The sequence below is a fragment of the Rhodococcus sp. SB1D genome, assembly GCF_048573875.1.
GTDB classification, from domain to species: Bacteria; Actinomycetota; Actinomycetes; order Mycobacteriales; family Mycobacteriaceae; genus Rhodococcus_F; species Rhodococcus_F qingshengii.
The window spans coordinates 284,263-341,933 of sequence record NZ_JBMAIQ010000001.1; the positions used below are offsets into that span (position 1 = coordinate 284,263).

49 protein-coding genes, 1 tRNA gene and 1 other RNA gene (2 of these 51 only partly in view) are annotated in these 57,671 nt (G+C 63.0%); 24 read left to right on the plus strand and 27 right to left on the minus strand.

The genetic code is table 11. The features are described from left to right. The 3 genes in view from ACN50D_RS01360 to ACN50D_RS01370 are tightly spaced (at most 50 nt apart) and all read right to left on the minus strand, a layout consistent with a single transcriptional unit that may run on beyond the window. On the minus strand, window positions 1-1,587 hold the 5' portion of the coding sequence (locus ACN50D_RS01360) for an NTP transferase domain-containing protein (protein WP_208689659.1). The gene continues 159 nt to the left of window position 1, outside the view; 1,587 of the gene's 1,746 nt are visible here — the first part of the coding sequence; it begins with the start codon at window positions 1,585-1,587; the stop codon falls past the left edge of the window. A 50-nt stretch (window positions 1,588-1,637) separates the two neighbouring features. Further along, a complete protein-coding gene (locus ACN50D_RS01365; RefSeq protein WP_003942322.1) occupies window positions 1,638-1,934 on the minus strand; it encodes an MGMT family protein in 297 nt (98 codons plus the stop codon). 10 nt (window positions 1,935-1,944) lie between these two features. Beyond that, entirely contained in the window at window positions 1,945-2,733 is a 789-nt protein-coding gene (locus tag ACN50D_RS01370; RefSeq protein ID WP_007731246.1) for an alpha/beta hydrolase, read from the minus strand. Between the two features lie 52 nt (window positions 2,734-2,785). On the opposite strand from ACN50D_RS01370, the gene ACN50D_RS01375 reads away from it, so the two are divergent. Both ACN50D_RS01375 and ACN50D_RS01380 read left to right on the plus strand, forming a co-directional pair. Then, window positions 2,786-6,148 (plus strand): ATP-dependent helicase, encoded by a 3,363-nt coding sequence (locus ACN50D_RS01375; protein WP_050654904.1) that lies wholly within the window; start codon window positions 2,786-2,788, stop codon window positions 6,146-6,148. Next, complete coding sequence (locus ACN50D_RS01380; protein ID WP_211920445.1) at window positions 6,149-9,541, plus strand: ATP-dependent helicase; 3,393 nt, start codon at window positions 6,149-6,151, stop codon at window positions 9,539-9,541. It begins immediately after the preceding gene. On the opposite strand, the gene ACN50D_RS01385 is transcribed toward ACN50D_RS01380, so the two are convergent. Next, a complete protein-coding gene (locus tag ACN50D_RS01385; protein ID WP_003942341.1) occupies window positions 9,538-9,939 on the minus strand; it encodes a hypothetical protein in 402 nt (133 codons plus the stop codon). The genes ACN50D_RS01380 and ACN50D_RS01385 overlap by 4 nt on opposite strands. A gap of 156 nt (window positions 9,940-10,095) precedes the next feature. On the opposite strand from ACN50D_RS01385, the gene ACN50D_RS01390 reads away from it, so the two are divergent. Together ACN50D_RS01390 and nudC are read left to right on the plus strand one after the other, a co-directional pair. Continuing rightward, a complete protein-coding gene (locus ACN50D_RS01390) occupies window positions 10,096-11,163 on the plus strand; it encodes a potassium channel family protein (protein WP_003942296.1) in 1,068 nt (355 codons plus the stop codon). Window positions 11,164-11,201: 38 nt separating this feature from the next. Then, window positions 11,202-12,101 (plus strand): NAD(+) diphosphatase, encoded by a 900-nt coding sequence (nudC, locus tag ACN50D_RS01395; RefSeq protein ID WP_007731249.1) that lies wholly within the window; start codon window positions 11,202-11,204, stop codon window positions 12,099-12,101. A 14-nt stretch (window positions 12,102-12,115) separates the two neighbouring features. Here nudC and ACN50D_RS01400 read toward each other — a convergent pair whose 3' ends face one another. Continuing rightward, window positions 12,116-12,373, minus strand: coding sequence for a mycoredoxin (locus ACN50D_RS01400; protein WP_003942350.1), 258 nt, complete (start codon window positions 12,371-12,373; stop codon window positions 12,116-12,118). A gap of 103 nt (window positions 12,374-12,476) precedes the next feature. On the opposite strand from ACN50D_RS01400, the gene ACN50D_RS01405 reads away from it, so the two are divergent. Next, the gene (locus ACN50D_RS01405) at window positions 12,477-14,615 is read left to right on the plus strand and encodes an ATP-dependent DNA helicase UvrD2 (protein WP_003942300.1); all 2,139 of its coding nucleotides are present in this window, start codon (window positions 12,477-12,479) and stop codon (window positions 14,613-14,615) included. 513 nt (window positions 14,616-15,128) lie between these two features. Beyond that, on the plus strand, window positions 15,129-15,452 hold the full coding sequence (locus tag ACN50D_RS01410; RefSeq protein ID WP_003942321.1) for a WhiB family transcriptional regulator: 324 nt from the start codon (window positions 15,129-15,131) through the stop codon (window positions 15,450-15,452). Window positions 15,453-15,478: 26 nt separating this feature from the next. Here the strand turns inward: ACN50D_RS01410 and ACN50D_RS01415 are convergent, their stop codons facing one another. The 3 genes from ACN50D_RS01415 to ACN50D_RS01425 all read right to left on the minus strand — a co-directional run bounded on the left by ACN50D_RS01415 (window position 15,479) and on the right by ACN50D_RS01425 (window position 19,240). Continuing rightward, window positions 15,479-16,822 carry an ABC1 kinase family protein gene (locus ACN50D_RS01415; RefSeq protein ID WP_007731259.1) on the minus strand — a complete coding sequence of 448 codons (1,344 nt, stop codon included), beginning with the start codon at window positions 16,820-16,822 and terminating at the stop codon, window positions 15,479-15,481. A gap of 4 nt (window positions 16,823-16,826) precedes the next feature. Next, window positions 16,827-17,741: a hypothetical protein gene (locus tag ACN50D_RS01420; protein WP_210378316.1), complete on the minus strand. Its 915-nt coding sequence runs from the start codon at window positions 17,739-17,741 to the stop codon at window positions 16,827-16,829. A 98-nt stretch (window positions 17,742-17,839) separates the two neighbouring features. Beyond that, window positions 17,840-19,240 carry a zinc-dependent metalloprotease gene (locus ACN50D_RS01425; protein WP_003942352.1) on the minus strand — a complete coding sequence of 467 codons (1,401 nt, stop codon included), beginning with the start codon at window positions 19,238-19,240 and terminating at the stop codon, window positions 17,840-17,842. 123 nt (window positions 19,241-19,363) lie between these two features. Between ACN50D_RS01425 and ACN50D_RS01430 the strand changes: the two genes are divergently transcribed. After that, a complete protein-coding gene (locus ACN50D_RS01430; RefSeq protein ID WP_037130086.1) occupies window positions 19,364-20,386 on the plus strand; it encodes a PDZ domain-containing protein in 1,023 nt (340 codons plus the stop codon). Window positions 20,387-20,412: 26 nt separating this feature from the next. On the opposite strand, the gene ACN50D_RS01435 is transcribed toward ACN50D_RS01430, so the two are convergent. Then, a complete protein-coding gene (locus tag ACN50D_RS01435) occupies window positions 20,413-21,015 on the minus strand; it encodes a PPA1309 family protein (protein ID WP_019747831.1) in 603 nt (200 codons plus the stop codon). A gap of 168 nt (window positions 21,016-21,183) precedes the next feature. Between ACN50D_RS01435 and ACN50D_RS01440 the strand changes: the two genes are divergently transcribed. Next, window positions 21,184-24,159 carry a UPF0182 family protein gene (locus ACN50D_RS01440; RefSeq protein WP_030534991.1) on the plus strand — a complete coding sequence of 992 codons (2,976 nt, stop codon included), beginning with the start codon at window positions 21,184-21,186 and terminating at the stop codon, window positions 24,157-24,159. An 88-nt stretch (window positions 24,160-24,247) separates the two neighbouring features. Here ACN50D_RS01440 and ACN50D_RS01445 read toward each other — a convergent pair whose 3' ends face one another. Beyond that, window positions 24,248-24,802 carry a transglycosylase family protein gene (locus ACN50D_RS01445; protein WP_003942299.1) on the minus strand — a complete coding sequence of 185 codons (555 nt, stop codon included), beginning with the start codon at window positions 24,800-24,802 and terminating at the stop codon, window positions 24,248-24,250. Between the two features lie 450 nt (window positions 24,803-25,252). On the opposite strand from ACN50D_RS01445, the gene ACN50D_RS01450 reads away from it, so the two are divergent. Together ACN50D_RS01450 and ACN50D_RS01455 are read left to right on the plus strand one after the other, a co-directional pair. Next, window positions 25,253-25,326 (plus strand) — tRNA-Met (locus tag ACN50D_RS01450). A gap of 73 nt (window positions 25,327-25,399) precedes the next feature. Then, complete coding sequence (locus ACN50D_RS01455) at window positions 25,400-26,176, plus strand: esterase/lipase family protein (protein WP_007731272.1); 777 nt, start codon at window positions 25,400-25,402, stop codon at window positions 26,174-26,176. Between the two features lie 4 nt (window positions 26,177-26,180). Here ACN50D_RS01455 and ACN50D_RS01460 read toward each other — a convergent pair whose 3' ends face one another. From ACN50D_RS01460 to ACN50D_RS01475, 4 genes are read right to left on the minus strand one after another with little or no spacing between them, the layout of a single operon-like run. Continuing rightward, window positions 26,181-26,825: a GntR family transcriptional regulator gene (locus ACN50D_RS01460; RefSeq protein ID WP_007731273.1), complete on the minus strand. Its 645-nt coding sequence runs from the start codon at window positions 26,823-26,825 to the stop codon at window positions 26,181-26,183. 47 nt (window positions 26,826-26,872) lie between these two features. Then, complete coding sequence (locus ACN50D_RS01465; RefSeq protein ID WP_007731276.1) at window positions 26,873-27,943, minus strand: isopenicillin N synthase family dioxygenase; 1,071 nt, start codon at window positions 27,941-27,943, stop codon at window positions 26,873-26,875. Continuing rightward, on the minus strand, window positions 27,940-28,845 hold the full coding sequence (locus ACN50D_RS01470; protein WP_007731277.1) for an ABC transporter permease: 906 nt from the start codon (window positions 28,843-28,845) through the stop codon (window positions 27,940-27,942). Before ACN50D_RS01470 ends, ACN50D_RS01465 begins: the two co-directional genes overlap by 4 nt. Continuing rightward, window positions 28,842-29,624: an ABC transporter ATP-binding protein gene (locus tag ACN50D_RS01475; RefSeq protein ID WP_003942349.1), complete on the minus strand. Its 783-nt coding sequence runs from the start codon at window positions 29,622-29,624 to the stop codon at window positions 28,842-28,844. The genes ACN50D_RS01470 and ACN50D_RS01475 overlap by 4 nt, the downstream gene beginning before the upstream one ends. A gap of 251 nt (window positions 29,625-29,875) precedes the next feature. On the opposite strand from ACN50D_RS01475, the gene ACN50D_RS01480 reads away from it, so the two are divergent. From ACN50D_RS01480 to ACN50D_RS01490, 3 genes are read left to right on the plus strand one after another with little or no spacing between them, the layout of a single operon-like run. Then, window positions 29,876-31,066 (plus strand): hypothetical protein, encoded by a 1,191-nt coding sequence (locus tag ACN50D_RS01480; protein ID WP_007731279.1) that lies wholly within the window; start codon window positions 29,876-29,878, stop codon window positions 31,064-31,066. A gap of 15 nt (window positions 31,067-31,081) precedes the next feature. Then, on the plus strand, window positions 31,082-32,059 hold the full coding sequence (locus ACN50D_RS01485; protein ID WP_003942293.1) for an isopenicillin N synthase family dioxygenase: 978 nt from the start codon (window positions 31,082-31,084) through the stop codon (window positions 32,057-32,059). A 40-nt stretch (window positions 32,060-32,099) separates the two neighbouring features. Continuing rightward, entirely contained in the window at window positions 32,100-33,428 is a 1,329-nt protein-coding gene (locus ACN50D_RS01490; protein WP_162114273.1) for an amidohydrolase family protein, read from the plus strand. 6 nt (window positions 33,429-33,434) lie between these two features. Here the strand turns inward: ACN50D_RS01490 and ACN50D_RS01495 are convergent, their stop codons facing one another. From ACN50D_RS01495 to ACN50D_RS01505, 3 genes are all read right to left on the minus strand, one after another. Next, a complete protein-coding gene (locus ACN50D_RS01495; RefSeq protein WP_003942348.1) occupies window positions 33,435-35,069 on the minus strand; it encodes an acyl-CoA synthetase in 1,635 nt (544 codons plus the stop codon). A gap of 156 nt (window positions 35,070-35,225) precedes the next feature. Next, window positions 35,226-36,431, minus strand: a complete 1,206-nt coding sequence (locus tag ACN50D_RS01500; RefSeq protein WP_003942363.1) for an acyl-CoA dehydrogenase family protein — start codon at window positions 36,429-36,431, stop codon at window positions 35,226-35,228. Window positions 36,432-36,458: 27 nt separating this feature from the next. Then, entirely contained in the window at window positions 36,459-37,907 is a 1,449-nt protein-coding gene (locus tag ACN50D_RS01505) for an acyl-CoA dehydrogenase family protein (RefSeq protein WP_003942317.1), read from the minus strand. 103 nt (window positions 37,908-38,010) lie between these two features. Between ACN50D_RS01505 and ACN50D_RS01510 the strand changes: the two genes are divergently transcribed. Next, window positions 38,011-39,156: a sensor histidine kinase gene (locus tag ACN50D_RS01510; protein WP_223304439.1), complete on the plus strand. Its 1,146-nt coding sequence runs from the start codon at window positions 38,011-38,013 to the stop codon at window positions 39,154-39,156. Beyond that, entirely contained in the window at window positions 39,153-39,791 is a 639-nt protein-coding gene (locus ACN50D_RS01515; RefSeq protein WP_047271656.1) for a response regulator, read from the plus strand. The genes ACN50D_RS01510 and ACN50D_RS01515 overlap by 4 nt, the downstream gene beginning before the upstream one ends. On the opposite strand, the gene ACN50D_RS01520 is transcribed toward ACN50D_RS01515, so the two are convergent. The 3 genes from ACN50D_RS01520 to ACN50D_RS01530 form a co-directional block, all read right to left on the minus strand. Continuing rightward, on the minus strand, window positions 39,785-41,311 hold the full coding sequence (locus tag ACN50D_RS01520) for a multicopper oxidase family protein (RefSeq protein WP_211920442.1): 1,527 nt from the start codon (window positions 41,309-41,311) through the stop codon (window positions 39,785-39,787). The genes ACN50D_RS01515 and ACN50D_RS01520 overlap by 7 nt on opposite strands. Window positions 41,312-41,447: 136 nt before the next feature. Next, window positions 41,448-42,230, minus strand: coding sequence for a histidinol-phosphatase (gene hisN / locus ACN50D_RS01525; RefSeq protein ID WP_211920440.1), 783 nt, complete (start codon window positions 42,228-42,230; stop codon window positions 41,448-41,450). Window positions 42,231-42,249: 19 nt separating this feature from the next. Next, window positions 42,250-42,744: a beta-class carbonic anhydrase gene (locus ACN50D_RS01530; RefSeq protein WP_007731285.1), complete on the minus strand. Its 495-nt coding sequence runs from the start codon at window positions 42,742-42,744 to the stop codon at window positions 42,250-42,252. 109 nt (window positions 42,745-42,853) lie between these two features. Here ACN50D_RS01530 and prfB point away from each other — a divergent pair, with 109 nt between their 5' ends. Both prfB and ACN50D_RS01540 read left to right on the plus strand, forming a co-directional pair. Continuing rightward, window positions 42,854-43,960: a peptide chain release factor 2 gene (gene prfB, locus ACN50D_RS01535; RefSeq protein WP_003942364.1), complete on the plus strand. Its 1,107-nt coding sequence runs from the start codon at window positions 42,854-42,856 to the stop codon at window positions 43,958-43,960. Window positions 43,961-43,982: 22 nt separating this feature from the next. Beyond that, entirely contained in the window at window positions 43,983-44,867 is an 885-nt protein-coding gene (locus ACN50D_RS01540; protein WP_003942304.1) for a mechanosensitive ion channel family protein, read from the plus strand. 205 nt (window positions 44,868-45,072) lie between these two features. Here the strand turns inward: ACN50D_RS01540 and ACN50D_RS01545 are convergent, their stop codons facing one another. Then, the gene (locus ACN50D_RS01545; protein WP_211920438.1) at window positions 45,073-45,336 is read right to left on the minus strand and encodes a hypothetical protein; all 264 of its coding nucleotides are present in this window, start codon (window positions 45,334-45,336) and stop codon (window positions 45,073-45,075) included. Window positions 45,337-45,420: 84 nt separating this feature from the next. On the opposite strand from ACN50D_RS01545, the gene ftsE reads away from it, so the two are divergent. The 4 genes from ftsE (at window position 45,421) to ACN50D_RS01565 (ending at window position 48,504) form a co-directional block, all read left to right on the plus strand. Then, window positions 45,421-46,101, plus strand: a complete 681-nt coding sequence (ftsE, locus tag ACN50D_RS01550; RefSeq protein ID WP_020969258.1) for a cell division ATP-binding protein FtsE — start codon at window positions 45,421-45,423, stop codon at window positions 46,099-46,101. 81 nt (window positions 46,102-46,182) lie between these two features. Then, window positions 46,183-47,088, plus strand: a complete 906-nt coding sequence (gene ftsX, locus ACN50D_RS01555) for a permease-like cell division protein FtsX (RefSeq protein WP_003942367.1) — start codon at window positions 46,183-46,185, stop codon at window positions 47,086-47,088. 76 nt (window positions 47,089-47,164) lie between these two features. After that, window positions 47,165-47,638 carry an SsrA-binding protein SmpB gene (gene smpB / locus ACN50D_RS01560; protein WP_003942330.1) on the plus strand — a complete coding sequence of 158 codons (474 nt, stop codon included), beginning with the start codon at window positions 47,165-47,167 and terminating at the stop codon, window positions 47,636-47,638. Window positions 47,639-47,646: 8 nt separating this feature from the next. Further along, the gene (locus tag ACN50D_RS01565) at window positions 47,647-48,504 is read left to right on the plus strand and encodes a DMT family transporter (RefSeq protein ID WP_211920604.1); all 858 of its coding nucleotides are present in this window, start codon (window positions 47,647-47,649) and stop codon (window positions 48,502-48,504) included. Window positions 48,505-48,729: 225 nt separating this feature from the next. Here the strand turns inward: ACN50D_RS01565 and ACN50D_RS01570 are convergent, their stop codons facing one another. From ACN50D_RS01570 to ACN50D_RS01580, 3 genes are all read right to left on the minus strand, one after another. Then, complete coding sequence (locus ACN50D_RS01570) at window positions 48,730-49,608, minus strand: sugar phosphate isomerase/epimerase family protein (protein WP_211920436.1); 879 nt, start codon at window positions 49,606-49,608, stop codon at window positions 48,730-48,732. 213 nt (window positions 49,609-49,821) lie between these two features. Next, the gene (locus ACN50D_RS01575) at window positions 49,822-50,748 is read right to left on the minus strand and encodes an aldo/keto reductase (protein WP_030534980.1); all 927 of its coding nucleotides are present in this window, start codon (window positions 50,746-50,748) and stop codon (window positions 49,822-49,824) included. 412 nt (window positions 50,749-51,160) lie between these two features. Next, window positions 51,161-51,745, minus strand: a complete 585-nt coding sequence (locus ACN50D_RS01580; RefSeq protein WP_030534979.1) for a helix-turn-helix domain-containing protein — start codon at window positions 51,743-51,745, stop codon at window positions 51,161-51,163. A gap of 65 nt (window positions 51,746-51,810) precedes the next feature. On the opposite strand from ACN50D_RS01580, the gene ACN50D_RS01585 reads away from it, so the two are divergent. From ACN50D_RS01585 to ssrA, 3 genes are all read left to right on the plus strand, one after another. Continuing rightward, on the plus strand, window positions 51,811-52,758 hold the full coding sequence (locus ACN50D_RS01585) for an NAD(P)/FAD-dependent oxidoreductase (RefSeq protein ID WP_047271826.1): 948 nt from the start codon (window positions 51,811-51,813) through the stop codon (window positions 52,756-52,758). Window positions 52,759-52,778: 20 nt separating this feature from the next. Continuing rightward, entirely contained in the window at window positions 52,779-54,317 is a 1,539-nt protein-coding gene (locus ACN50D_RS01590) for an SDR family oxidoreductase (protein WP_211920434.1), read from the plus strand. Between the two features lie 66 nt (window positions 54,318-54,383). Beyond that, window positions 54,384-54,754, plus strand: a transfer-messenger RNA (tmRNA) gene (gene ssrA / locus ACN50D_RS01595). A gap of 104 nt (window positions 54,755-54,858) precedes the next feature. On the opposite strand, the gene ACN50D_RS01600 is transcribed toward ssrA, so the two are convergent. The 3 genes from ACN50D_RS01600 to ACN50D_RS01610 all read right to left on the minus strand — a co-directional run. Further along, window positions 54,859-55,848 (minus strand): alkaline phosphatase family protein, encoded by a 990-nt coding sequence (locus ACN50D_RS01600; protein WP_232319030.1) that lies wholly within the window; start codon window positions 55,846-55,848, stop codon window positions 54,859-54,861. Window positions 55,849-55,940: 92 nt separating this feature from the next. Next, window positions 55,941-57,242: an HNH endonuclease signature motif containing protein gene (locus tag ACN50D_RS01605; protein WP_211920432.1), complete on the minus strand. Its 1,302-nt coding sequence runs from the start codon at window positions 57,240-57,242 to the stop codon at window positions 55,941-55,943. Between the two features lie 112 nt (window positions 57,243-57,354). Beyond that, on the minus strand, window positions 57,355-57,671 hold the final stretch of the coding sequence (locus ACN50D_RS01610; RefSeq protein WP_211920430.1) for a GNAT family N-acetyltransferase. The gene runs 505 nt beyond the window's last position; the window shows 317 of its 822 coding nt (coding positions 506-822); its start codon lies off the right edge, out of view — the gene reads right to left on this strand; it ends in the stop codon at window positions 57,355-57,357.

Consider the following 57,671-nt stretch of genomic DNA (forward strand, 5'->3'; position numbering starts at 1 on the left):
GCGTACCGCATCGGAAGTCACCGCAGCGGCGTTCTCGATGATGCCGAGCAGTGGCGGTGGGGTGTCGCTTCCCGTCAAGGCGGCCACGACGGTGGGCAGCATCGTCAACAGGGTGGTCACTGCGGCGTACGGGTTGCCGGGGAGGCCGAGAACCACCCGACCACTGGGCAGGACAGCCGTTATCTGAGATCCGCCCGGGCGCGAGGCGACTCGCCCGACAATCGTGCGAGCGCCGAGTCGATCGAGCGCACTGCGCATTTCGTCGGCAGCGCCGCCGCCCGTGGCACCAATGACAACAAGCAGGTCCTGTTCAGTCGCATCCGCCAGTACACGCTCGAAACTGTCGGCCGTGTCCCTCAGGTGCGAATCCGCCACGCACCGTACGCCGTTGCTTTCCAGTAGGTAGGGGAGAATCCCACCGACGGAGTCGCGGGTCTGACCTTCACGCAGTGGACCGGTCCGCCGGATCTCGTCGCCGGTGACTGTCACGCGTGCCCGTACCGGACCACGGACGAGGGCGTCGAACACTTCACCGCTGGCAGCTGCGGAGACCACCGCCGGAGTCACCGCGGTACCAGTCGGGGCGATCGTGAATCCGGTGGTCCAATCTTCCCCTCGTGGTCGAGCGTCGTTGCGGTGCGGCGCATCCGGCAGTCTCCGTACCATCCGAGATGGCTCGTCGACGGACAGATACTCGTCACGAATCACCGAGGTGGCGCCGAGGGGCAGGTGTGCTCCCGTGGCAATGCGAATCGCTTCGCCTTCACCGAGTTCGAGTTGCCCGTCGGCGCCCGCGATACGGATCTCGGTGCGGATTCGCCAGGGACCCTCGCCGGAGACGGCGTACCCGTCCATCGCCGAGACATCGGATCGAGGAAGATCACCCAGGGCGACGAGAGGCTGCGCGAGCGTTGCTCCGAGACTGTCGGCGAGGGCGGCCCAGTGTGGTGACAATGCTGTCAGTGAGTTCCTGACGGCTGAGCGGGCTTGCTCGATCGTCAGGCGCGGATGGTTTCGCGCGCGGTCGATGTCCGCCGGTGTGTCGCAGTCAGTGGTACCAGTGACACGCAGCGTCGAGAACGGCTCGGTGACAATCGCTTTCATAGGTTGATTCTCCAACCCCGAACTCTCCCGCAATGTGGACAGGCGTTGCCGGAGCTCGCGAAATGTCCACGCGGAGAGCAGGAATTGGGTTCGGTTGTTCTCGTCCACGGCACACGTCACCGGACTGTCCGTCGACGTGGCAGCTATCAAAGCGTCGACTGATACGGCCTCGATGTGCGGCAGATCGGACGCCAGGACCACCACCACGGCGTCGTCGGGTAACCGGGTCGCAGACAATCCGGCCCAGATCGCCTCGACAGGGCCGGCTCCGGCCGGAGTTTCCTGAGTTTGAGTGATGCCAGGATCAAGTTCAGGGCGATGTGGACCGACCACGACGACGGCGTCCAGATGCGCCGTCGCTGAAAGCGCGATGTCGAGGAGCCTGCGGCCGTGAACGAGCAGGCCGGGTTTGTCGACACCACCCATTCGGGTCCCGCGACCACCCGCCAGAATGAGGGCGGCTGTCGGCGGCGTGACGGTCATACCTCCATGCTGCCCCATCGCCCGCGTCACGACGACCGGTGACACGTGAATCAGAAGTGATACCGAGCTTTCTTCAGGTCGATCCGACCGTCCTTGATCGGCACGCCTTCGAGTTCGAGCTTGGCGATCTGACGATGAGCCAGGTGCGCCGACGGTTTGCCGGAGGCGCCGAGAACCCGATGCCACGGCAGGTCGGCAGAGTCCGTTCGCATGATCCAACCGACCGTGCGAGCACTGGAAAGTCCTGCAGCATCAGCGATATCGCCGTACGTCGCCACGAAACCGGCCGGAATCGACGCGATGAGGCGCCGTACCTCTTCGATCTGCTCTTCGGTGGTGGCTGCCATGTCGGTTCCTTCAGAGCATGCTGCGAACGAGGGCGGCGACTTCGTCGGCCCGCACGTGCGGGACCATGTGGTCACAGTCGAATTCGACACCGGTCAGATTTTCACCGAGGTGCTCGGTGAGCGCTGCCCGGAACTCGTCGGTGACGTACGGCGGTTGGACCTTCATCGCCTGAACCAGCACGGTTGGCATCGACGACGGAGGCAGCACGATCGGACGAGCGAGTTCGCCCCACCCGGTCACGATCGCGGGCGTGGACAGGCGCCAGTTGACGCGTCCGTTGCCCAGTTCGATCAGGTGTTCAGCCATCTCGACGTCGAGGTCCTGGGTGGGAACCTCACCCCACGAGCCGTGAATCTTCTCGGAGTAGGCCTCTGCCGCATCGGTGTAATCCGGTGAGCCGATTGTGAGTTCGGCCACTTCCTGCATGAAAGTCGGATCCAACCCGATCGCCGGGTCGAGCAGGACGAGCCCACGAATGCGTTCCGGTGCGGTGGCCGCGAGGTGCAGCGCCAGCATTCCGCCGAAAGAATGCGCGACGATCACCACCGGTCCGGTGGCATGTTCGTCGAGCGTCTCCAGCAGGCTCGCCACGTGGGATTCGATGTTCCACGGAGGAGCCCAGGTGGAACGCCCGTGACCGCGTAGATCCGGCGAGATCCAGCGCGCTTCGGGCAGTTGGTTCTCGGCCATCGACTGCCAACGTCGGCCGTGACCGGTCAGACCGTGCAGCGAAAGGATCTCCGGTGCCCCGACGGGTCCGTAGAGATACGTATGGAGTGCAGACACGAGGTCAATCATGCCGGAAGCAGGCGATGTGTGAGTTGTCGGTGCGCTCTGGTGGAATGCCTGGGTGAGTGAGACGGCAACACGCAGCAAGGTCACCATCCCGCGGGCGCGGTTGGTGCACCGAACTGCGCCGTCTCCGATACCCCGAACATGGGACGAAGGGACGGCCCGGCTGTTCGCGCCGCCGTCCGAGGATCCTTTCCAACTCGCGTTCGGCCCTGTTTCATTCGGCTCGGGGGCCGCCTGGAGTCCCTGGCAGGTACTCGGCAGCCCCGGAACGGGCAAGACGTCCCTTCTCGTGGATCTGGCAGTGCAGAAGATCTCCGGTGGCGAAGATCCTGAATCGGTCCTGGTGCTCACCCAGTCGCGCCGGGCAGCGACGCAGGTCCGCGAGCAGATCACGGCCGGGTTGCTCGGGTACGAACAAGAACGCGGACCGCAGGCAACTCGTGAGCCGTTGGTCCGCACCGTTCACTCGTACGCCTTTGCCGTACTCCGGCTTCAAGCCGCAGCGCACGGCAACGCGCCGCCACGCCTGATCACCGGCGCCGAGCAGGACTCGGTGCTCCGAGAGATGTTGCGCGGCGACATAGAAGACGGTGCGCTCCGGTGGCCGGAGCGCCTGCGACCCGCATTGGGTTTGAACGGCTTTGCCGTCGAACTTCGAGATCTGATGTTGCGAGCGAACGAGCGCGGACTCGGTCCCGAAGATCTGGTCAAGCTCGGCAAGAAGCGTGGACGTCCGGAGTGGGTGGCGGCCGGGCGGTTCGCCGAGGCCTACGAGCAAGGCGTGCTGCTACGCGGCAGTGTCGGTGTCGAGGCTCCGGAGGCGACGGCGCCGGCACTCGACGCGGCCGAGTTGATCGGTGCGGCATTGACCGCGTTCGCCACCGATCCCGAATTGCTTCGCTCCGAGCGCGCTCGGATCCGGCACCTACTCGTCGACGACGCACAACATCTGGATCCGCAGGCGGCGCAGCTGGTTCGGCTGATCGGAACCGCAACTGCGGGCACGGTCATCGCCGGTGATCCCGATCAGTCGGTCTTCGGGTTCCGCGGTGCGGATTCGGCGTTCCTACTCGGACTCGCCGAGCGCGGAGACGAGCGCCAGATCGTCCTGCCCACCACGTTTCGCAACAACGCCGACGTCGCGTCGATCGCGGCGAAGATCGCTGCGCGGCTGCCCGGCAACCTCGCTCATCGCATCGCGGTTCCATCCGATCTCACCGATGAGGACCCGGGGCGGGCGTCGGTGCGGGTTCTCGGTACGACGGCCAAAGAAGCGGCAGTCGTCGCAGATACCTTGCGCCGGGCGCATCTGCTGGACGGGATTGCTTGGTCCGACATGGCCGTCATCGTTCGGTCGGTCCCGCGCACTCTCGCCCCTCTCCGGCGAGCCCTGCTCGCGGCCGGGGTACCCGTCACGACCGCTGCCACCGAATTGCCGCTGGCCAGGCAACACGGAGTGTCCGGCCTGCTGCTGGTCCTTCGGGCGCTCGGCGGCGATCAGTTCACCGGCGACGACGCGCTTGCCCTGATGGCCGGTCCCATCGGCGGCGCCGAGCCGGTCACCCTGCGCCGGTTGCGTCGTGGCCTGCGCCGGGTCGAGTTGGCATCGGGAAGTGATCGGGACTCCTCGGAGTTGTTGCGGCTCATTCTGATCGACGAGGATCGTGCGCAGTCCAAGCGCCTCATGGGCAAGTTGACAGACGTCGAAGCTGCGGCACTCAATCGCGTGCTGTCGGTCCTTCGCAAGGCCCGAGTGCCTCTCGAGCGAGGTCTCGGGGTCGAAGAAGTTCTGTGGGCAGCATGGCAGGCGACGGGGCTGGAACGACGCTGGGCGGCTGCGTCGGCGCGCGGCGGACCGATCGGCTCACAGGCCGATCGAGACCTCGACGCAGTCGTCGCACTTTTCGACGCGGCCGCCAACTACGTCGACCGGTTGCCGCGTTCGCAACTCGCCGGTTTCGTCGACTACTTGACCAGCCAGGAGATACCGACCGACTCGCGGAGCCGATCGGTCATCACTCCCGACGCCGTCACCGTGGTCAGCGCTCACGCCGCGGCGGGTCGCGAATGGGCGGTCGTGGCGGTGGCGGGTGTGCAGGAGGGGCTCTGGCCGAGTTTGCGGGCACGCGGATCGCTACTGCGTACCGAAGCGCTGATCGACCTGGTCAACGGAGTCTCCGACGGCAGTGACTCGGCTGCCGAACGACTCTCGCGAACCGCACCGCTTCTGGCCGAAGAACGCAGGTTGTTCCTGGTTGCCTGTAGCCGTGCTCGTCGCCGTCTGCTGATCACCGCAGTCGAATCGGCTTCGGGGGACACCGACTTGGTGCCTTCGCGGTTCGTGGACGAATTGATCCGTGGTGACGCGTACTCGGACGATCCGTCCTCCGATCTCGACGTCGTTGCACCCGAGACCGGGGATACCCGGGTTCTGTCGCTGCCTGCACTGGTCGCACAGCTTCGCAGCGTCGTGTGTGATCCCGACATCGCGCATTTCGACCCCGAGAAGCATTCCCGGGCCGCTCGCCAGTTGGCACGTCTGGCTGCTGCCGGGGTACGCGGCGCGCACCCGGATCAGTGGTACGGCACAGCCGAGCCGAGTACCGCTGCTCCCATGTGGCAGCCCGAGGACGGACCGGTTTCACTATCGCCGTCCACCATCGAGCTTCTCGAAACATGCCCTCTCCGATGGGTGTTCGAGCGTCATGGCGGCAGCGACGGAGACAACACTCATGCGATCGCCGGTACGCTGGTCCATACCTTGGTGCAGGCATTGGCCGGCCGGATTCCACCGGATCAAGTCGAGAAGGCACTCGAAAATGCCTGGGAATCCATCGATCTGGGATCGCAGTGGTACTCGCGCCGCGAACTCAATCGAACTCGGGAGATGCTGGCGACGTTCACCGCCTGGATGAACGCAACTCGCGGCGAACTGACCGAAGTCGGCGTCGAGGTCGCGGTCGAGGGGGTCCTCGAACCACGTGAGGAGGGAGCGCCTGCGGTCAAGCTTCGTGGCCGGATCGACCGGCTCGAGCGCGACACCGAAGGCCGTCCGGTGGTTGTCGACGTCAAGACTGCGCGAAACCCTGTCAGCAACGAGGCCGCGCAATCTCACGCGCAGTTGGCGGCGTACCAGGTCGCAGCGGCCGAAGGTGCGATTGCCGGCGAACCGGCCACACAACCCGGCGGTGCACGCCTGGTATTCGTGGCCAAGTCCAACAAGAAAGACGGTGCGGCGCAGCGAGTTCAGCCGCCGCTGACGGCCGAAGCCGTCGAGATGTGGCGAGACGTCATCCACAACGCAGCGGCAGCGACCCAAGGGCCGCAGTATCTGGCCAGGGTCAACGACGGATGTAGACATTGCCCGGTGCGCTCGAGTTGCCCGGCACACGACGAGGGACGACAGGTGAGTAACTAAGTGGCTGCCGCGACGCAGAAGGCACGCCGACCGAAGATCGATCCTGTCGACCTGGCGGTCGCGCTCGGTCAACACCCGCCGACGCCGGAACAGGCGGCAGTCATCGCCGCACCGCTCGGTCCGACATTGGTCGTCGCCGGTGCCGGTGCCGGTAAGACCGAGACGATGGCTGCTCGCGTCGTGTGGCTGGTGGCCAACGGCTTCGTCGATCCCGAGGCCGTTCTCGGATTGACCTTCACGCGCAAAGCGGCACAACAGCTCACGTCGCGAATCCGCAAGCGCTTGGCGCGACTGGCGGGTTCGGACGTTTTGCGGGCACTCGACCCGACCGGCGGAGTGCGTTCCCGGATTCTGGCCGGGGAACCCGAAGTCAGTACCTACCATGCTTACGCGGGACGGTTGCTGTCCGAGCACGGACTGCTGTTGCCGATCGAACCCTCGGCGACGCTGTTGTCCGAGACCGAACTGTGGCAGGTTGCGCACCGCGTCGTGAGCGGCTGGGACAGTGATCTGGACACCGACAAGAATCCGGGGTCCATCACCGAAACCGTTCTGGCCCTTGCCGGTCAGTTGGCGGAGCACCTGGTCGACCCCGAGCAGTTGCTCGAGGCTCACACCGAGTTGGACAAGCTGATTCACACTCTGCCCGCCGGTCCGAAACAGCGGGGTGGGCCGAGCAAAGAGCTGTTGAATTACCTTGATGTGCAACACAAACGCATCGAGCTACTGCCCCTCGTTGCCCGGCTGGGTGAGACGCTGCGGCGTGAAGGCGCATTGGATTTCGGCAGCCAGATGTCGCTGTCGGCCCGTGTCGCCTCCGAACATCCCGAGGTCGGGCAAACCGAGCGTGAGCGCTTTCGGGTAGTTCTTCTCGACGAGTACCAGGACACCGGTCACGCTCAGCGAGTGTTGTTGTCCTCGTTGTTCGGCGGGGGAGCCGACGGCCGGTTGGCGCTGACAGCCGTCGGCGATCCGATGCAGTCGATCTACGGTTGGCGAGGCGCGTCGGCGGCCAACCTGCCACGGTTTGCAACCGACTTCCCGCTTGCCAACGGAAAGCCGGCTCCGACGCTCGAACTGCTCACCAGTTGGCGTAACCCGCCGGAGGCTCTCGAACTGGCAAACCTGTCGTCGGCACCGTTGCGCCGACGCGGTGTGGCCGTCAGCACACTTCGTGCGCGGCCGGGAGCCGTCGCCGGAGACGTTCGACTGGCGCTGCTCGGAGACGTCGAACAGGAACGTCAGTGGGTTGCGGAGAAGATCGCCGAAGAATACGAGGCGGCACGTGCCGAAGACCGCCCGACGCCCACGGCAGCGGTGTTGATCCGCCGCAACGCCGATGCTGCCCCGCTGGCCGAGGCTTTGCGGTCCAAAGGTCTGCCAGTCGAAGTGGTCGGACTCGGTGGGCTCCTGCACACACCCGAGGTGGCGGACGTGATCGCCATGCTCCGAGTGGTCGCCGATCCGCTGGCGGGCAGCGCCGCCGTTCGGCTGCTCACCGGAGCGAGATGGCAGATCGGCGCGAAGGACCTCGCCGCACTCTCGCAACGCTCCCGCGAACTTGCCATCTCCGCCGGATACGGAACAGCGGGTGCGGTCACCGACGCCGAGGCGCTCACCTCGGCAGTTCAGGACGCGCTGCCGGGGGAGAACGCCGAGCAAGCAGGATTGGTCGATTCGATCTCCGATCCAGGACCGGCAGAACGTTATTCAGCTCTCGGGTACACACGCATCAACGCGATAGCGGCAGAGTTGGCGTCGTTGCGCGAACGTATCGGCCAGCCGCTCACCGAACTGGTGGCGGAGGTCGAGCGGGTGCTCGGTATCGGAATCGAGGCAGGCGCGCGAACCCGAGTCGGTGTCGTCGGGACCGCGGGCCGCGAGCATCTCGACGCATTTGCCGACGTCGTCGCCAATTACGCGACGCGTCCAACAGCCAATCTGCCCGGGATGCTCGCATTCTTCGCGGCCGCCGAACAGATCGAAAAGGGCCTCACTCCGGGCGAAGTGGAGGTGGCGCCGGATCGCGTGCAGATCTTGACCGTGCACTCGGCGAAGGGGCTCGAATGGGAAGTAGTGGCGATCCCGCATGTCAGCGACGGGGTGTTCCCCTCGTCCACCGCGTCCGGATCGTGGCTCGGGGCGCTCGCCGAACTGCCACCGTCGTTGCGTGGTGACCGGGCGGTCGACGCGGATTCGGCCGACGGAGTTCCGGTGCTCGACCTCGAGGAGCTCTACAACCGCAAGGACCTCGAGAACGCGATCACGGCGCACAAGAAGGCCTTGTCCAACCGTCGACTGGACGAGGACCGGCGGTTGTTCTACGTCGCGCTGACCAGAACCGAACGGGCGCTGTTCATCTCGGCGCATCACTGGGCGGAATCCGGTTCGGAACCGAAGGGGCCTTCGGAGTTCCTGGACGAGCTGCATCAGATGGTCACGGCCGAAAACGATGCCGGTGAAGAAGACTCACGCGGTGTGATCGGCGTCGTGGAGGAATGGGCGCCTGCACCGGAACCCGACACCGAGAACCCGTTGGCCTCCACACCCCGTACTGCGCAGTGGCCGCCCGACCCGCTGGGTGCGCGTCGCGGCGCGGTCGAGGCCGGAGCCGCGAGCGTCCTGTCCGCACTTGCATCGCTGCCGCAAGACAGCGAAGAGACGGAAGAACCGGAGGACGATCCGGAGAACTGGGCCTCGGACGTCGACGTTCTACTGGCCGAGCGCGAAGCCCGGGCAAACGCGCGTGCCGAAGTGATTCTCCCGGCGCAGCTTTCGGTGACTCAGCTCGTCGACCTCAAGGCAGATCCGGATGAACTCGCGGCACGGCTGCGTAGACCACTGCCGTACCCACCGAACCCGCTCGCGCGGCGCGGCACGGCTTTTCACGCCTGGATCGAGCGAAGGTTCGGTGCGACCCGACTGTTGGATCTCGACGAACTACCCGGCGCCGCGGATACCGGCGCGGGTCCCGAGACCGATCTGGTGAAACTTCAGGATGCGTTCCTGCGGTCCCCGTGGGCCAATCGCAGCCCGATCGAAGTGGAAGTTCCTTTCGAAACATCCATTGCCGGAACGGTTTTACGCGGTCGGATCGACGCTGTGTTCGCCGATCCCGACGGCGGATGGACGGTGATCGACTGGAAGACCGGTGCCGAACCGTCGGCCGCCAACGAGGACGCTGTTGTGATGCAGTTGGCCGCGTATCGGGTGGCCTGGGCCGAATTGATGTCGGCCAGAGCCCGTTCGGCGGGGCGCAACGAACAGTTTCCGGCCGACAAGGTGCGGGCGGCGTTTCACTACGTTCGATCGGGTCGCACCATCGCACCCGAGAACCTGCCGGACGGTGAGGCTCTCGCTCGCCTCATCCGAACGGCAGGCGCGCAAGATTAGCTTGCGTTTCGACGAGCCTTGAGTGCTTCGGTCACCAGCGGAACCTGCAGGGGAAGACGTGCGATCGAACCGATCTTCTGCGGTGTGGACGTCTTCGGGCTTCGGCACCAGTCGATCGCCATCTGGATGTTGGCGGGGAACACGGCGACAAAGAGCGCGGCGGCAAGGCCCGCGCCGAGCTTGCGGGTCTTCGGCACGGCCAAGGCAGCGCCGATCGCCAGTTCCGCGACGCCGGACACCTGGGTGTAGGTGCGGGCCTGTCCGGGAAGCTGGCGGGGAACGGTGCTGTCGAAGAAGGAAGGCGCCACGAAATGCATGGTGCCGGCGCCGAGAAGGAGGGCCGACAAACGAAGAGCGGCCGCTTGGCTGGGAGTGGACGTCGAACCGGTGAAAGGCATTTGCCCAGCCTGCCTCACGGTGGACCTTCTTGCCACTACCGGCGCCACGACCCGCGCGCTATTCGGCGCCCGAGTTCCGAAGTCGATCTTCGAGGGTTACGCTGCCTGCCGATGTCCGTGTAGGTATTTCGTAAGTTCGAGTGAGAGAGTCGATGTATGGCCGGTAAGCTCCGGGCGCGTTTGACCAGGTCGGAAGCATTGACCGATCAGCCTGACTTCGCCCTTGTCGGGGTGCTGCGCATTCCCCAGCTACAGACAAGTCCGGCGCGGGCCATCTACAAGCGAGTTCTCATCGCGTTGGGTGCTCTCGGCGCCGCCGTGTTGATCGTGTACATCGATCGCGCGGGATACCGGGACGCACAGGACAACGAGCTGTCGCTGCTCGACTGCATTTACTATGCGACGGTTTCGCTCTCGACCACCGGCTACGGCGATATCACTCCGTTCACGCCGTCGGCGCGCCTGGTCAACGTCCTGTTGATCACGCCACTTCGGATCTTCTTCTTGATCGTGTTGGTCGGAACCACACTTTCAGCTCTGACCGAGAGTTCGCGTCAGGCGTTCAAAATTCAGCGTTGGAGGCAGCACGTGCGTAATCACACCGTCGTCGTCGGATACGGGACCAAGGGGCGGACGGCAATCGAAGCAATGCTCGGTGACGGTGTACCGGCGTCGGAGATCGTGGTCGTGGACACCGATCAGACCGTCCTCGATTCGGCGGCGAGCAAGGGCCTGGTGACGGTGTTCGGTTCGGCGACGAAATCGGACGTACTTCGGTTGGCAGGTGCGCAGAATGCGTCGTCGATCATCGTGGCAACCAACCGTGACGACACCGCAGTGCTCGTGACGCTGACAGCCCGCGAAATCGCGCCGAAAGCCAAGATCGCCGCAGCCATCCGTGAAGCCGACAACGCGCATCTTCTGCGTCAGTCCGGCGCAGACTCCGTCGTCGTGTCCTCGGAGACGGCGGGTCGACTCCTCGGCATCGCGACCACGACGCCGACCGTCGTGGAGATGATCGAAGACCTGCTGACTCCGGAGGCCGGATTCGCGATTGCCGAGCGTGCCGTCGAGCGTGACGAGGTCGGTGGCTCTCCGCGTCATCTCTCCGACATCGTGCTCGGGGTCGTTCGTGACGGCCGTCTGGTTCGCGTCGGTTCGCCCGAGGTGGACGCCGTCGAGGAGAACGATCGACTGCTCTACATTCGCCGCGTCACGAACTGAGTGTTACCGAGCTTCGTGCGCGCAGTAATGTCGTGAGCGTGAACGACTTCCAGCTGACCGAAACACCTCTGCTCTCACGCTCGAGCGTCGGCCGCGCCGAGGAATTGCGGTCGGACGCCGCTGCACTGACGACGGGTTGGGCGGACGCACTGCTCCTCCGTGTGAATTCACGGGGTCAGGTCAAGGTGTCGCCGGAAGGTCAATTGGTCTTCGCCGAGGCAACCGAGTTGGGGCCCGAACCGGTGCGCGGCGCGGTCTTCCTGGGAATTCGGGAGAATCGCCACGTCTGGGCGGTGCGGGTGTCGCTGCTGGCGGGCACTTTGTCTGAATTGCGGATGCTCGGCGGAACACTCGACGACGCGGACGCCGGTTTGTTGACCGGTGCCGTCGCGATTCTCAACTGGCACGACAGTGCCGGATTCAGCGCTATCGACGGCGCACCGAGTGAACCCACGATGTCCGGCTGGTCACGCATTTCCACGTCCACCGGCCACGAGGAGTTTCCCCGAACGGATCCGGCGGTCATCTGCCTGGTGCACGACGGCGGCGATCGAGTTCTACTCGCGCGTCAGCCGACCTGGCCGCAGCGCCGTTTCTCGATTCTCGCGGGATTCGTCGAGGCCGGGGAGTCACTCGAAACGTGTGTTGTCCGCGAGATCAAGGAAGAAGTCGGTATCGACGTGCACAGCGTTCGATACCTCGGGAGCCAGCCTTGGCCGTTCCCTCGCTCGGTGATGTTGGGCTTCGCCGCAATCGGCGACCCCGCCGCTCCGCTGCTGTTCGCGGACGGCGAGATCGCCGAGGGCACCTGGTTCACGAAGGACGAGGTGCGCGCCGCTCTCGAACTCGGCGACTGGGGTTCGGAAGCGGACGCGCCACTGCTGCTGCCCGGGTCGATCTCCATCGCTCGCGGAATGCTCGAGAGCTGGGTCAAGTAGCAGCCGGAGAAGGTCTACAGACCCAGAGCCTGCTTGACCTGGTTGAGCGACGGGTTGGTCGCAACGCTGCCGTCGCCGTACTTCACGGTCGGAACGACGTGATTGCCACCGTTGACGCTGCCGACGAAATCGGCTGCTGCCGGATCGTTCTCGATGTCGATCTCGGTGTACTCGATCCCCGACGCGTTGAGCTGCGTCTTGAGGCGACGGCAGTAGCCGCACCACGTGGTCGAGTAGATGGTCAGGGCAGGCGCATTTTCGGTAGAAGTCACGGCCGATATAACACCACGACCGAGAGCGTTGTTCCGTATCGGCCCGTGTTCTCTTGCCCACATACCGTCGGGCGCGGCGAATGGAGTGTCGGAACGTCCTGCCATGATGGTCCCCATGCCTGCGGACACCGGACTGGATCCAGAACAATCGGCCGCCGTGCTCGCGCCACGCGGCCCGGTATGTGTCCTCGCGGGCGCTGGAACAGGCAAAACCCGCACCATCACGCGCCGGATCGCTCATCTGGTTGCCGACGGTCACGTGTCGGCCGGTCAGGTGCTTGCCGTGACGTTCACCGCTCGTGCGGCCGGGGAAATGCGTGGACGTCTCCGTGAGCTGGGCGTCGGCGGGAGTGGGCCGCAGGTGCAGGCTCGAACTTTTCACGCTGCTGCTCTCCGTCAACTGAAGTACTTCTGGCCGCAGGTTGTCGGCGACACGCCGTGGCGTCTGCTGGACCGAAAGTTCGCCGTTGTCAGCAGTGCCGCAGCCCGGGTGGGATTGTCCACCAGCACGGAAAGCGTCCGCGACCTCGCCAGTGAAATCGAGTGGTCGAAGGCGTCGCTGATCGCGCCGGAGGATTACCCACGCGCGATCGCCAAGATTCGCCGTGAGGCACCGGTCGATGCCACCAAGGTGGCCCAGGTGTATGCCGCATACGAAGAGCTGAAAGCACGCGGCCAGGACGGCATGCTGCTTGATTTCGACGATCTCCTACTGCACACGGCGGCAGCTCTCGAAGAGCATTCGACAGTCGCCGACGAGTTCCGCGAGCGGTATCGCTGCTTCGTCGTGGACGAGTATCAGGACGTCACCCCACTGCAGCAGCGTGTGCTCGACGCCTGGCTGGGCGACCGAGACGATCTGACCGTGGTGGGCGATGCGAATCAGACCATCTACTCCTTCACCGGAGCCACCCCCAACTATCTGTTGGACTTCTCCCGGAAATTCCCCGAAGCGACCGTCGTTCGGCTCGAAAGGGATTACCGCTCCACCCCTGAGGTCGTGTCGTTGGCGAACCGCGTGATCGGTGCGGCGCGCGGGCGGATCGCCGGGACGCGTCTGCAGCTGATCGGGCAGCGCGCGCCGGGGCCTGAGCCGGAGTTCATGGAGTTCGACGACGAGCCGGCCGAGGCGCTCGGCGTTGCGCGGGCGATCAAACGGCTGATCGCGGCAGGCACTCCTGCTGCCGAGATCGCTGTTCTGTACCGGATCAATGCTCAGTCGGAGGCGCACGAGCAGGCCCTGACGAAGCTGGGCATTCCGTTCCAGGTGCGCGGTGGAGAGGGCTTCTTCACTCGCACCGAGGTACGTCAGGCGGTGGCAGCGCTGCGTCAGGCTGCTGGACGCGACGACCTCCCCGAAGGTGCAGACAACGGCGAAGCGCTGGTCTCACTCGTCCGCGCTGTGCTCGCGCCGCTCGGCCTGACCAACGAAGAGCCTTCGGGTACTCAGGCACGCGAGCGCTGGGCTTCGCTCTCGGCTCTCGTGGCGCTCACCGAAGAACAACTTGTCCACGAACCTGAACTGACGCTCACCGGGCTTCTACAGGAGCTCACGGCCCGAGCCGAGGCGCGGCACCCACCGACCGTGCAAGGTGTGACGCTGGCCTCCCTCCACGCGGCCAAGGGGCTCGAATGGGATGCGGTGTTCCTGGTCGGCCTCAACGACGGCACCCTGCCTATCCAACACGTTCTCGGCGACGCCAATTCGGGCGCCGACGACGTCGCGGTGGAGGAGGAGCGTCGGCTTCTCTACGTGGGGGTTACTCGCGCTCGCGAGCATCTGCAGCTGTCGTGGGCATTGGCCCGCAATGAGGGTGGACGCAAGTCCCGTCGCCGGTCGAGATTTCTCAACGGACTAATCCCGGAGGACTCGCCGGCCTCGCGCGTCGCCGCGCCGTCGTCGGGAAACAAGAAGCGTCCGCGCTGCCGCGTATGCGGCAAACCGTTGATCGGGACGTCGGCGACCATGCTTGGGCGCTGCGAAAAATGCCCGTCCAATGTCGACCTGGAATTGCTCGAGCACCTCAAGGCCTGGCGTCTGGACAAGTCCAGAGAACTCAAAGTTCCGGCCTATGTCGTCTTCAGTGACAACACACTGATGGCTATTGCCGAACAACGACCACAAGATAATCGTGGACTGGTTTCGATCCCTGGAATCGGGCCGAAGAAACTCGACAACTTCGGGGAAGACGTACTAGCTGTCATTCGCGGTGAACTGCGAGCGGCAACACTCGATATCTGACAACACATCCGAATCGACAACGGTGAGTTACATAACCGCAGGTCAAAAATAGGTTGTGCAGATTCGGCAGATTCTCTACTCTGGTTTTCAGTGTTACGGGGCAACCTGTGCGCAGAAACTATCCGGACCGACACGAAATGGAGGTGGCAAGAAAATGACGAACTTGATCTCTTACGAAGCGTGCGCAAGCGCAAAGTTCGCTGTTGCCGCCCCCATGCTGCCGCGTGCAGCGGGATGGGCGCAGCATGCGCTCCGCCTGCGCCCTCAAGCAGCAGCAAAGAAAGCAGCTGTCGAGTCCGTGTTCTTAAGCCATCGAGGTATTTCTCGGTAGGACACATCCGTTCACTTACGGCCACGGACCCGCAGCCCCTGCGGACCGTGGCCTTTGTGTTGGATAGCCCTCTTCATCTGGTTTCCGACTCGGCTCAGGTTCGCACCCATCGAACCCATATCGTGCGACACAGTTTCGCATCCGAGCACTAGGAGACCGAGTTGTCTGCCCAGACAATCCGCGTGGAATCCGAAAACTCCACCACTGCAGTAACTTCCACCGACGTCACTTCGGCTGCAGTCACGTTCATCGAGGTCGCGTCCACCCGCCGCGACTTGCCGTGCCGGGCATCCAACCCCGATCTCTGGTTCGCCGAAGCTCCGGCCGAACTCGAGCAGGCCAAGGCACTGTGCGCGCAGTGCCCCATCCGTTCCCGTTGTCTCAGTGCGGCTCTCGACCGCGCCGAGCCATGGGGGGTGTGGGGCGGCGAGATCCTCGATCAGGGGGCCGTCATAGCGCGCAAGAGACCGAGAGGGCGCCCACGCAAGCAACTTGTGTGCGCGTGAGAGCCCTATTCGGCGGAGCCGGTGTCTTATTCGGCGGAGCCGGTGTCATCCAGAACCGGCTCCGCAAACCCTGGCAACCAACGAGTCAGGATTTCCATGTACGGGGCATATGCGTCCAACTGGGCGCATATGCCGACCGAACCGAGAAGAACACGGAAGATCATCAAATACTCGGCCGGAAGGTTGAGTGCACGGGCCGTTCGGAACTGCGCACTGTTGAAGTCAGTGGCGGTTCCGGCGGCCTTTTGCAGCCATGCCCGAGTGAAGTGAAATGACTCGGTCTGGATCGGGTCGGTGAAGGGTCGCAGGTAATCCGCGATCTCCTTGTCGGTCACCGTGCGTCCGGGGATCACGAAACCGTTGGCGCGCAACAACTCCGTCAACTCGTCGAATTGTTCCTCGACAGCCAAGCGCACCATCGTGCCGAGAACCCGTGGCAGTCCGTTCGGGAACGGCGCAGCAGCACCGAAGTCGATGACGCCGAGTCGGCCGTCCTCGAGAAGCATGAAATTGCCGGGGTGCGGGTCACAGTGGAGCAATCCGACACGGGCCGGAGACGCGAAGTGGAATTCGGCGAGTAGTGCACCGGCCGCATTGCGCTGCTCCGGCGTTCCACTCTCGATGATTCTGGTCAACGGGGTTGCCGTCATCCATTCGGTCACGACCACTTTTGGCGCGCTCGCCACGACGTGCGGGATCACGAATTGGGGATCTCCGTCGAACTCTTTGGCAAAAGCTCGCTGATTGTTCGCCTCGATCCGATAGTCGAGTTCTTCCTCCGTGCGCGCGGTGAACTCCTCGATCACGGGCCGCACGTCGACACCGGGCATGACCGAACCGAAGAGACCGGCAAATCTGCCCAGGGTCTTGAGATCGGCGCGTAGAGCTTCGTCGGCGCCGGGGTACTGAACTTTCACGGCTACGTCGCGGCCGTCCGCCCAGACGGCTCGATGAACCTGCCCGATGCTTGCCGACGCGGTCGGTTCATCGTCGAACGACTGGAATCGGTCGCGCCACTTGGTTCCGAGTTGCTGGTCGAGCATCTTGTGTACTTGCTTGGTCGGCAGCGGTGGGGCAGCGGCCTGAAGCTTGTTCAGCGACTCGCGGTACGGTTCGGCGAATTCCTCCGGAATTGCCGCCTCCATGACGCTGAGCGCTTGGCCCAGCTTCATCGCGCCGCCCTTGAGTTCGCCCAGCACCGCGAACAGTTGCTCGGCCGCCTTCGCGCTCAACTGCGCGTCGATCTCGCCTTTGTCGCCGCCGGCGAGCTTGCGTCCGAAGCCCATGGCGGCGCGACCGGCCATCCCCAGGGGGATGCTCGCGAGTTTGGCAGTACGGGCAGAACTCTTGCGTGGGATCTCGGACACCACACCATCATGTCTGACTGGGGCGTCCTTTGCCCGAAACAGGTGCCAGGTATTGGCAACTGCAGGATATTTGCCGAGGCCAGCGCCTGGTTGTGATCCGATACGGACGGAGCGCGATCTCGAGCGTCGACGACAGACTGGCCGCATGCGTCGCCGCTGTCTCGGATAATGCGGAGTCGATCTCGGCCAGGGCCAGCGCGACACTTGCATGGATCATCGCCGATTCCGCGTGGCCTGCGCTGCCGAGTAGCTGCGCGGACAGATGAAGCCAATGAGGGTCGAGTTCGGATCGGAGGATGTCGGCGCACCGCAGGCAACTCGACTGACCAGGCAGGACAAGAGGCCCGACCACACCGTTGCCGTCGCGGATGCGGACGGAAAGGTGGGGGAATCCGCAGCGAACGAGATCGCTGACCAGACGAGGATCAGTTACGACGTCGTCGCTCAGGACCACCAGTTGTTCGTTCCACGTGCGCACGACGTCGGTGTTGCGATACCCGCGCGAGCGACGCGTGCTGACCCCGCCGGTGACCAGTGCGCGCTCGATGGCGTCAGAGAGCGGACCGACACCGTGAATCCGGACCGTCGCGGTGCTTCTGCGGGCAGTGTGGACGAAACCGGAACCGGCGAGTTGCTCGAGCAACTCCTCCGTCACGGATGTGGGAATCCCGCGCCTCGACGCTTCCCAGAGGATGTTTGCGCGGGATCTCGAGCCGTCCATTTTGCGCAGGATCGACTTCACCGCGCGATCGTCGACCCCGACAGGCAGAATCAGCACGACGGCACGTCCGGGGGTCCATCCCAGCTGCAGTCGACCGTCCGGGCGGGACAGAACAGCAATCCGCGGGTCCCATCGGGGTCCCGCGGATCGCTGTGAAGTGCTGTCTTGTCTGGTGTCGTCGTGCGTGTGACCGGTCATCATTCGATGCTGGCACGACGGGCCCTCGGCGAGTCCACGTCAGCGGCAGTTATCCACAGGCCGTCATCGCGGCTGATCTGCGAAAATGTGTCGAGAAGAGATTACTTCTCTTCGTCGTCCTCGCGGGTCTTGTCCATCGCTTCCTCGGCCGCGCGCTCTTTTGCCACGACGGCTTCGAGCTGGGCTATCGGGTCGTCGAAATTACCGGCTTCGCCGGCGCCGAGGACACGGGCGACAAATCCGTCCGGTGCGTCGAGATCGCTCGAATCGGGCATCAGGTCGGGATGCGACCAGACGCCGTCGCGAACGTCCATACCGGCTTCCGCAGTGAGCTTCTGCCACAAACCGGCCGCTTCACGGACCTTGCGAGGACGAAGTTCGAGTCCGACCAGCGTCGCAAAGGTCTGTTCGGCGGGGCCGCCGGTAGCGCGGCGACGCCGCAACGTCTCACTCATCGCGGCAACACCAGGCAGTCGCTCGCCGAGTGCGGCGGTGACGACCGTCTCCACCCAACCCTCGACCAGCGCAAGCAGAGTCTCGAGACGTTCGAGAGCGGCTTTCTGCTCCGGTGTGTTCTGCGGCTCGAACGTGCCCTGCTGCATCAGCGCTTCGAGCTTGCTCGGATCGGTGAGAGCGGATGGATCGAGGTCCTTGGCGAATTCTTCCATCGCCGAGAAGTCCATGGTGATTCCGCGGGCGTATTCCTCCACTGTCGCGAGAACACGCTGGCGCAGCCACGGAACGTGACTGTAAAGGCGCTGATGAGCGGCTTCCCGCGCGGCGAGGAAGACCAGAACTTCCTGATGCGGCTGTTCGAGACCCTCACTGAAAGCCTGAACCGCAGCCGGGAGAAGGGCCGCGGTGCCTTCGGGGCCGAGGGGCAGGCCGATGTCAGTGGAGGAGAGCACCTCGGTGGACAGTTGGCCGAGTGCCTGGCCCAATTGCGAGCCGAACGCGAGTCCGCCCATCTGGCCGAGCATGCCCAGCATCGGGCCAGCCATCTGCTGTGCTTCGGCCGGAAGACCCTGGACCCACATGCCCGCTACCTTCTCGGCCACCGGATCACAGAGTCGCTTCCACGTGTCGATCGTGTTGTCGAGCCAGTCGTTCGGAGTCCACGCAAGAGTGCGGCTCGCTCCGGCAGGGAGCGTTGTCGCGGCGTCCAGCCACATCTCGGCCAGGTGCGCGGCGTCGGCGATCGCCTTGACGTTGCCCTCGGTGATCGGTGTGACCGATCCGATCTGTTGGCGTGCCAGCTTCTTGGCGATGTCGTAGTTGACCGGGCCGGACGTACCGCCCTGGCCCATCGACGAGCCCATTCCGCTCAGCATCTGCCCGAACTGGGTGAGCATCTGGCCGAGCTGAGCCGGATCGAATCCCTCACCGCCCGCGCCGAACCCGAACGGCATGTCACCACCCCCGAACGGATTGCCACCCGCCGCGTTCTTGTCGCGATCGGGATCGTCGTCGGAGTTGGAGAAGCCGAACGGCATATTGCTCATACCTCAACGGTACAAGGCTCGAGCGGTCGGAGTCGCCCTCCGAGTCACGCTGACGGCGAACACGCACGGCGCTCAGGCGGTGCGATCGGTGCTCCGGAGCCTTCGCGCTTTACTCTGGATCAGGTGAATCGACGGATAGTGACGCTCTTGGCCGCACTCGCACCCATCGTCGTGTTGGGAGTCGTCGGAACAATGGTCACTGTTCCTTATGTCGCACTCGGTCCGGGCCCCACCTTCAACACGCTCGGCGACGTCGACGGTAAGCCCGTCGTGGACATCCAGGGGACCGAGGTCGATCCCACCGACGGCAACCTCAACATGACAACGGTGTCGGTTCGCGACGGCCTCAACATCTTCGAAGCGTTCGGACTGTGGGCGAGTGGCAGCAACGGACTCGTCCCTCGCTCGGAGATCTATCCGCCCGAGAAGTCGAAGGAAGAGATTCAGCAGGCCAACACGGCCGACTTCCAGCAATCCGAGGACAGTGCCGAGTTGGCGGCACTGCACTTTCTCGGCAAGCCGGTGGCACTGACTGTTTCGAAGGTGACTCCGGACGGTCCCGCTGCGGGTGCCCTGCAAGAAGGCGACGTCCTGGTCAAGATCGGCGACACTCCGGTAACCACCATCACCGGCGTTCAGGACACGGTCGGTGCGATCGCGCCCGGCACCGCGATCGACGTCACCGTCCTTCGTGAGGGTGTGGAGACCGTTGTGCCGGTCACCGTCGGGGCGCGGCCCAACAAGCCCGAATCGGGTTACCTCGGCGTCACACCAAGCGAGGTCCCGGACGTTCCCTTCACCGTGCAGTTCAATCTCGCCGACATCGGCGGTCCTTCTGCCGGACTGATGTTCACACTGGCCTTGGTCGACAAGCTGACTCCGGGGGAGCTCAACGGCGGAAAGTTCGTAGCCGGAACGGGCACCATCGACTCCGACGGCGAGGTCGGTCCGATCGGCGGCATCAGGTACAAGTTGATCGCCGCGTCCGAAGCCGGTGCTGAGACCTTCCTCGTGCCGGCCCAGAACTGTGACGAGGCGAAACAGAATGCGCCGGACGGGCTTCGACTCGTCAAGGTCGACAACCTGCCCGGCGCAGTGGACTCACTCGAGAGCCTCAACACGGGCGGCGACGCACCCCGCTGCTGAAAGCTGCCTGGCCGCCGACGACTCTGTCAGTCTTCTTCGACCTCGTCGAGCGTCGCGTACAGGGCGTGCACGAGGTGAGGTGCAAGACCGTCGTAGGTGAGCAGTTCCAAGTCACCGTACGGATCCGCATCCTCGTCGGGACGCATCTGTAGGAGCGACAGCGAGGGACCGTCACGGAGCACGCCGACGAACAGTCGAGCCTCGCGTCGATCGGGATGCGCGTTGGCCGTCAGCCGCGCGACCTCGTCCGCCGCGTGCTGATCGGTCAACACCGGCGCCGTGGCGTGGTCGAGATCCGATTCCGCCTCGGGCGGCAGGACGACGATCTCCTGCACCAGGATGCAACCCTGCACGGACTCGGGCCAATGCGTCGTCGCCAGGAACTCGTCGAGTGCCCGTGAACCGCCGATGATGTCCTCGGGAAGCGATTCCTGTTCGATCGGTGTGTATTCGGCGCCCTCGGCGAGTTGGTCGAGCAGTCCGGGTTCGGCCGCGGCGAGCATTTCGGTGGGTACCAACGCGTACAGCTTCGGCGGCTGATCCCAGCCTTCGGCGTCGATGTGGTCGACAACTTCATGAACGCACCGGGCGAGGGCACTCGGTGATCTGCTCATATTCTCTTCACTCACACGTTCATCCTCCCACCTTCTGTCCGGCTCCCCGCTCTCCGTGTTGTCAACCCGTGACCGTTGTTACGTAGAGTGGTCGGAAACGGCCAAGTCCACTCGGGCGTGGCCGCAGTGATCGATGCAATCGGTTGCGACGCCACGGCGTCGCCAAATCTTGGAGCGTGGCACGTGGGCATGCGGCCCCCCGCAGGTTTACCCTCTCTGTCCAGACGCAGTCGAATCTTGTTGGTGGTGGCTGTCGTAGTGGCGGCCTTGCTGCTCGTGGGGCCGCGACTGATCGGCATGTACACGGACTGGTTGTGGTTCGGCGAAGTCGGCTTCCGCGGTGTCTTCACCAAGGTTCTGCTGACGCGATTCGTGCTCTTCCTGGTCGTCGGAATTGTCGTCGGCGCCATCGTGTGGCTCGCGATGCTTCTCGCGTACCGCGCACGCCCGGTGTTCGTCCCTGTCTCCGGGCCCAATGATCCGATCGCGCGCTACCGCACCACCGTTATGTCGCGTCTTCGTCTGTTCGGCGTGATCATTCCGGTAGCGATCGGCATCCTGTCCGGTCTCATCGCGCAGGCCAACTGGGTCACTATCCAGTTGTTCCTCAACGGCCAGGCATTCGGTATCACCGATCCGCAGTTCAACATGGACGTCAGCTTCTACACGTTCGATCTGCCGTTCTACCGTTTCGTTCTCAACTGGTTGTTCGTCTCGATCCTGCTGGCTTTCGTGGCAAATCTGATCACCCACTACGTTTTCGGTGGAATCAAATTGGCCGGACGAGCGGGGACGTTCACTACCGCCGCTCGTGTGCAGTTGGCTGTTCTGGCCGGCACTTTCGTGCTGTTGAAGGCCGTCGCCTACTGGCTCGATCGCTACTCGTTGCTTTCGAGCGGCCGTAAAGAGCCGACGTTCACCGGCCCGGGGTACACGGACATCATGGCTGTGCTCCCGGCAAAGCTGATATTGATGTCCATCGCGATCATCTGTGCTTTGGCTTTCTTCGCTGCGATCTTCACCCGCGACCTTCGTATCCCGGCTATGGCCGTTGCTCTGCTGGTTCTCTCGTCCGTGCTCGTAGGCGCAGTCTGGCCGATGATCGTCGAGCAGTTCTCCGTCAAGCCCAACGCGGCGGACAAGGAGAGTACGTACATCGAGCGGAACATCGCGGCCACCAGGCAGGCCTACGGAATCACGGACGACAAGGTCACATATCAGCCTTACTCGGGTGACGGCGACGCAATTCCGCGCGAGGTGCCGGCAGACGTCACCACTATTGCCAATGCTCGTCTCCTCGATCCGAACATTCTGTCGCCCACTTTCACCCAGCAGCAACAGCGTCAGAACTTCTACGGGTTCCCGCCCTCGCTCGACATCGATCGCTACGACATCGACGGTGAGATGCGCGACTACATCGTGGCGGCGCGTGAGATCTCACCGAACAACCTGCAGGGAAACCAGACGGACTGGATCAACAAGCACACGGTCTACACCCACGGCGACGGCTTGGTGGCCGCTCCGGCGAACAAGATCACTGCGCCGGTCCTGGACCCGACGAAGGACAACGCGAACAACAACAATGCGGGCTACCCGATCTACACGGTCAGCGACATCGCCTCGCAGGACGCGGGAACACAGGTCATCAAGGTCGATCAACCGCGCATCTACTACGGCGAGGTCATCGGTCAAGGCGCTGACGACTACGCAATCGTCGGTGGTGCCGGTGGTTCGGAAGCTCGCGAATACGACACGGAGCAGACCAAGTACACCTACACCGGTTCCGGCGGCGTCTCCATCGGAAACTGGGTCAATCGCTTGGCTTTCGCGGCGAAGTACACGGAGAGGAACATTCTCTTCTCGGGTGCCGTCGGTTCGGATTCCAAGATCATCTACAACCGTGATCCTCGCGATCGCGTCGGTCAGGTTGCTCCGTGGTTGACCACTGACGGAGATGCGTACCCGGCCGCAGTCGACGGCAAGATCGTCTGGATCGTCGATGCGTACACCACGCTGGAGAACTACCCGTACGCACAGCGCAGTTCGCTGGACGGACTGGTCGCGGACAGTGTGGATGCAACGACCGGTCGTTTGTTGCCGAAGAAGGAAGTCTCGTACATCCGCAACTCGGTCAAGGCAACCGTCGATGCCTACGACGGCACCGTGACGCTCTATCAGGTCGACGACAACGACCCGGTACTCAATGCGTGGAAGGGTGTGTTCCCGGACACGGTCAAGCCGCAGAGTGATATCTCGGACGATCTGCGGGCACACTTCCGCTATCCCGAAGACCTGTTCAAGGTTCAGCGGGAAATGTTGGCGAAGTACCACGTCGACAATCCGACCGAGTTCTTCACCAACAACGCTTTCTGGTCGGTGCCCAACGAGCCGACGGTGGAGAATTCGAAGGAAAATGAACCGCCGTACTACGTGATGGTGGGGGACCAGGAAACCGGCGCGCCGTCGTTCCGGCTCACAAGTCCGATGGTGGGATTCCAGCGAGACTTCCTGTCGGCTTACATCACCGTGAATTCGGATCCGAAGGACTACGGCAAGATCACTGTTCTGCAGTTGCCCGTCAACAAACAGACGCAGGGTCCGTCACAGTCGCAGAACTCGATGATCTCGGATGCTCGCGTGGGCTCGGAGAAGGCACTGCTGGAGAGAACCAACACGATCCGATACGGCAACCAGTTGGCCTTGCCGATCGCAGAGGGTGGAATTCTCTACGTCGAACCCATGTATACCGAGCGAAGTAACACAACGACTTCGTTCCCGCAGCTTTCCCGAGTTCTGGTGAGTTACCAGGAGTCTGCGAAGGCTGGCAGCAGGGTTCGTGTCGGTTACGCATCCACGTTGGCCGAGGCGCTCGATCAGGTCTTCGACAATGGTGGAGCCGCGGGTGCTGCCACCGCACCGGGTGGAACTGCCACGACGGAACCGCCGGCGGGAACCGGGACCACCCCCGCGCCGACGGCGCCGACGACGCCTACAGGTCCGGCATCATCGGAAGATGTGTCGAAGGCTCTGGCAGAGGTCAACGCTGCCATGGATGCATTGAAGTCTGCGCAACAGACTGGTGACTTCAGTGGTTACGGAGCCGCGCTGGATCGCCTGCAGAAGGCGGTTGACGCTTACCAGGCGCTGCCGCCCAGTTAGTCGACCTCGTTCGTGAGTCACAGAAGGCCCGCCATCCGATCGGATGGCGGGCCTTCTTGTGTTCTCAGGTGAAGCTGTACGAGCTGAATCAGCGCAGTGCTGCAACGATCGGTGCGTTGGCATCGGAGAGCTGCTGGAACTGTGCGGCGAAGCCGTACTGGCCGGCGAGGTCACGAGCGGTGTCGTAAGCCTGCTGTGCGGCGGGCTTGAGCTCGGCCGGGATCTCGATGGCGGGAGCAACTGCGGGTGCCTCGGCGACGGGAGCCGGCGCTGCGGCGGGAGCTTCTTCGACTGCAGGCTCGCTCGCGACGGTCAGACGCTGGCCGCAGACGGGCCATGCGCCGGGGCCCTGGCTCTGCAGGGTGTTCTCGGCGACGCGGATCTGCTCTTCCTTGGAAGCGTTGGCGGGCGAGCCGGTGCCACCGTTGGCGGTCCAGGTGCTCTGCGAGAACTGCAGGCCGCCGTAGTAGCCGTTTCCGGTGTTGATGTTCCAGTCGCCACCGCTCTCGCACTGTGCGACGCCGTCCCAGTTGTGGGTGGCTGCGGAAGCGGTGCCGGTGCTCATGGTGAGGGGCACTGCGACAAGTGCGCCGGCTACTGCCAATGTGCCGAATGCACGCTTGCTGATGCTGGTGTACGTCATGTCGGGGTAAATCCTCTCCGCGCTTGCTGACATCGGCGGGCCTGCGGGTCGGCGATGATGCTGACTTTCCCGGGCGCTTGTCTCTCCGTGTCTCTGCCCCTCGAAGGTTTCGGGGGTTCCGATCCCGCGGGGCAGAGTGGAGCAGCGGCGGGTCGGCGTTCGCCCGGTTGATTCGGGCCGGGACCGACCGTACGGGAGCGTCGAACGAGGGTCGATTCGCAATTTTCCGGACTGTCTGGTCTGCTCTCGACCCAAAATTTTAGCGTTTGTGCTGGTAGAGCCTTTCCGATGCCGTTTCGACGTACGTTCGTTACATGCTTGTTATGTGTTGATGCTCACGGGCATTTTGTGAACCCAGTCACCCGATTCTTCGACTTTCAGGCGTGTATTTCGCTCCAGCGCAGGCGATTTGCGTTCCGTTCACCTGCTCGTGTAACTTTGTCCATGCATCGCGGGGTGGAGCAGCTCGGTAGCTCGCTGGGCTCATAACCCAGAGGTCGCAGGTTCAAATCCTGTCCCCGCTACTAGAAAAGGACCGCCGCACTGGAATCCAGTGCGGCGGTCCTTTTTTGTGCGCAGCCGTCGTAGGGTGGCGACGTGCGACTCTCGAAGATTCTCTTGGCGATGGCGGTGACTACTTCGCTGGTGACCACCGCTCTGGCGTTCTCGGCAGGAAGCGCTGCCGCCGGTGGGCGGATCACCGATGCGAAGCGCGTGGTCTTCATCGTTCCGGGGCAGCAGCTCTACAACTCGGGAGAAACGCACCAGGCGACCTACCGCGCCCTCGACAAGGCACTGAGCGCTGCGGGCTACGAGACACACTTCGTCGACGCACCCGGCAAGATGATTGCGGCCGACGCCGAGCTGATTGCGGATTCGATTCGCTCCTACGCTACCGGCGCTGACTCCGTCGGGGTGATCGCGCACAGTGCGGGTGGACTGAGCTCCCGGTACTACGCGAAGTTCCTCGGTGGCTCCGAAGTAGTGGATTCATTCGTCGCCATCGGTGCGCCACAGTACGGTAGCCCCGGTGGCTGCGTACGAGGCCCTGCCGACGGTTACGACACCTGCATGTTCTCCGAAGTTCTCACCAAGCTCAATGCCGGTGAGGACACTCCTGGATCTGCCTACTATTCGGTGGTGCAGAGTTCGGGCGAGTGGGCGGACGGTCGGTTGGACGGGGGCCAGTGCCGGGTGTACGTCGATGGCGTTCCCGGGGCCGGAACCGGAGGAGACCACCTCACCGAGCTCGAGCATCCAGAGGTCATCTCGGGAGCGATCAGCGCTTTGGGGCGCGACTGTGTCGGTACGTTCGTGGACGAGAACGACGGCGACATCACCTGGCCTGACACGCTGTTTCCGTCATTTCGGTAAAGCTTCAGGTCCGGGTTGTTCGGACGAGTAGCCCGGCTACGTGTGCGCTCGCGGCAGTCCTCGCCCCCAAGGCGTCACCCGATTCGATGGCCGCGACTATACGTGCGTGCTCGGTGACGGCGATCCGCCGATTGAGCTCGAGGCTCCACATGTCCGAACGGTAGAGGTGTGACTGACCATCCAGACGATGCAGGGCTTCGCTGAGCGGGTGATTGCATGCAGTCTCACGAATCAAGGTGTGGAACTCGAGGTCGAGCTTCGAATCCCGACGCTGATCCGGCGGGCTCTCGAGAAGTTCGCGTTGCACCTGCACCATCTTGTTCAGCTGTGACACGGTTTCGTGCGTGGCATTGGCCGTCGCGTTGAACGCCGCGAGACCGTCGAGTACCTCACGCACCTCGAAGACCGCGCGCAGAGACTCCGCGTCCAGCGAATCGACTTTTGCACCCGCATTCCGTGTGTGGACGGCGATGCCCTCGTAGATCAACTGCTGCACGGCCTCGCGGACCGGCGTTCGACTGACATTGAGCTTGCTCGCCAGCGCGGGAACACTCAGTGGTGTCCCCGGCGCCAGCTCGCCCGAAAAGATCAGTTCGCGAAGCGTCTCGTGCACGGACTCGGTGAGTAAAGCTCGTTCGGTGGTGGTCATCTTGTCCTCACTTCGATCCTGCACGATGTCGACGGTACCCGGGAGCGCTATCCAGCGGCGCGCACCCGGTCAGCGCTGCGACTGTCGACCTCGGGCGCCGTCGCGCCTTTCAGTCCGGCCACTTTGGCCGCGATGTTCTCAGCGATCGTGATCGGCGGGTATCCCACTTCGCCCGGTGTGAGAGTCCCTGGCAGTGCTTCGATGACGGCGTCGTAGTTCCCGTCGAAAAAGAATGCGGCAGAGCGACGTCGGATGATCTGACCATCGACGATAGGTGGGTCGACTCGGTGCACTGTCGAGCGCCATCGGTCGTTCGTCCAGCGTGCCATCGCGTCGCCGAGGTTGATCAAGAGTGCGCCGTCGGCAGGTTGGACGTCGTGCCATACGCCGTCGGCACTCAGAACTTGAAGACCCGGAACTCGATCTGCCCACAGGATGGTCAAGATTCCGAAGTCGGTGTGAGCGCCCATTCCCGTCATGTCGCCGGAGATGCGGATCTCGCCCTCGGGCAGTGCGTAGTTGTTCATCTTCATCGCGTCGATCGAATGGTCGAGCATCGAATCGAAGTACCCGGGCTGCAATCCGAGAGCGTCGGTAAAGGCGCACATCAGGATTCGTGCCAAGCCCTGGGCATGACGGAAATACTCTTCGATTGCCGGTCGGAATCCGGGCGCGGCCACGGGCCAGGTGTTGGCGGCGTAGCTGGACTCGGGTAGGTCGACGCCCGGATAGTGGCTCACCTCTGTGCCCACGACTATTGCTTCGTAGAAATCGTTCATCTGGTTCGCAGCGGCGACGCCCAGGCTCATGCTGAGTGATTCCGATTTCGGTGGTGAGTAGCCGCGGTTCTCGGACGAGGGACGGCGATAGTTGTTCTTCACCGTCAGTGGGAGAGCAAAGAACTCGTCGAGAGCGTCGGCCAGTCCTTCGGTCGCCGATCGTGGAATGCTGTGTCCGACAATCTGTATGAATCCGACCTCCCGGCACGCGCGATCGAGTTGAGCTGCCACTTCCGCACAGGCAGTGCTGTTGGTGGCGTTTGCAACCGCTGCCTCGCCGCGGAGGTACGGGCTGATATCGATCGTAGGGATTTCGAAGACAGGAGTTTCGTGGGTCATTTAAAGTCCTTGCGGCCGGACGTGTGCCACTTACCGACGAGCACACGTGAGAGGAATCCAAAGGCAGAGAAGACGAGGACACCGAACACCGACGCGATCACGATCGCGGCGATCAGATCCTCGGACTGAAGGCGGCTTCGGTAGACGTCGAGCAGCGTTCCGATCCCGGGTTGTCCTTTGGCGAAGAACATGTCGCCGATGATGGCACCGACGACAACAAGGCCGGAGGCGGTGCGGATGCCGGTGAGAATAGCCGGCATTGCCGCTCGCAGTTCGAGTTTCACCAATCGATCCCAACGGGACGCGCGGCCGAGGGTGAACAGTTCGTGCAGTCCGCGATCGACCGATTGCAATCCGAAGTGTGTGTTGGTGATGATCGGGAAGGCTGCGATGAGAACACACACCAGGGTACGCGCGGTCATACCGTAGCCGAACCAGAGCCCGATGAGGGGGACGATGGCGAGGATGGGAATGACCTGCAGCACAACGGCATAGGGATAGACGATCCGCTCGATCCACTTGGCCTGGCTCATCAGCACGCCGGTTCCGACGCCGACTGCCACCGCGACCACGAAGCCGACCAGTGCTACCTGTGCCGTCACTGCGAGGGCTTCGAGCATGGGAGAGAGGTGTTTCCAGTCGAGTAGCGACTTTGTCAGTACTTGACTCGGCGGCGGAAGGAGAAATCGACGTTCCGGGGAGAGAACGAGGTAGCTGACGATCGACCACGCTGCGACCGCGCCGGCAAGTGAGAGCAGCGGATAGAGAAGGAAGGTGCCGAGCGCTCTCATTCGCGAGGGCCGTCCGGGCTGTGACTGTGCTCGCGCGGCGGTCGCAGAATCAGTGCGAACGGCGGAATTGCGTGCGGTGGTGCCCTGTTGCACTGCAAGGACTTCGGTCATCGTGAGCTCCCATGGAGACTGGCCGAGATCTCGGCGACGTGTTCGGTGTATCGGGCGTCGTAGCGCAGTTCCGGGCTACGCGGGTACGGGAAATCGATGTCCACGACCGAATGGATTCGTCCGGGCCGGGCGGTCATGACGACCACCTTGTTTGCGAGGTACACGGCCTCGGATACCGAGTGCGTGATGAACATCGAGGTGAACCCCTTGTCGGTGTAGAGCCTTTGCAGCTCTACCTGCATCTCCAGTCGTGTCATCTCGTCGAGAGCACCGAAAGGTTCGTCGAGCAGCATCACAGCAGGTGCGAGGGTGAGCGCACGTGCCAACGAGACGCGCATCTTCATTCCGCCCGACAACGCGTTGGGCAGTTGTTTCGCAAAGTCCGCCAGGCCCACTGCGCGAATTGCCTCGTCGGCGCGCAACTTTCGGGCTGCTTTGTCGCCGCCACCGAGTTCGGCGGACAATTCGACGTTGGCCTGCACGGTTCGCCAGGGGAGGAGAGTCGGCTCCTGGAAGATGAAGCCAACTGATTCGGTGTCGAGGGCAACCGCGCCGCTGGTCGGTCGCTCGAGGCCGGCCGCCATGCGCAACAAAGTCGACTTGCCGCAGCCGGAGGGTCCGACCACGGCGACGAAGTCTCCTCGCTCCACGTTCAGATCGATGCCGTCCAGCGCGACAGTGCCGGTATCGAACTTCTTGACGACATCGGAAAAGACCATCTGCATCGGTGCGGTGAGCTTGCGAGCGTCGGCATCCTGCATCGTGTTCGCGAGTTCCATCTGAGCCTCCGGTTCGATAATGCATGCAAAAGTTGTTCAATATGTATGAACCATCTTGAATTGCATGTATGTCGCCTAGGTTGCTGAATGTAAATGTGAGGTGACATTGCAGGTGAAGCGAGAATCCTGGCGCACGTTACCTGATGGAAACAACGAGTCGATTGCATGTAATCCACGTGCTGCAGAGTGTGCTCATCGGATCACCCTTCCTGGTTCGCCCACATCCCAATTGTTTTCACGAAGGAGACGCTGTGTATTCAAATCGCAAGGTGCATTCCAATCGCAGAAGTGTGGGAGCGGCGGGCGCGGCACTGGCCATGTGTGCAGCCATCGGATTGACTGCGTGCAGCTCCAGTGAGGCTGAGACGGCCAAGGCTGAATCTCTCGAACCAGCTGCCGAGGCTCAGAACCTAGCGGGTCTCTGTCCGGAAAACGTTGTGGTTCAACTCCAATGGCAGCCACAGTCGGATATGGGGGCGCTCTTCGAGATGCTTGGTCCCGGCTATTCGGTCGACACCGACGACAAGTCCGTCAGTGGGACTCTTGTCGCCGGAGGGAAGGACACCGGAGTCGACTTGACCTTGCGGGCCGGGGGACCGGCAATCGGGTTCCAATCCGTCAGCTCCCAGATGTACGTCGACGATTCGATCACTCTCGGCTTGGTGCACGGCGATCAGGTGATCGCGGCAGCGGCAAGTCAGCCCGTTGTGGCCGTCACGCCATTGCTCAAGTACAGCCCGGCAATCCTCATGTGGGACAAAGAGTCTCATCCGGAATGGGCGAGTGTTGCCGATATCGGCAAGTCCGACGCGAGTGTCGTCGTTTCCAAGGAGCAACTGTTTCCGCAGTGGCTCGTGGCGAAAGGCCTACTGAAGCAGTCTCAGCTCGACACGAGCTACGACGGAGCTCCCTCGCGATTTGTCGGTGACCCGACCATCGCTCAGCAAGGATTCGCGAATTCGGAACCGTACACGTACGAGAAGGAGACGCCGGCGTGGGACAAGCCGGTTTCCTATGACCTGCTGAAAGATTCGGGTTTCGACATCTACGCGTCCAATGTTTCCGTTCGTGCCGACAAGGTCGAGACACTCTCCCCGTGTTTGAGCAAGCTGGTTCCGATCATTCAGCAGGCCACCGCGGACTACATCACTGCACCGGATACGGCGAATGCTGCCATTGTCGACGTCGTCTCGCAGGACGTGTCGTTCTCTCCCTACACCGAGGGTGAAGCAGCGTTCAGTGCCCAACTCTTGAAAGAGAAGGGCCTGATCGCGAACGAGGCGGACGGATCCGTCGGCACGTTCGACATGACGCGAGTCGCTCACACCGTCGAAGAACTGAAGCCCATCCTGAACGCCGGGGGTGCGGCGATACCGCAGTCATTGACTGCAGAAGAGATCTACACCGACAAGTTCACCGATCGGTCCATCGGAATCCGCTGAAGGAGCTGACAGCAAATGACTTACGACATGACAGAACTCAACCGCGAGACCCGCATGGGTGGCCTGGGCACGGAGACCACCGACCGCGAGGTCCGAAGAATCGATCTCTCGGATTTCGAGAACCGGCGCAGCGAGATCGCCGAGGAGTTGTGGTCGGCAGCAACCGACATCGGATTCTTCCAAATCGTCAATCACGGGATCGATCTGGACCAGGTCCGCGAGGCCTTCGCGGCGGCCGAGCGATTCTTTGCACTGCCCACTGAGGTCAAAGCGCAGTATCCGCTCAAGAAGGGTTTCAACTCCGGCTGGGAGAGCATGACGCAGGTGCGTCCGTCCATCGGAACACCTGATCAGAAAGAGTCCTATCAGGTGACCCGCCCGCATATGGGTGATCTGTGGCCCACTGCAGACGAATTGGGCGGATTCCGCGAAACGATCCTGGACTTCGAAGCCAAGTGCTGGGGCATTGCGATGGACCTGTTGTCGTGCTTCGCCGAGAAGCTGGGATTCGAACGAGACTTCTTCACCAGGGCACATGACCCGTCGGTGGACACCTACCAGAGCACGCTGCGACTACTCCACTACTTCCCCCTTGCCGCCGACGCAGATGTCGAAGGGATGTGGCGTGCCGGAGCACACACCGATTTCGATTGCCTGACATTGCTTTTCCAGCGTGACGGTCAGGGCGGCTTGCAACTGTGCCCGGGCAAGGAGATGGACACCCAGGAATGGACGTCGGTGGTGCCGGCTGAGGAAGCAATCACCTGCAACATCGGCGACATGCTGATGAGATGGAGTGATGACGTCCTGCCGTCGAATTTTCATCGAGTCAAGAGTCCCGGAGTCACCGACTATCGGGGAGCCCGCTACAGCCTCGCGTTCTTCGCTCAGGCGAACCGCGACGTGACCATCGAGGGGCCGGCGGGCAAGTACCCGCCGATCACTGCCGAGGACTACATCGACCAGCGAGTACGCGCGAACTTCGCGCGTTGATCCGTATCCGTTCCGTCACACACTTTCAGGAGAACTGGCGATGACTACCGCGCCCAAGAACATGACCGACGTGATCATCCGGGACGTGACGTTGTACAGCGGCGGGCAATGGCTGACCGGCCACGACGTCGTCGTCTCGAATGGGGTGGTCGAATCGATCGAGAAGTCGACCGGCACCGCCACACCTGGAAGTGTGGACGGATCGGGGGCGTATCTGATCCCTGGGTTCGTCAACACCCATACGCACCTTCAGCAGTCACTGATGCGTGGGATCGCCGAAGGGGCACCGCTTCTCGAATGGCTACTCGCGGTCGCAGAAGAGTCGGTTCAGATCACTCCCGAGCGCGCATACGCGGCCACTGTCGCAGCCTCGCTGGAGGCATTGCGCAGCGGTACGACCACCCTGGTCGAACACATGTGGCCGCACCCGTCCCGCGAGGTTCACGATGCCGTGATCCGGGCGTTGCACGACACCGGGATTCGTGCCGTACTGGGACGCGGAACCGCAGACCGGGCGGACAAGACGAGGAAGTGGGGCTTCGATCCGCGGCTCATGCAACCACTCGGAGACGTTCTCGCACATACGGATCAGATGATGCGGGACGTCGCCGGTTCCCGCATTGACGTGGCAGTCGCGGTACCGAACCCGCGTTCGCTGACCCCGGAGGGGATGTCGGAAGTGCGTGAGTTCGCGCAGGCTCGCGACCTGACGGTCTCGATTCACCTGCTCGAGACGCAGACCGACAACACGATGTGTACCGAACACGCGGGCATGAACGCGGTCGACTACCTGGATTCCCATGGGTTCTTGTGGGACCGGGTGCTGGCGGTCCACTGCGTCGAACTCGACGACCGTGGTCAGAAGGTGCTGGCGGAGCGCGGCGTCGGAGTGTCGTACAACCCCGTCAGCAACATGCGGCTCGGTAGCGGAATCGCGCCCGTCCCGAGTTTCCTCGACGCGGGGATCGCGGTGGGGTTGGGTGTGGACGGCGCAGCCAGCAACGATACTCAGGACATGCTCGAGACGCTGCGCACCGGCGCCTATGTGCAGCGAGCCGCGCGCGGCCGTGCCGACCTGCTCGGCTTCGAAGCCATGATCGACATCGCATCCGGCGGTGCAAACGCAGCACTCGGTCTGCCGGCCAGGTCCGGCGGGATCTCCGTGGGCGATCCCGCCGACCTCACCATGATTCGGTTCGAACGCGACTTCGGTTGCCTCCCGGTGCGAGATCCGGGTGCGTCCATTCTCACGACGGGCAGTCGTCAGATAGTGGACACGGTGTTGGTTGCGGGCGAGGTCGTGCTCCGCGACGGGCACTCGACTCGCGTCGACGAGGCGGAATTGATCCGCACGCTCAGCGCTTTGTGACTGTGCTCAGTCTTCGCTGATCTCCATCTCGATCAGGACGCGGCGCAACAGCTTTCCGGTGGCGTTGCGGGGAAGTTCGTCGATGAAGACGATCTCGCGGGGAACCTTGTAGCGCGCGAGATTCGACCGGACGTGATCCTTCAGCTCGTCGGAGTTCTGGTCGGCGCCGTGGGCGACGACGACAAAAGCTCGCAGGCGGTGCCCGAAGTCGGCGTCCTCGACTCCGATGACTGCCGCTTCCAAGACGTCCTCTCGATCGGCGAGCAGGTTCTCGACTTCGAGCGGGTAGACGTTCTCGCCACCGGAGACGATCATGTCGTCGTCGCGGCCGTCGACGAAGAGGAGGCCGTTGGCGTCGAAGTGTCCGACGTCGCCGGTCGAGAGAAGTCCGTCGATACGTTCCTTGTCGCGCCCGTCGGTGTATCCCTCGAAGCTCAGCCCGCTGGCGACGAAGATCCTGCCGATCGTGTGTGGGGTGGTGATCTTCTTGTTGTTCTCGTCGAACAGTTCGACGTGACAGGTCACCGGAGCGCGGCCCGCGGTTCCCGGCGCAATGGTCAGATCCTCGGGAGTCGCGACCGTGGCCACTGCGACCTCGGTGGATCCGTACAGGTTGTAGAGGACGTACCCGAACGAGGCCGTGACTCGCTTGCACAGGTCGGGTGAGAGTGACGAACCTGCCGAGAAGATGATCTTCAGGTTCGACGTGTCGTACTTGGACAGCACGTCGGGACCGAGGTCGATGATGCGAGTGAGCATCGTCGGGACCACGACCAGACTGTCGCACTTGTACTGGGCGACAAGCTTGATCGTGTTCTCCGGATCGAACTTTCGATGCATGACGACGGTCTGGCCGAGCGCCAACGCGAGAGCGAACTGCGAGACACCGGTTCCGTGGAAGGCGGGGGCCGCCATCATCATTGTCTGTCCGCGGCGCAACGGCACGCGGTCGAGGAACTGCGCCGACGCGAGAGGGGAGGTGTGGCCACGCGGCGCACCCTTGGGAGTTCCCGTTGTGCCGCTGGTGAGGAGGACGAAGCCACCGTTCTTCTCGGGTGCCGGCACCGACGACGTGGTGCGTCCGGCGATGGCCTCGTCGAGAGTGGCTGCCGTGGAACCGTCAGCGGCCGTGCCCTCTGGCCAGGAACGATAGACGACGACGTCGTCCGGCAAGGCATCGGCGATGTCCGCGAACTCGTCGTCGTAGACGAAGGCGACCACCTTCTCCCGCGCGGCGACGTCCACGAGTTGAGGCCGAGCGAAGCCCGTGTTCATGAGAACGAGCTTCGTTCCGTTCTTTGCTGCCGCCAGCATGGTCAGGACCAAGCCTCGATGGTTACGGCACATCGCACCCATGACGGAGTCGGAGGTGATGCCGTCGGCCTGCCACGCCCGGACCAACGCGTTGCTCTGACGCTCGAGCTCGGCATAGGTGATGGGGCCGCGCTCGTCGATGATCGCCACCGCGTCGTAGCCGTTCTCGGCGTGTGCATGGACCGGCCCGGCGAAGGGTCCGTACTTGTCCACGGCTGCAATGGATTTGAGTCCGCGATCGAGGCGAGGGAACGGGACGAGTCCGGCTCGGAACATGACCCCCGCCGCGCCGATGGTGTCAGTGACCTTGGTGACCAATCCGGGCATACGTGAACCTCTTCCGAGCGTCGTTGTAGGACTGATTACACACTAATGCGCAATCAGGTTTCGGTGGTGAAGTTTCACGATGGCGACCGAGCACTCCGCCCCGCCACCTCGAAAGGTGGCGGGGCGGAGTGTTTCGGGATCTGGTCCGTGCGACCGTCACTTCAGTTCGGCGGACGACTTTCCGAGCAGGCGGCGTGCGACGATCAGCTGCTGGATCTGCTGGGTGCCCTCGAAGATGTCGAGAATCTTCGAGTCGCGGCCCCACTTCTCGAGCAACGGGCGCTGCGAGTAGCCGTAAGTGCCGGCCAACTCGACTGCCTTGAGCGTCACGTCGGTGCCGGTGCGGCCGGCCTTCGCCTTGGACATGGACGCTTCGAGCGAGTTCGGCTTCTTGTTGTCGGCCATCCACGCCGCGCGCAGAGACAGCAGGTACGCGGCTTCCCAGTCGGCTTCCAAACGGATGAACTCGGCTGCAGCTGCATGCTGGTTGTAGACCGGTGTGTCGTAGGAGATCTCGACACCGGCTTCGGTCAGGATGCCGCGCAGTTCTTCGAGAGCTGCGCGTCCGACGCCGACTGCCATGGCTGCAACGAGGGGCCGGGTGTTGTCGAACGTCTGCATGACGCCGGCAAAGCCCTGCTCCACGTTGACCTCCGGGCTGCCGAGGATGTTGTCCGCGGGAATGCGGCAATCCTGGAGCAGGAGTACTGCGGTGTCGGAGGCCTTGATGCCCAGCTTGTGCTCGAGGCGGGCAACGCTCAGGCCCGGTGCGTCACGCGGAACGACGAACGACTTGATGGCCGCTCGGCCCTTCGACTTGTCGACCGACGCCCACACGACGATGTGCGTCGAACGCTCACCGGCGGTGACGAAGATCTTCTCGCCGTTGAGAACCCACTCGTCGCCGTCGAGAACGGCGGTGGTGGTCACTGCGGCGGAGTCGGAACCGAAACTCGGTTCGGTGATGGCCATCGAGGCCCACACCTTACCGAAACGTTCGAGCTGTTCGTCGGTTGACACTGCGGCGATCGCGGCGTTGCCGAGCCCCTGGTAGGGGATCGAGAGCATGAGTCCGACGTCGCCCCAAGACGTTTCGAGCGAGTTGAGGAGCGCAGACATGTTGCCGCCGTTGGCGTTGCCACCCTTGGCGCTCGCGTCGGACCGTCCGCCGCTGGCACCGCCGATGTCTCCACCGGAATCGGAGAGGCCTTCGACCATGGCGGCCATGGTGTCGAGCTCGACGGGATACTCGTGCTCAGCGAGATCGTACTTACGTGAAATGGGTCGGAAGATCTGCGCCGCGACCTGATGTGCCTGGTTCGCTGATGCTTTGAGCTTCTTGGGAAGTTCGAGGTTGATCATCGTGGTTCTCCTGGAAGTTCAGCGGCGTCAGATGAGGACGATGCCCTCGGCAACGCCGATGGCACGGAGGTCGCGGTACCAGCGCTCGACCGGGTGTTCCTTGGTGAACCCGTGTCCACCGAGGAGTTGCACACCGTCGAGGCCGATCTGCATGCCCTTCTCGGAAGCCAGCTTCCGGGCCAGAGCGGATTCGCGAGCGAAGGACAAGCCCTGCTCGGCGCGTGAAGCGCCCCGAAGCGTGACCAGGCGCAGTCCGTCGAGTTCGATGCCGATGTTGGCGACCATGAAGGCAACCGCCTGGCGGTGGCTGATCGGCTCGCCGAACGCTTCGCGCTCGTTGACGTACGGAATCACGTAGTCGAGAACTGCCTGGCTGGTGCCGACGGCCATGGACGCCCAACCGAGTCGAGCCAGGCGAATCGCGTCGGCGTATTCGGCCTTACGCTGCTCGGCGTCACCGTCGCCGAGCAGTGCGGACTCCGACACAGCGACATCGGTGAGGATCAGGCGACCCAGGCCTGCGGCGCGCAGACCCATGCTGGGATCTGCTTCGACGACGAGTCCCTTGGTGTCGGATTCGACGATGAAGAAGGAGGGCTTGCCGTCGAGTTCTGCGGCGATGACGAAGAGTTCGGACGTAGCCGCGGCGGGCACCAAGCTCTTGACGCCGTTGAGCTTGTAGCCGCTGGGGGAGCGAACTGCCTTGGTCTGCAGGGCAAACGGATCGAACAGTGCGCGTGGTTCGTTGACCACCACTGCTGCGCCGGGGACCTGCTCGCCGGTGAAGGCCGGAAGGTAGGTCTTCTGCTGCGCGTCGGTGCCCCACTGCGTCAGTGCGACCGCAACGCCGCTGGGTGCGAGGATCGGAAGTGCAAGCCCCATGTCCCCGTGCGCAAGTGCCTCGGCAACAAGAGAATTGGTGACCGCGCCGCGATCGGCAGCTGCTCCGTCGAGTTCTTCGGGAACGTTGATCAGCGTGATGCCGAGCTCGGCTGCGCGCTTGGAGAGATCGGCTGGTGCCTGCGCTGCGCCGTCGGCGTCGTGCGCTGCGGGACGCAGGATCTCGGCCGCGAACTCGCGCACGGTCTCGACGATCATCTTCTGGTCGTCGTCGGGGGTCAGATCGAAGTAGTCGGCGTTCTTGCTCGGGTTGTCGGGCAGGCGCTTGGGTGCGCCGTTGCCCGAGACCTTCTGGAATCCTCGAGTGGCGGCACCCAGGGTTTTGAAGCCCGTCTTGGTGCCCTCGTAGGTCACGCGATCGATGGTCTGACGCAGATTGAACTTCTCGGCCAGTTCCGAACCGGTGATCTTGGTAAGCACACGCATGGCTGCGCCCATGGCGTCGCGTTTGATCGGGTTCAGGCCGACGGCGGACGTGTCGCGGGGCGCACCCTTGGCGCCGCCGCGCTGCGCGCCCGATTCGCTGCGCTGAGCGCTCTTGTCGGGGGCAACACTGTCTTGCTTGGTCATGATCACCAGCTGTTTCTCGGTGTTGGGGCGTTGGACGATCCTTATCTTACTCATCAGTAAGGTCTGTTGTCGAGAAACCGCGAAATGATGCGCGTCATAGGCTCGAGGGGTGAACCGGACAGAGGTGCCAGATCGGATACAGCGGTACGTGCGCTACACGCCGTTGGTGGTGGTCCCGTGCCTGTTGATCGCCAGCACGTATCCGGGGGAGTATCGAGTTCCCCTCACCTACTGGATTCTGTCGATGCTGTCGGCGCTCGCCTTCGCCGTCGGCCGTCGATGGCCGGTCTTCGCGTCCCTGGTCATCTCGGCGCTCGCCGTTCCGATGTTCGTCGCCGACGCCTGGGGGCTGTCCGAGCTTGTTCCGTATCTCGGGGCGGTCGCCGTCGTCGACGTCACGATGCGGGCCGAGCGTAGAGAAATGGTTGCCGTATCGGCAGCAGGATGGTGCGGTTCGGTGCTCGCGGGTATCTGGTTCGAATCTCACGAAGCGTTCTGGTCTGTCACGACGGCTGTGAAAGTGCTTGCGTACGTGGGGTTGCCACTGCTGCTCGGGTTGTATCTACGCTCGCAGCGTGAATTGGCCGCGAACAATCTTGCGCAGACCCGCGCTGCGGAGCGCAGTGCGCTCGCCCGCGAACTGCACGACCTGGTTGCGCACCACATGGCATCGATCGTCCTGAGAATCGGCGTGGCTCAACATGTCTTGGCGCCCCAGGACGAGGCCGTGCGTGAGGTCCTCGCGGATGTGCGTGGGACTGCGTCCGATGCGCTGGCCGATATCCGTCGCCTCCTGGTCGCACTTCGTGATCCTTCGCTCGGTGAGGTCGCTCTGGTCGAGCCGGATGCCGTCGAGGCGGAAATCGAGGCGGCGATAGATCGTGTGCGTGCGGCGGGTTTCGAGGTGCGGGCAGTCTTCGATGCCCAGGAGAATGTCGAGTCAGGCGCAGCCGATCTCGACGCGATCGGGAGGCTGACGTTGTTGCGGGTGATTCAGGAATCACTGACCAACGTCATGAAGCACGGCGACAAGAAGGGGCTGGTATCGGTCTCGGTCGGTCGCGAAGACAACCGGGTGCATGTCAGGGTTGTCAACGACGTCGAGGGATCGCCTCGGAGTGCAGGTCATGGCCTGGTGGGAATGCAGGAGCGTGCGGAGTTGGTCGGCGGCGAGATGACCGCCGGCACCAACAGTGACGGGAAATGGGAAGTGCACGTGAGTATTCCACTCGTTGTCTCGGGCGGTGTCTCGTGATCAGCGTGCTGATCGTCGACGACCAGCGACTTGTGCGCGCCGGTTTGCGGATGCTGTGCGCGGCAGCCGAGGACATGACCGTGGCCGGTGAGGCGTCGAACGGCGTCGAGGCGGTAGCGCTCGCTGCAGAATTGGATCCCGACGTGATTCTGATGGACTTGAGAATGCCCGGGCTGGACGGGATCGGCGCCACGCAGCAGATCGTCAAGGCCGGTCGTCGAGCGCGCATCCTCGTGCTGACCACCTTCGACGACGACGATCATCTGTATCCCGCACTCGCCGCGGGGGCTTCGGGATTCTTCGTCAAGGACACCGAACCCGCCGAGTTGCTCGGTGCCATTCGGCGGATCGCCGAGGGCGAGATGGTGTTCACTCCGGAACTTCTCCGCCGCGTTGTGGATCGAGCGGTGATCGGTGGTATCGCAGACACTGCTGCGACGGAGAAGGTTCCGTTGACCGATCGCGAATCGCAGGTCCTCGCGCTGGTGGCAGAAGGGAAGAGCAATCAGGAGATCGCGGACACGCTGCATCTCGGTGTGACCACGGTGAAGACGCACGTGGCGAACCTGATGTCGAAGACCGGTTGCGACAATCGGGTTCGCCTCGCCGTGTACCACTTGCAGAACTTTCAGTGACCGGAGTGCGAACCAGACGAAGGCATCGGCATGTCCATCTGCATCGGAGCCGCCTTCTGTCCCGGTTCGAGCACGAGGAATTGGCCCATCATCCCTTGGTCCTCGTGCATCAGCAGGTGGCAGTGGAACATGTACGGGAAAGTGGGATCGGTGTACTCGGACCACTGCAGTGCGACGCGAACCCTGCTGCCCGGCGGTGTGTAGACGGTGTCCTTGAGTCCGCGCAAGTGCGGCGGGGGAGTGCGACCGTCGACGTCGAGGATCTGGAACTGTACGTCGTGGACATGGAAATTGTGTGGCCAGTTGTCCTTGTTGGTGATCGTCCACACCTCGGTCGCGCCGACTTCGGCCTCGAAGTCGATGCGGTTCATGTCCATTCGTTGCCCGTTGATCATGTACCACTGCAGATCGAAGGTTCGGGAAACGCTTGCCTTCGACGGATCCAGACGCGGCAGTACGGCCAACTGCGCCGGGAGAGTCGACCGTGACGCGCGGCTGGCAACGCCCCGCAGTTCGAGGATGTCGAAGCGGTCGTTCATGCCGAAGTTCTCGGCGTCGGAGGAACTCACGCCACCGCCGTCCTCGATCGGGAACGACACCAGTGTGGTCGTCGCACCGGGGTCGACGCGAACCACGATCTCGGCTCGTTCGCCGGGGCTGAGCTGAATCCGCTTGATCGCAATAGGTGATTCGAGCAGTCCGCCGTCGGTGGCAATCAGATCGAACGTGCGGTCGTCGGGGAACCCCAGGTTGTAGAGACGGCCGGAAGAGCCGTTCAGAATGCGTAACCGGACGACCCCGGTGGTGACGTCGAGGTAGGCGTCGGAGATGCCGTTGGTGACTATCGTGTCGCCGAGCAGGCCTATGTCGGTCGGATCCGATTCGTCGAAGCTGCCGTCGGCGAGGAATCGACGATCCTGGATGATCAGCGGAACATCGTCGACACCATAGGTTTTGGGGATGTCCAACGCCCGCGTGTCGGCGTCGTCGATCAGGAACAGTCCGGCGAGACCGCGCTGCACGTGCCGTTCGGTGGATCCGTGCGGGTGTGGGTGATACCAGAGCGTCGACGCCGACTGGCCGATCGTCCACGCCGGTTCCCAGCGTCCGCCGGCTTCGATGGTCTGGTGCGGGCCGCCGTCGTATCGGGCGGGCAGATGCATGCCGTGCCAATGGACGGTCGTGGGCTCTGCCAGTGTGTTGTCGATCGTGAATGCGACAGATTCTCCGCGTTCGGCGCGGACGGTCGGCCCCAGAATGGATCCGTTGAAACCCCAAGTGTCGGTGAGTTTTCCCGCGACGATCTCGGTGGTCCCGGCACCGGCACGAAGTGTGAAGTGGCGAACACCGGCGTCGTCGACGGTGGATTCGGCAAGCGGCGGAATCGGTAGCGGACGCGAAGTTCCGGCCACCGCCAACGTGGCGCTCTTCGCTGCCGGGTCGGCGCCGCAGCCCACCGCGAGCCCGAGGGGCGCTGCGGCCAGACCGAACAGAATCGTGCGCCTGGAAATCCGGTTCATCGTTCTCCTGGAAGTAGTGCGTGATCAACTACTTCCAGTCAACGGGCCGAGATGTCGTGCCGAATCCTGCCGACGGGCCTGTCGGAACTCCTCCCTCGGACCCTTGCGGCGGGTGGGATGTTCTGGTACTCGGGTGTTACCGCAGGCGGGCCAGAACGTCTTCGTGCAGCAGTCCGTTGGTGGCGACCGCGCTGCCGCCGTGCGGACCTGCGCCGCCGTCCAGATCGGTGAACGCGCCGCCGGCCTCACGGACCAATACGTCGAGCGCTGCCAGATCCCACAGGGAAACCTCGGGTTCGGCAGCAATGTCGACGGCGCCTTCGGCCACGAGGCAGTAGGAGAAGAAGTCCCCGTAACCGCGCACGCGCCAGACGTGGTCGGTGAGTTCGACGAACTGATCGCGAATTCCGCGGTCCTTCCACCCCGAGAGGCTCGAGAAGCTCAGGCTCGCTGACTCGCTGCGATCGACGGCGGATACCTGGATCGCCCGCGCATCCCTGTCCCCGAAGGACGTATGTGCACCCAAACCTGTTGCAGCCCACCATCGCCGATTCAGTGCAGGTGCGCTCACGACGCCGATGACCGGGACGCCGTCCTCGAGCAAGCTGATCAGCGTGGCCCACACCGGTACGTTGCGGACGAAGTTCTTGGTCCCGTCGATGGGGTCGACCACCCACTGTCTGCCCTCGAAGACTGCGTCGCCGCCGAATTCTTCGCCGAGTACGGAATCCGCAGGACGATGCTCACCGAGCGTCGCGCGCACTGCTCGCTCGACAGCCAGATCGGCGTCGGAGACGGGGGTGAGGTCCGGCTTGTCGTCCACTCGAAGGTCGAGGGCGCCGAAGCGGGCGCGAGTGATCGCGTCAGCCTCGTCGGCGATACGGAGGGCGAGTGCGAGGTCGGATGCGCGATCGGTCACGGGTACACAACCTACCGGCTCAATCGGGGAGGACCTCGTTCAGCTTTCCGGTTGCGACGTCGAAGACGAATCCGCGTAGGGAGGTCGTCGCGGTGACGAACGGACTGTTCTCGATGCGCTTCAACGACTGACGGACGTCCTCGTCGATGTCGGGAAACGATTCGGCAGCCCAATTTGGTTTGATGCCGATCTCGTCCTGGATGGATCGCTTGAAGTCGTCGTCGGTGAACGTCAGCATTCCGCAGTCGGTGTGGTGGATGAGGATGATCTCGGTAGTTCCCAGCAGACGCTGGCTGATGGCCAGGGATCGGATCTCGTCGTCGGTGACGACTCCACCCGCATTGCGGATGACGTGCGATTCGCCTTCCTTGATTCCCAGCACCCGATAGACGTCGATGCGGGCGTCCATGCAGGCGAGTACGGCGACGTGTTTGCTGGGTGGGAGGGGGAGCGGTCCGGTGAACTGCTCGGCGTAGGCGGCGTTGTTCTGCAGGTATTCGTCGGTGACAGTCATCGTTCCAGTAGGTTCCCTCGGAGCGACGTTGGCAAGGCTTCCAGTCCCGGTGATCCCAATACGTGACGGGCGGCAGGGCCGAGGTCGGCACCCGGTAGCCTTGAGAACCGTGCATCCCGACGTAATTGCAGACCTGAACGCCCTCGACACCACCCTTCGCACCTGCGAATCGGTTGTGGACGTCGAGGAGCTGCGCCGACGCATCGACGAGCTCGAGCACCAGGCAGCCGACCCGGGTCTGTGGAACGACCAGGAACACGCCCAGCAGGTCACGAGCCAGCTCTCCCACGCGCAGGCCGAGCTGCGCCGGATCGTGGCACTACGCGAGCGACTCGACGAGATGCCGATCCTCTACGAACTGGCAGAAGACGAAGGCCCCGACGCGGTGGCCGACGCCGACGCCGAGCGCGCGAGCCTGCGAGACGACATCGCGGCGATGGAAGTCAAGACCATGCTCTCGGGCGAGTACGACGAGCGCGACGCGCTCATCAACATCCGCTCCGGTGCCGGCGGTATCGACGCTGCAGACTGGGCCGAGATGCTCATGCGTATGTACATCCGCTGGGCGGAGAAGCACGACTACGGCGTCGAGGTCTACGACACGTCGTACGCCGAAGAAGCCGGACTCAAGAGCGCGACGTTCGCGATCAAAGGCCCGTACACGTACGGCACGTTGTCCGTCGAGATGGGCACCCACCGGCTCGTTCGCATCAGCCCCTTCGACAACCAGGGGCGCCGTCAGACGTCGTTCGCCGAGGTCGAGGTACTGCCGGTCGTCGAGACGACCGACCACATCGAGATCAACGAGAACGACATCCGCGTCGACGTCTACCGCTCGTCCGGTCCCGGCGGCCAGTCGGTCAACACGACGGACTCCGCCGTTCGACTCACGCACATCCCGACGGGAATCGTCGTCACCTGTCAGAACGAGAAGTCGCAGCTCCAGAACAAGGTGTCGGCGATGCGCGTCCTGCAGGCAAAACTGCTCGCGGTCAAGCGTCAGGAAGAGCGCGCCGAGATGGATGCGCTCAAGGGCGACAGCGGCAGCTCGTGGGGCAACCAGATGCGCTCCTATGTTCTGCATCCGTACCAGATGGTCAAGGACCTGCGTACCGAGTACGAGGTCAACAACCCGTCGGCAGTGCTCGACGGCGACATCGACGGGTTCCTCGAGGCCGGCATCCGCTGGCGCATGAGCGAGAACCAGTCCGCATAGCGTTCGGATACCGAAAGGCACGATGACTTTACTTCGACCTGGGCAGAACCTGCTCGATTGGCTTCAAACCACCGGTTTGTCCGTCCTCATGACCGTGCTCGGGGCGATGATTCTCGCCCGGTTGGTCAGTTGGGGAGGCAACAAGGTCACCGACCAGATCGACTCCAACTATCAGTTGGGCGATGCGCTGGTTCGTTCCGAGGCGACCAAGCATCGTCACTCGGTCGCGCAGGTCATCACCTGGGTGGTCATCACGTTCATCTACGTGATCGCGACGCTGAAGGTTCTCGACCAACTGAACCTGCCGATCGGAAGTCTCGTCGCGCCGGCGACCGTTCTCGGTGCGGCGCTCGGTTTCGGTGCACAGCGCGTCGTGCAGGACATTCTTGCCGGTTTCTTCATCATCACCGAACGTCAGTACGGCTTCGGTGACACCGTGCGACTTGCGATCACCGGCTCCTCCGACGACGCCGAGGGTGTCATCGAGGACGTGACCCTGCGCGTGACGCGGATGCGAAACTCCGACGGCGAGGTCATCACCGTTCCCAACGGCCAGATCGTGAAAGCGACCAACCTGTCCAAGGATTGGGCACGCGCCGTCATCGACGTTCCGGTTCCGGCGACTGCCGATCTCACCCGGGTCAACGAGGTGCTTCGCCAGGTCGGAGTCGACGCGATGGCCGACCGCGGACTCAAGAAACTGCTGCTCGACGAGCCCACGGTCATGGGCGTCGAAAGCCTGGAGGTCGATCAGGTCAACGTGCGGATGGTCGCGCGCACACTCCCTGGCAAACAATTCCAGGTCGGACGCGCTCTTCGCGTCCGCGTCGCCGCAGCACTGCGACGTCAGGGGATCACGGTGTCACCGGATCTGCACACCGTACGGACCGAGGAGGCGAGCGAATGACCGATCAGGAACCGCGCCGCGGACTCGACCGATTGTTTCACCTGGACTGGCTCCCGTCCCGGATTTTCGGCGGGCGGATGCGAACCTCTACCTTCATTCTCATCGTGGCGTGGATATTGACGTATCTGTTGCATACGTATCTCAATCCTGAGGACCCGACCGCAGTGACACCACCGCCCAGCGTGGACACGTCGCAGACCGAGCCTTACGTCGTGCCCTCGGTCAAACCGTCGACGACGACCCCCGTGCCGTCCTCGACCGAGCCGACGACTACGTCCGAGACCCAGTCTCCGGAATCGAGCACGGGCAGCTCAGGTTCTCCGACTCCGACTTCGGGTCCCGCGCCTGCGCCGGGCAACGCCGAACAGTCCGCGACCACGGTGCCGACCACTCCGGCGACGACGACCGTTCCCCAACCTGGCGCGGCGATGCAGGCACCGACGTCTGTGCCGCAGTCACCCGCGACCACCGGTACCGGATAAGGACGAGGGTGCTCGCGCGTGGCGCCAAGGTCACCGTTAGATAACGGCTAGACTGGCTAGTTGTGATCAGCATGAAGAATGTGTCGAAGTCCTACAAGGCCTCCACCAGGCCGGCGCTCGACAAGGTCAGCGTGGAGGTGGAGAAGGGGGAGTTCGTCTTCCTCATCGGCCCCTCCGGCTCCGGCAAGTCGACGTTCATGCGGTTGCTGCTCAAGATGGAGTCGCCCACGTCCGGCGACATCGAGGTCGCGGATTTCCACGTCAACAAGTTGGCGGCCCGCCGCGTGCCGAAGCTTCGCCAGAGCATGGGCTGTGTGTTCCAGGACTTCCGCTTGCTTCAGCAGAAGACGGTCTCCGAGAACGTGGCCTTTGCGTTGGAAGTCATCGGCAAGCCCCGCAACGTCATCGCGCGCACTGTGCCCGAGGTTCTCGACATGGTCGGTCTGGCCGGCAAAGCCGATCGACTGCCCACCGAACTTTCCGGCGGTGAGCAGCAGCGCGTCGCCATCGCCCGCGCATTCGTGAACCGCCCTCTCGTGCTGCTCGCCGACGAGCCCACCGGCAACCTGGACCCCGAAACGAGCCAGGACATCATGCTGCTGCTCGAGCGGATCAACCGCACCGGCACCACCGTCGTGATGGCGACCCACGATCACCACATCGTCGACTCCATGCGTCGACGCGTCATCGAACTCGATCTCGGCAAGGTGACCAGAGACGAAGCGCGGGGTGTGTACGGCGTCGGCAGGTAGCGCCGACTACGACCACACGTCCCGTACGCCCACCGGTTGTCGTGAAACAACCGGCCTCTCGAAAAGGAATCGGATTCCCCGATGCGCGCCAGCTTTATTTTCAGCGAAGTCCTGACCGGCCTACGCCGCAACATCACGATGACCATCGCCATGATCTTGACGACGGCGATCTCCCTCGGACTCTTCGGCGGCGGTCTGCTGGTCGTGCAGATGGCAGGAAAGACCCAGCAGATCTTCCTCGAACGCGTCGAGGTGCAGATCTTCCTGACCGACGACATCTCTTCGGCCGATCCCGGTTGCGAGCAGGAGATCTGCAGTTCGTTGCGCAAGGAACTCGAGCAGACTCCGTCCGTCGTCGCGGTTCAGTACCTCAACCGCGAAGACGCCGTGAAGGACGCCACCGAGCGCGTCTTCAAGGACCAGCCCGAACTGGCAGCCCTGGTGAGCCCGGACAGCTTCCCGGCGTCGTTCAAGGTCAAGCTAAGTGACCCGGAGCGGTTCGGCGTCATCAACGACACCTTCGGTTCGAGGCCCGGCGTCGAGAGTGTGCTCAATCAGCGCGAGTTGGTGGACCGACTGTTCAGCGTGCTCGGTGGAGTGCGCAACGCAGCGTTCGCGATCGCGATCGTCCAGGCGATAGCGGCCATCCTGCTCATCGCCAACATGGTCCAGATCGCCGCGTTCACGCGTCGTACCGAGGTCAACATCATGCGGTTGGTCGGCGCGACGCGTTGGTACACCCAGCTTCCGTTCCTCCTCGAAGCCGTCGTGGCGGCCTTGATCGGTGCGGTGCTCGCCATTGCCGGACTGTTCACGGCGAAGAACGTCTTCATCGACGGGGTCCTGTCCGACGTCTACGAAGCAAACATCGTGGCGCGGATATCCAACAGTGACGTGCTGTTCGTCTCGCCGATCCTCGTACTTGCCGGTGTCGGAATGGCCGCGGTGACGGCGTACGTGACGCTGCGTCTGTACGTCCGCGAATAATCGGTTTGCACGAGCTTCTATGCTGGAACAGCAAGAACCATTCGACAGCAAGACAGCGGACTGAGAGGCCCGGACAGTGAAGGAAAAGGGCCGCAAGGTCATTGCGACCAATCGCAAAGCACGCCACAACTACACGATCATCGACACCTACGAGGCCGGCATCGCTCTCGTCGGGACCGAGGTCAAGAGTCTGCGTGAAGGCAAGGCGTCGCTCGTCGACGCGTTCGCCACGGTGGACAACGGCGAAGTGTGGTTGCGCTCGTTGCACATTCCGGAGTACACGCAAGGCACGTGGAACAACCATTCGCCACGTCGTACCCGAAAGCTCCTGCTGCACAAGCGTGAAATCGAGCACCTCGTCGGCAAGACCCGCGAGGGAAACCAGACGCTGGTCCCGCTGTCGATGTACTTCAACGACGGCAAGGTCAAGGTCGAACTCGCACTGGCAAAGGGTAAGCAGGACTACGACAAGCGCCAGGACATGGCCAAGCGCACCGCCGAGCGCGAGGTGACCCGCGAGCTCGGTCGTCGTATCAAGGGCATGCGCTGACCTCCATCCTGCTTGCCCTCGTGGCGGCAGTTGCCTACGGAGTCAGCGACTTCGTCGGGGGAGTTGCGTCACGACGAGTTGCCGCACTGCGTGTGGTGATCGTCTCGTATCCACTCTCGCTCGTCATCGTTCTGATCGCAGCACCTTTCGTATCCGGGACGCTGACGCCGAACGGTCTGATCTGGGGTGCGATCGCGGGCGTCACGAGTGGGCTGGCGGTCTGGTGGTTCTATCTCGCGCTGGCAACCGGCCCCATGTCGGTGGTCTCGCCGCTGACAGCTGTTCTGGTGGCGGGCATTCCGGTGCTCGTCGGCTTCGCTTTCGGTGAGCGGCCGGGGTTGATCGCGTACCTGGGTATTGCCGTCGCGCTGGTCGCAGTCGTCCTGGTCAGCCGCGAGTCACCTGACGACGCGGCGGGTGAGGTTGCCGGCGGAATCACCCTCCGCTTCACCAGACAAGTGGCTCTTCTGACCGTCGGAAGCGGTGGCGCATTTGCACTCTCGTTCATCGCACTTCACCAGATCGGCGAGGGCAGCGGGCTGTGGGCGTTGGCCGTATCTCGAGGCGCCGCGACCGTCGTGGTGTGGTTGGTCGCGCTGGCGGCCGGTCACTTCGTTCTCCCACGAGGCGAGCCACTCAAGCTCGCGGTGTACGTCAGCGTCCTCGACGTCGTCGCGAACGGGACGATGATCTACGCCTTCCAAGGCGGAATGCTCTCACTGGTCAGCGTGATCGGTTCGCTGTATCCGGCTGCGACGGTTCTGCTCGCCATGGTGATGCTGGGCGAGCGGGTAAGCCGCGTGCAACAAGCGGGAATGCTGTTGGCGCTGGCGGCAGTCGGCATGATTGCCGTCGCTGGGGCGTAGTTCCTTTTCAGCGGCTGTGACCCGTGCACCCATCGTAGGAACGCGCTGTTTCATTCCTCGACGAGTACCTGGGCTACTTGCACGCCGGATACCCCGATCCGCCACCATCCTGTCAAAAGAGTCCCGCGTGGTTTGAACTGGTCTCCGATTGGCGGAGTGGCCAAATTGGAAACGCGGCGGCGGTGCGAGTTTGGTATCGCACCAAACTCAGGGCCTCGGAATAGCTCATGACGGCTCGACAATGCCCGCGGGCGAACCAAATTCAGTACTCCGCAGGAACATCCGAGTGGCCGCGGAAAGGTGGGCCACGGTTTCCTCCGGATCTCCGATATCAGCGGTGAACACCTCGACTCCCAACACGACGTCGGGAGCCACGACCCCCAACGCCCGCACAATCTCCGCGATCGGCGCCGTTCCCTCGCCAGGAGCCAGGCGGCCGGTCATCGGTACATAGGGATCGTGGCGGCCAGGCTGGACACGATCGCTGATCTGCACTTCGAATACCTGACCATGGGTAACCTCTGCAAGCTGGGTCGGCATACCACCCGAGCGCAGAAAGTGCCAAGTATCGAACAGGATTCCAACGCCGGGGTGGTCGGCTCGCCGGACGATGTCCAACGCCGCACCGAGATCCGGTATTCCTGTGCCGGGGATGAACTCCAGACTGACACGAACTCCGACCTCGGCTGCGCGGTCGGCGACTTGTCGCACCGCCGACGCCAGCGCGTTTCTCTTCACTGTCGGATCACCCAAGAAATGGGCGACGTTGAGAGTGCGAGCGTGAAGCGCCTCAGCGGCTTCGAGACACTCGTCGAGATCTACCATGAGCTTGCGCCAGTGTGGAGGTACCTCATCCAGTCGAGCAGAGCCGGGTAGATAGGTCATGAGCGCATCGATCACGCCAACAGTCACACCTAGATCGTCCAGGCGCTCCCGCACTCGGGAGTCGGCACTCTTCACAATCGAATATTGCGAGGGATGAACAGTGATCTCTGGAAAGCCGCCCCTACGGGCCAACTCGGCGAGCTGTATCAAATCAGCGTGTGGGATGCATCCCCAGCAGAGGGCAGTGCCCTCGATTGGCTGCACAGCCTGGTAGGTCATCGATGGCCACTTCTCTTCGTCACTCACACACACTCGGAGGTGATGTGCTGGTCCTGTCGTTGCGACTGCCGGCGGAACGAATACGGTCGACGCGGCTTACAGGTTGGAAGTCCAACATTGGATTGCGAAAGCGAGCTACCAGTGCGCGGGCCGTTTGTTTTCTATCTGGCTGCTCAGTAGTCAAATCAGCAAAAGGAGTTGAACCGCAGACTTTCAGGGGCGCGAAGGCAGCGCCGCAAGAACGTCGTCGTCGAGCTTCCACTCCGCGGCGGCAACATTTGATCGCACTTGTTCGGGGTTCATCGCACCGATGATCACAGAGGGAACGCTCTCCTGCGCGCACAGCCACGCTATGGCGAGTTCGAGTATCGAGTGTCCGTGCGCTTGTGCGAACGCTGACAGTTTCTCCACGTACTCGAAGTTCTCTTCCGTTGCCAGTGTGGCGAAGTACGGCGCACTGGCTAGTCGGCTGCCGGTCGGAAACGGCCGTCGCATCGTGTACTTACCGGTGAGCATTCCGGAAGCAAGCGGAAAGAAAGGGATGATTGACATTCCGACCTCGTGTGCGGCGGGAACAATGTCTGCCTCGATCGCGCGGTTGAGCAAATTCCATTCGACCTGGTTCGCCAATAAATGCGATGCGCCAGTACCGGTGGCGATGCCCTCGGCCTGCCTCATCTGATCCGCGGAGTAGTTCGAGCAAGCTACGTGGCGGGCTTTCCCTTTGGCTACCAGCCCATTCAACGCCTCGATGGCCTCCTCCAGTGGAGCATCGGGGTCAGGGACATGCTGGTAGTACAAGTCGATTCGATCGGTGCTGAGTCGCCGCAAGCTTGCCTCACAGCTATCCTCGATGCTTCGTGCGAGTACTCCGGGCTTGTAATCGACCTCACGCGGGCGTGGAATCGCTTTGGTGGCGATTACCACCTGGTCTCGTTGACCTGCGAGCGCCTTGCCGAGGATTTCCTCCGAGCGCCCGTTTCCGTACATCGTCGCTGTGTCAAAGTGGGTGACGCCCTCATCGAGGGCGGTACGGACGACCTCCGTACTCCCCTCAGGGTCCAGTCGGGTACCAAAGTTGTTACACCCTAAGCCAATACGCGAGACTTGAAGATCGCGCGCGAGTTGTCGTAATTCCATGTCATTCCCCTTGTTTTCGCCACTTACGTGAATTCGTCGCCCCGCGAACTCGACGAATGATTTGACGCAAGATCAATTACCCTGCAAGAGCTCTGAGCGGTCGGCAGGCCCTGTGGGACGAACGAACATCTACATTCCATACATCGACAAGGTGGGTCCGCCGACCCACTTCATCGGAGCGATTCAAATCGTGCACGAGCCCGGACCGCAGTAGGAAGTGGTTTTTCCACTCATCGGGATTCCTCTTCTCGGTCATGATGATTCATCGGGCTAGCTATCTCGCGTGGAGACAGGCGGCGCGGTACAACAGTTGGCATTGGTTTGGCCGGATTCTCAGTCATCTCTCAACGATGTGCGCCCGCTCCACCGAGTCACCCGCTTGTAGATGTCCTCGCTTCTCGGAGAATTTTCTTCAGCCGCGTCTGTCGGCCGGCGCTGCGCGTAGGTGAACCCGCTCGCCTTGTTTTCCGAAGAGGCTGATCGCCTCGGCCGGCCGTCCGTCGGCAGCACTGATGCGGTGCGGGATGTGCGTGTCGAACTCGGCGGCCTCGCCTGCCCCCATGATGAAATCCCGGTCGCCGAGTTGGAGTCGGATGCGCCCGGACAGAACGTAGACCCACTCGTAGCCCTCGTGGGATCCCGGTTCGCGATCGTCGTCGGTGGGCGAGATGATCATCTTGTAGGCCTGCAGATTGCCGGGTTGACTGGTCAGCGGAATGACCGTCATACATCCGACCGTTCGAGGTTCTTCTCGAACGCGGGGGTCCTTGATCTTGCTGTTCACCAGGTCGTCCAACGGGACGCCGTGTGCCTTGGCAATCGGCAGCAGCAACTCCAAGTTGGCTCGGCGAGTACCGGATTCGAGTCTCGACAGTGTGCTGACGCTGATGTCGGTGGTCTCCGACAGGTCGGCCAGGGTCATCTCGGACTGCTGGCGCAACGCACGTAGGCGAGGGCCGATGCCGGCTAGTACGGCTTCGAACGATGTTTCGGTCATGCACTCATTTTGCCAAAGTGGCAACAGTGTTTGTCAAGACTGCGTTCTATTGTCATTCTGGATTCATGACGCAGAACTCATTCGACGTAGCAGTAATCGGAGCCGGTGCGGCAGGCCTCAACGCCGCACTCATTCTCGGTCAGGCACGCAGATCCGTGATCGTCTTCGACAACGGATCGCCACGGAACGCGGCCGCCGACCACATGAACGGATTCCTCTCCCGTGACGGCATGAACCCGGCAGAATTGTTGACCATCGGCCGAGGTGAGGTCCGCAAATTCGGGGGCGAGTTCCATGACGGCACCGTTGTCTCCGTGACACGGGACGGCGAGAAATTCTCGGTAGAACTGGCTGACGGCATCAAGATTCAGGTGCGCAAGGTGCTTGTTTCGACGGGTCTGACGGACCGCCTACCGGTAGAACTCGAAGTCTTCGGCGAGCGTTGGGGACGCGACGTGTTGCACTGCCCGTACTGCCACGGGTACGGCGTGCGTGATCAGCCGCTCGGCGTGATCGCCAAGAGCGCGGAATTTGCGATGCACCAGGCGCTCATGGTTCGCCAGTGGTCCGATGACGTGGTTCTCTTCCTTCATCGCATCACCGAACTGAGTTCCGAAGATCGGGAAAAGCTTGCGGCTCGCGGTATTTCGATCGTCGAGGGTGAGGTTGCCGGTCCCGTCGTCGAGGATGATCGGTTGGTGGGCGTGCGGTTGGCCGACGGCAGTGTGGTCGCGCGTTCGGCGGTCTTTGTCGGTGGCGCCCTCACGATGGACCCCAACGATGCGATCTTGCGCGCATTCGGTGCGCAGCGCGCCGAGACGATGATGGGCGATTTCGTCACAGTCGACATGATGGGGGCCACAAGCGTGCCCGGCGTGTTCGCCGCGGGCAATGTCGTGGACCCGGGTGCCCAGGTCATCATGGCCGCAGCCGCCGGGGCGAAGGCCGGAGCGGGGATCAACATGATGTTGACCAACGACGACCTCGGGGTTGCACTCGCGCTTCGCAGTTGAATTGTGCGTAGCGTGGGGTGATGGACGCAGTGAGAGTGTTGATCACGGGTGCGACCGGATACATCGGCGGACGTCTTGCCCCTCGCCTGGTCGAAGAGGGCCATCGAGTTCGAGTGGTGGTGCGCAGCCCGGAGAAACTACGCGATGTTCCCTGGCACGATTCCGTGGAGATCAAGCGCGGAGATCTGACCGACAGTGCCACCCTCTCAGGTGTTTTCGACGATATCGACGTGGTCTACTACCTCGTTCACGCCATGGGTGGGGGAGGGTCGTTCTCGGATATCGACAAGCGAAGCGCGGAGAACGTCGCCGCCGCTGCCCGCGATGCGGGGGTGCGACGGATCGTCTACCTGGGCGGGCTTCATCCCTCCGACCGAGAGTTGTCGACTCACTTGCAGTCCCGGCTCGAAGTCGGTCGGATCCTGCTCGACTCCGAGGTTCCGGCGGTTGTGTTCCAAGCTGGAGTGGTGATCGGATCGGGTTCGGCGTCCTTCGAAATGGTGCGCCACTTGACCAATCGGCTTCCGGTGATGACCACACCCAAGTGGGTGCACAACAACATTCAGCCGATCGCGGTGCGTGACGTACTCCACTATTTGATTGCAGCCGCGGCGACGACGCCGGAGGTCAACCGCGCCTTCGACATCGGTGGGCCGGATGTCATGCAGTACGGCGAAATGATGAACACCTACGCCGACGTCGCTGGATTGGTACGCCGACGCATCCTCGTCCTGCCCGTCCTCACCCCGCGTCTGGCAGGTCACTGGGTGGGATTGGTCACGCCGATCCCACGAGGTTTGGCGATGCCCCTGATCGAATCCCTGCAGAACGACGCGGTGATGCACAATCACGACATCGACAGCTTCATCCCGCCTCCCGCCGAGGGCCTCACGCCGTATCGAGAAGCGGTGCGACTGGCACTTCGAAAGATCGACACCGGTGAGGTGGAGACGGCGTGGTCCGGTGCAACGATTGCGGGCGCTCCATCCGATCCTCTTCCATCCGACCCGGATTGGGCCGGCGAAGCGGTCTACGTCGATCATCGCGAACGTGACTGCGCGGCGGATCCGAAAACCCTCTGGTCGGTGGTCGAGTCGATCGGCGGCGAGAACGGTTGGTATTCATTCCCTTTGGCGTGGGCCATTCGGGGGTGGATGGACCGCGCGGTCGGTGGTGTCGGACTGCGCCGGGGCAGGCGGGATCCACGCCGGCTCAACACGGGCGAAGCCCTGGACTTTTGGAGGGTCGAAGAAATCGATCGAGGCAAGTTGCTCCGATTGCGCGCCGAGATGAAGGTCCCGGGCGGAGCATGGTTGGAGTTGCGAGTATCAGAAGGCCCAGCCGGTGCCGACGGACGGCCGGTGGGTTCCCACCTCGATCAACGCGCGGTCTTCTTCCCTCGCGGGCTCGCGGGTCGGGCGTACTGGTATTCGATCCTGCCTTTCCACGGAGTCGTCTTCCAGGGGATGATCACCAACATCACCGGTGCCGCCGAGCGTGAGATGGCTGCAGTGCAGGAAACGGCTGGGGCGAAGGACACGGAAAGTGCCGCCGATTAATTGGTATGACTTCCGAACTTCGGCGCGTTATAGTGAATAGCCCCACGAAAGACGCGGGGCACACACGGGGCTGAACGGTTTCGACTGCGTGTGTTGAGTTAGGGGAAGCGTGTCGGTGCAGGCAAGAGACCACCGTAAGCGTCGCTGCAAACCTATAAGCGCCGATTCCAATCAGCGCGACTACGCTCTCGCTGCCTAAGTAGCGAAGCGTGTCTGTCAGCCCGGGGTTGCCCTCGACCCGGTTCCTGGCATCAGCTAGAGGGCTTTACTGTTCGGCTCGGTCACGGAGTCGAATGGGACATCAAACAGTGACTGGGATCGTCATCCTGGCTTGTTCGCGAGACTGGGAGATCCAAGTAGAGACTTAGCGAACTGCACACGGAGAAGCCCTAGCGATTCAACGTAGGACCCGGGTTCAATTCCCGGCAGCTCCACAACAGGTCGGGCCGGAGAGCACACGCTCTCCGGCCCGACCTTTTTGCTGCCTTTTTGCTGCTGTCTTGCTGCGGCACTCTGCTGTGTGGCCCGGGCCTTCTTGCGATCAGGAGCCGAAGAATCCCAGGTCGACCGAGCCGACGAAGCCGGGAGCTTCCTTGGCCAGCGGCTTGCCGTCCAGATCGGCAGGCAATGCAACGCCCAGGCTCTGGAGGATTGTCGGGGTGATGTCAGCGATCGTGTACGAGTCTGTGTTCTGACCGGCCGCGTATCCCGAGCCGCGTGCTATGACGAATGTCGTTGCTTCCGCGGGTGTCTGACCGCCGTGCCCACCGGCGGGCTTGTGCCCGTGATCCGCAGTGACCAGTACGGTCCACTTCTCACCGGTCTTTGCTGCGCGCTGATCGACGGCATCGACAATCTTGCCCACCTGAGCATCGACCGAGGCGATGGACTCTTCGTACGCAGCGCCGTTGGTGCCGCCGCTATGTCCCGCGCCGTCCACCTGATCGAGTTGGGTGAAGATCAGGTCAGGTCCCTTGTCTGTGATGTCGCGGGCGACGGCGTCTGCCGTCGCAGCGTCGGTGGCCGCTCCGGAACCTGCATCGGCCGTGGTGACGACAACATCGGCTTTCGGTGTCCCACTGGAGGCGATGTTGTCGATGCCGCCCCAGGTGGAGATCGATTCGGTGAGGAGGGAGGGCTTTGCTGTTTCCAGCCGGGTGAAGACGCTCGGGTAGAGGTCGAAGCGGGCGCCCGCGTACGTGTTGTCCTTGACTCCGTGCTTGGTATCCCAGACTCCGGTCAGGATGGTCGACCACGACGGTCCGGAGATGGTGGTGTGGCCGAGGATGGAAGATTCTCCGCTGGTTCCTTCGGCGATCAGCTTCTGGAGACGGGGAGCGTCGGCGGTCTTGATGTGGCTGAGCATAGTGCCGTCGAGGCCTATGACAACTGTCTTCTCGGCGGCCGACGGATTGAGGTCGGATGATCCGGGAATTGCTGCAGCGGTTGCAGTTCCGGCTGCTACCGCGCCGGCGAGGAGGAGTGTGATAGCGGCTGAGGTGCGTGCGATTTTCTTGGTCACGCTAAGCATCTTGCGATAGGACTAGACCAATTGCACTACCTGGATGTGAGGGTTGTCCTGTTGTTCACGGCAGATTCAGATTGGACTAGACCAATGTTTCCTCAGGCGGCCCAACCGTCGAGGATGACGCTGACCGCGTGATCGAGGTGAAGGGGCTCGCCGTCCCATCTTGGGATGATCGCGTCGTCGGGTATGTCTCCGCGCAGTAGGCCATCAGCGAATCCCTCGGTCGGTGGTGCTGGGTCGATGACGTCACCATTGGCGTAAAGGAACTCGAACTTCTGCTCGCCGAGAGCAGTGATCGTGAACTGGCCGTCATGCAGCGCGCGGTGGCAGGTGCCGCACAGCATGATCAGATTGTCCAAGTCCGTATTTCCGCCGCGTCCCCAGAATTTCACGTGATGTGCGTGTAAGAAGCGAGTCCGCCCGCAACCCGGTGTGCGGCAACATCCGTCGCGGTAATTCAATGCCAGCATTTGTTTGGCGCTGACGACGCGGGTCCTTCGGCCCAGATTCAAAACGCATCCCTCCTTTGTCGTTCCCAGGCGAAGTTTCGCGTTGCAGAGCACTTCCTCGGCGGCACTTTGGGGGAGCGCGGGTCCACTCGGTACACGGACGGTGTTCGCTTCGTGGAAGAACACAACTTCGTTCGCGGCGGCCTTGGACGTGCGGTCTGTGACTGCGGCGGTGGCGAGCTCTGCCATCGCGACGAGTCCTGGTCCGATATTTCCGGACGGGTTCTTTGTAGCCTTCTCGTCGACAGGGCGGATGGCAGCGGTTCGGGTGCGTTCACGTTCCGCCACCGCCAATGCTGCGAGGATTCGGGCGCCGTCCTGTGCGGGCAGGCGTCCTTTGATGACAAACTCGCCCGTATCCGAGTCCCAATGCCAGCGGACCTGAAGATGTTCGGGCGCTTTGCTTTTGCCGGATTCATTGTCGGTTGCTTTACGCAGACCTGCGGCGAGACGATCGATCTGGGCTGCGGGCGCCTCGCATCCGAACCGAACCATCTGCTTTTCGTTTGACGGCGTGGTGACCCGGGTGAGTGCGCGAACCTTCGAGTAGGACAGCCGGCCTTGCTCGAAGGCCTTCCGCATCTCGGGCAAAGGTCGGAGCGCTTTGGCGACGCGAACATATTCCCTGCCGGTGTGCAGGCTCATTCCACATTTCCACGACAGCCAGTGGGCGCATGAATGCAGTCCAGGGCCGGACCAGCCGCGGTCTTCGTCGAACTTCGACAGGAGGGTGAGGAATCGAGCCGTGGCCGCGGCGATCTGGCCGGCGAGAGCGCAGATTTCGGAGCCGAGTTGCTCTACGTCGCTTCGGGTGGAATCCGGCGTTTCTTCATTGATCAGTGCCGCGGTATCGGTCAGTTCTGCGGTATCGGTCAGTGCTGCGTTCATCGTTGCCCCCCCCGGCGCGTGTCCGACAATGTTTCGAATGTACGTTCGATAATAGATGCCAGTACCGACACACATCCGTGGATGAGGACGGAAAGCGTCCCCGCGGGGACGTCTAACCGCTGCCGATCGAGTACTCGGCGTAGGTACCGACATCCTCGAAGCCGACGTTTCGATAGAGCTGTGCGCCGTCGCTGGACGCCTGAAGTACAGCGGTTCGGGCACCTCGCTCGCGGGCGATGTCGAGTGCGGCAAGGGTGACCGCCGAGCCGAATCCGCGTCGGCGCGCCGTTTCGAGTGTGACGACCCCATACAGTCCGGCGACGTCGGCGGCAAAATGGACCTCGGCTCCGGCGACAGGCTGGGAGTTCGCGTATCCCACGACAAACGAACTCCGCGAGCGCTCATCGAGGATGTCATCGGCGGTGTCTT

Bases quoted from the DNA above. Each gene is read 5' to 3' on its own strand.
- ACN50D_RS01365 (WP_003942322.1), bottom strand. From the start codon at position 1,934: ATGGCAGCCACCACCGAAGAGCAGATCGAAGAGGTACGGCGCCTCATC.
- ACN50D_RS01370 (WP_007731246.1), bottom strand. From the start codon at position 2,733: ATGATTGACCTCGTGTCTGCACTCCATACGTATCTCTACGGACCCGTC.
- ACN50D_RS01385 (WP_003942341.1), bottom strand. From the start codon at position 9,939: ATGCCTTTCACCGGTTCGACGTCCACTCCCAGCCAAGCGGCCGCTCTT.
- ACN50D_RS01390 (WP_003942296.1), top strand. From the start codon at position 10,096: ATGGCCGGTAAGCTCCGGGCGCGTTTGACCAGGTCGGAAGCATTGACC.
- ACN50D_RS01405 (WP_003942300.1), top strand. From the start codon at position 12,477: ATGATGGTCCCCATGCCTGCGGACACCGGACTGGATCCAGAACAATCG.
- ACN50D_RS01420 (WP_210378316.1), bottom strand. From the start codon at position 17,741: ATGATGACCGGTCACACGCACGACGACACCAGACAAGACAGCACTTCA.
- ACN50D_RS01425 (WP_003942352.1), bottom strand. From the start codon at position 19,240: ATGAGCAATATGCCGTTCGGCTTCTCCAACTCCGACGACGATCCCGAT.
- ACN50D_RS01445 (WP_003942299.1), bottom strand. From the start codon at position 24,802: ATGACGTACACCAGCATCAGCAAGCGTGCATTCGGCACATTGGCAGTA.
- ACN50D_RS01460 (WP_007731273.1), bottom strand. From the start codon at position 26,825: ATGACCACCACCGAACGAGCTTTACTCACCGAGTCCGTGCACGAGACG.
- ACN50D_RS01465 (WP_007731276.1), bottom strand. From the start codon at position 27,943: ATGACCCACGAAACTCCTGTCTTCGAAATCCCTACGATCGATATCAGC.
- ACN50D_RS01470 (WP_007731277.1), bottom strand. From the start codon at position 28,845: ATGACCGAAGTCCTTGCAGTGCAACAGGGCACCACCGCACGCAATTCC.
- ACN50D_RS01475 (WP_003942349.1), bottom strand. From the start codon at position 29,624: ATGGAACTCGCGAACACGATGCAGGATGCCGACGCTCGCAAGCTCACC.
- ACN50D_RS01485 (WP_003942293.1), top strand. From the start codon at position 31,082: ATGACTTACGACATGACAGAACTCAACCGCGAGACCCGCATGGGTGGC.
- ACN50D_RS01490 (WP_162114273.1), top strand. From the start codon at position 32,100: ATGACTACCGCGCCCAAGAACATGACCGACGTGATCATCCGGGACGTG.
- ACN50D_RS01495 (WP_003942348.1), bottom strand. From the start codon at position 35,069: ATGCCCGGATTGGTCACCAAGGTCACTGACACCATCGGCGCGGCGGGG.
- ACN50D_RS01500 (WP_003942363.1), bottom strand. From the start codon at position 36,431: ATGATCAACCTCGAACTTCCCAAGAAGCTCAAAGCATCAGCGAACCAG.
- ACN50D_RS01520 (WP_211920442.1), bottom strand. From the start codon at position 41,311: ATGAACCGGATTTCCAGGCGCACGATTCTGTTCGGTCTGGCCGCAGCG.
- ACN50D_RS01530 (WP_007731285.1), bottom strand. From the start codon at position 42,744: ATGACTGTCACCGACGAATACCTGCAGAACAACGCCGCCTACGCCGAG.
- ACN50D_RS01540 (WP_003942304.1), top strand. From the start codon at position 43,983: ATGACTTTACTTCGACCTGGGCAGAACCTGCTCGATTGGCTTCAAACC.
- ftsE (WP_020969258.1), top strand. From the start codon at position 45,421: ATGAAGAATGTGTCGAAGTCCTACAAGGCCTCCACCAGGCCGGCGCTC.
- ftsX (WP_003942367.1), top strand. From the start codon at position 46,183: ATGCGCGCCAGCTTTATTTTCAGCGAAGTCCTGACCGGCCTACGCCGC.
- ACN50D_RS01570 (WP_211920436.1), bottom strand. From the start codon at position 49,608: ATGACCTACCAGGCTGTGCAGCCAATCGAGGGCACTGCCCTCTGCTGG.
- ACN50D_RS01575 (WP_030534980.1), bottom strand. From the start codon at position 50,748: ATGGAATTACGACAACTCGCGCGCGATCTTCAAGTCTCGCGTATTGGC.
- ACN50D_RS01580 (WP_030534979.1), bottom strand. From the start codon at position 51,745: ATGACCGAAACATCGTTCGAAGCCGTACTAGCCGGCATCGGCCCTCGC.
- ACN50D_RS01585 (WP_047271826.1), top strand. From the start codon at position 51,811: ATGACGCAGAACTCATTCGACGTAGCAGTAATCGGAGCCGGTGCGGCA.
- ACN50D_RS01590 (WP_211920434.1), top strand. From the start codon at position 52,779: ATGGACGCAGTGAGAGTGTTGATCACGGGTGCGACCGGATACATCGGC.
- ACN50D_RS01600 (WP_232319030.1), bottom strand. From the start codon at position 55,848: ATGCTTAGCGTGACCAAGAAAATCGCACGCACCTCAGCCGCTATCACA.
- ACN50D_RS01605 (WP_211920432.1), bottom strand. From the start codon at position 57,242: ATGAACGCAGCACTGACCGATACCGCAGAACTGACCGATACCGCGGCA.